Below are 55,498 nucleotides of genomic sequence, written 5' to 3'. Positions count from 1 at the left end.
GAAGCCCGTGATCCACGAGAACCACGCCCAGCCCCGGCGACCGGCGGCGAGATACCGGCGGCCGAGCACGACGCAGGCCGCGATCAGGCAGAGGAAACCGATGCCGCCCACCATGAAGTGCAGCGTTCCGTGCCAGCTCATGGTGTCGGTCGTCGTGCCGGCCGGGAATCCCTGCGCCGGGTCGGCCCGGAAGATCCCAGCGCCGATCAGGCTCACGCCGTAGATTCCGATGAGGACGTTGCGCAGCCCGATCGCACCGAGCACGGTCAGCACGCCCGCGACGAGGAAGTTGGCGATCTGGATCCAGCCGAGGTCGCCGTTGCTGAGCAGACTCCAGGCATGCTTGGTCAGGTCGAATCCGTCGCGAGTCAGGGCCTGCGCGAGGCCGGCGACGACATACAGCGGGCCGGCGATCGCGCCGAGCGTAAGAAGTGTCCGAGGGTTCATGCCCAGTTAGACGGCGACCCTGGGGGAAACTCATCGCATGTTGTTGATCGTCGACGCGGCCAATGTCGTCGGGTCGGTTCCGGACGGATGGTGGCGTGATCGCGCGGGTGCGGCGCGCCGCCTCCGTGACGCGCTCGCGCCGCTGGCGACCGCCGGTTTCGCGGGCCACGAAGGCCCGCTGGACATCGTGCTCGTGGTCGAAGGCAAGGCCCGGGGCATTTCTTCCATCCCAGGGGTACGCATAGAGCAGTCGCCCGGATCAGGTGACGACACGATCGCGGCGCTCGCCGCAGAAGAACGTGACCGGGACGGCGGAGTGGTCGTGGTGACCGCCGACCGAGGGCTCCGCCAGCGAGTGGAAGCCGTCGGCGCGACCGTCGTCGGCCCGCGCTCGCTGCCCTACCCATAGCGCCGACCTCCCGCCCGCGACGGGCGCGTTGATCATGAACCTAGGGTTCCACTCAGACCCGGAGTGGAACCCTAGGTTCATGATCAACGCGGGGTGGACCTCAGAGGAGGAGGGCGGGGAGGACGGCGGCGAGGAGGAAGGGGCCCAGGGGGAGGGTCGACCGCCACTCGATCCGGCGGAGCAGGAGCAGGACGACGGCGGTCAGTGACATCAGCAGGCCGGTGGCCAGCGCCCAGACCGGCACGGTCGACCAGCCGGCCCAGCCCAGGACGACGCCGATGGGAAAGGCGAGAGCGGCGTCGCCGAGTCCGATGCCGCGCCGGGGCAACGCCAGGAGGAAAAGGACTCCGGCCAGCAGAAGTCCGCACAGTACGGCGGGGATGAGGCGTACGGGAGCGGCGGCGGCCAGGAGGACCAGGGTGCCGAGTGCCATCGTGCCGACATTTCGGAGCGGCAGGCGATGGGTGCGTACGTCGTTGATCGACAAAGTCACCGCATGGGTGACCCACCACAACGCGGCCAGAAGGGCGGCGACGTGGGAATAGATAGATCTGTCAGCCAGCACTGTACGTATGGACATTGATCACCCCTTGTTACATAGGCGTCGATCATCGTACGATCGCCCGCGAGAGCGCAATCGGTTGGTGACGGGGGGTAGGGACCGGCCGATGACGAGGGGGGATGCATGCCATCCATCTTCTACAAAGGACAGAAGGCGGCAACAGTGTTGATTCTGTTGCTGCCGTTGGCATCCGCCTGTTCGCCCCGGGCGGTGGAGGTGCCACCGGCCGGCCCGCCGAGCAAGGCGGCGACCCAGCCGAGCCTCTCGCCGACCGATCAGCTAGCCGTCGACCAGGCGTGGACGGCGTACCAGCAGTTGAACACGATCTATGTGAAAGCGGCGCAGACGGGCGTCTACGCGTGGAACGTGGACAAGACGAAGCGACCGCTCTACCCGTACGCCGCCGGCACCTACATGTCGGCGTTGGAACGGGATCTGGACCTCATGCGGGAGCAGGGCTTCGTCCGCCAGGGTTCGCCGCAGGTGACGCTGCGCCGGGTGGTCAGCGTCAGTCCCACCTCGATCATCGTGGAGGTCTGCGTGGACGACTCGGGAACCGACACCGTCAGCCGGAAGACCGGCAAGTCCGTCGTGAAGGCCGGGCAGAACCAGCGATACCCGGTGACGCTGCGGGCCGGGCTCTACCCCGACGCCAAATGGCGTTGGGTGGAGGCGCGGGCGGATCGGGCGGCGTCATGTTGAGGTACGCGAGCAGACGGCCGCCGGGGAGGCGCTCGCGCCGAGCCGCCAGGAGTGCAGCCAGGTGGGCGTACCCCCTGGTCGTAGTCATGATCGCGGCCGTGACCGTCGTGGCCGGAGCGAGCCCCGCGCAGGCTGATTACATCTATTGCCCGCCGGACAACGGGCCTTGCTACATCGTCGTCACCGGAGGTGGCAGCGGTGGGAGTGGCGGCGGCGGAGGCGGTGGGGGTGACGGCACCGCCAAGTGCCGCGACGAGACCGGCGAGATTCCGTGCTACCGCGACAGCATGGGCTGGTACAACCAGGCGGAAGGCTGCTACTACGACCGGCTGACGTTGCCGCCGGGCGACCCCGCGTGGGGCGGGCACGATCCGAATAAGGGCTCGCTCTACCAGAAGTGGTGCTATGACGGCGGCGCCGCGGGGTATGTGAACTCCGGAATCGTGTACCTGACCAGCCCACCGCCAGGCTATGGCGGACTGCCGTCGGTACTTGAGATAGCGCTGCGCGCGATCAACGCGCTGCCGATCGCGGGGCCGGACATCGGACTGGCACCACGTCCGGGCGGAAGCGGCCTGGTCGGCCTGCCGGTGTGGATGTGGACCGAGCAGCGGCCGGAGACCTGGGGTACGCAGTCCGCGACCGCCTCGGTGCCGGGGCTCTCGGTCACCGCGCGGGCGACTTCGGTGCGGATCAGCTGGGAGATGGGCGACGGGTCCACAAAGGTCTGTGGCAACCCCGGAACGCCCTATACGCCGGCGGCCGGCGGAAGCGCGTCGCGCACCTGCGGCTACCAGTACACCGAACCGTCTCGCGACCAGCGGATTCCCGGACACCTGGGCCGGTACCGAGTGGTCGGCACGACGACGTGGCATGTCGAATGGACCGCCACCACGGGGGAGACCGGCGAGCTGGACGTGACCCGATCCTCTACGACGTACATCCGGATCGACGAAATGCAGGTGGTCACCCGATGAGTACCGTTGCGACCGGCAAACCGCCCGCGCCGCCGCTGGCTGTGCCCCGGCTGGCACCCCGCCGCAGATCTTTCCTGCAGGGCGCGCTCGCCTTGCTCCTGATCATCGCGGGCGCGCTGACCGCCGGGTATGTCGTGCAGCGCATCGGCGCCACCCACGACTACCTCGCGGTGGCCCGTCCGGTGGGGGCTGGGGCCGAGATCGCCGCCGCCGACCTGGTCATCGTCCGGGTCAACTCGGCGTTGGGGCTGCGCCCGATCCCAGCTGCCCAGGCGCGCGAGGTCGTCGGCAAACACGCCGTCATGGCGCTCGTCCCCGGCACTCTGCTCACGATGGAGCAGCTCACCGACGACGCGATCCCCGGGCCGGGCAAGCAGTTGGTGGGTCTGCGCCTCAAGGAGGAGCAGTTGCCGGCCAGCCGCGTACGCGTCGGGGCGGAAGCCGTCCTCGTCGTGATCCCCGAGAAGTCGTCGGCGACGCAGAACACGCCGGAACTGGTGCCACCGCGGACGATCGCCGCCCGGGTGACCGACGTCCGGCCCGGGCACAGCGAAGGGGAGACGCTGGTCAGCGTCGAAGTCGCGACGGCGGACGCGCCCACGGTCGCCGCGATGGCCGCCGACAGCCGGATCGCGCTCGCCCTGGTCGGGGCGTAACGCCATGACCTTCCTCGCGATCGTCTCCGCCAAGGGATCCCCGGGGGTTTCCACCTTCGCGCTGGCCGCCACGCTTTCCGCCCCCCTCTCGGCTGGGGCTTTGGCGCGGGATCACGGGGGTGCTTTGGCGCGGGATCCGGGATATCGCGGCCTTCCCGCGGCGGGAAGCGACGTTATCCCGGATAACGTGCGCCAGTTCCCCGACAATGCACGCCAGTATCTCGACAGCGCGCGCCAGTTCCCCGATAACGCGCGCGTCAGCCCGGACAACGCGCGTAGGCCCGGCCCGATCCTGCTCGCGGAATGCGACCCGGCCGGTGGTTCGTTGCTCGCGGGCTATCTCAGCCGTTACGACCTGCCCACCGACCGCGGCATACTGCCGCTCGCGGGGGCGGCCCTGCGCGGGTCGGCTCTCCAGGAACTGTCCGGGCTGCTCATCGATCTCGACAACCATAGAGCTGAACGCTTCGCGCTACCGGGCCTGACCGATCCGGCTCAGGGCGCGTCCCTCGCCCCGGCCTGGTCGGCCGTCGGCGAGTTCTTCGCCGGGCTGAGCCGGGCGGGGTGGACCGTCATCGCCGACTGCGGCCGGTTGGCCAGCGGCTTCCCGCCGTGGCCGTTGCTGCGCCAGGCCGACGCCGTGCTCGTGGGCGTACGCCCGGCGTCGCTCGCGACGATCTCCCCGGCGGTTCCGGCGCTCGCCCAGTTGCGGCGCGAGCTGCCGGCGACGGACGGAACGCTGGCGTTGCTCGCGATCGGTGGCGGCACCTCGCCCCGGGAACTCAGCCGGCATCTCATGGCCCCGGTCGCGGCCGAGATCGCCTGGGACACCAGCACCGCCACCGTTCTCGGCGGCAAGGGACGCGGTCGCCGCCGGGGCGCGCTGATGCGTACGGCGGCTCGTGCGGTGCAGGCGACGCAAGCGCTGATCCTCTCCGACCGTGCCGCGCGGCTCCAGCTCCCCGCGCTTCCCGGCGGGGTGATCGCATGACCGGCCGCAGGCTGGTCATCAGCCAGCACCGTTTCGCTCATGCGAGCGCCGGCCGCAGGACGGTGATCGCATGACCGGGCCCGCTCGGTTGAACGGGCACGCGACCTCGGCGATGGTCCCGGTCTCGGCCGCGCCGATGACGGCGAAGCCGATCGAGCTCGACTACGCGGTGGTACGCCAACTGCATACCCGGGTCACCGACAAATTGAGTCAGCTGCTGGCCGATTCGGCCAACGTGACCGCGGGATACCGGCGGGAGACGGCCGAGCGGCTGGGCCGGGAGGTGATCCGGGACTACGCGGCCGGGATGGCGCACGCAGGTCGTCCGGTGAGCCCGCAGGAGGAACGGGCGCTGCTGGACGCGCTGGTGGCCGGGATGTTCGGAGCCGGGCGGCTGCAGCGGCTCCTCGACGACCCGAACATCACCAACGTCCACATCATCGGCTGCGACCAGATCCTGCTGCACCACGCGGACGGTACGCGCAGCCGTGGTGAGCCGGTCGCCGACACCGATGACGAGCTGATCAGCATGTTGCAGGTGCTCGCGATGCGAGTCGCCGCGACCGAACGGCAGCTCTCGGAGTCGAACCCGGAGCTGGACATGCAGCTGCCGGACGGCTCCCGGATGACGGTGCTCTACAAGGTCTCCCCGCGGCCGATCGTCTACATCCGCAAGCACAGCCTGTTCGAGGCCTCGCTTGAGGAGTTGCGGGATCGCTGGGGCATGATCGACCTGCTGCTCTACCGGTTCCTGACCAAGTCACTGGAGTCCGGGGCGAACATCATGATCGCCGGGCTGGCCGGGTCGGGGAAGACGACGCTGCTGCGGGCACTGGCGCGGACGATTCCGGTCGGCGAGCCCTACATCACCCTGGAGGAGTCGCGCGAGCTGGGCTTGCACGAGCCGGCCGGGTCCAACTGGGTGATCAGCCTGGAGGCGTTGCAGGGCCACGGGGAGTACGACACCGGCGGTCGCCGTCGCGGCGAGAAGAACCTGCACGACATGATGCCGATCACGCAGCGGCTCGGGGTCCGGCGGGTGATCGTCGGCGAGACCCGGGGCCGGGAGATCGTGCCGATGCTGCGGGCGATGACGGTCAGCCGGGGCGCGATGTGCACCATCCACGCCCGGCAGGCTCGCGAGGTGATGGACTCGATCGTCCAGCTCGCCTGCTCCTACGGCACCGACATCGGGGCCGAGCAGGCGTTGCGGATGGCGGCTCAGGGCATCGACCTGATCGTCTACACCGCCGTCGTGGACGAGCGGGCCATCGGCGGAGCCGAGCATCGCTACGTCTCCCACGTCGTCGAAGTCGGCGGTATGCGCGACGGGCAGGTGGTCACCACCACCGTCTTCGGCCCGGGTCCGGACGGCCGGGCGGTGCCCCGGCATCTGCCCGAACGCATCCGGGACGACCTGCTCGACGTCGGCTACGACCTGCGGGAGCTGACGGCGTACATCGAGGCCGGCGCGCACAACCGGGGCGCGTGGTCGCACGAGCTGCACACCCGTCGGGTACGCCGATGATCCAGCTGCTCGCGATCTTCGCCCTCCTGATGCTCGGCGGCGGCATGGTGCTGGCCGTGACCTTCGGCGTGGGGACGCGGAAACCGGCCGGCCCGCCGTCGCCGACCATGCTGTGGCTGCGCCGGATGGCCACCGGCGATCGGATCGACGATCCGGGACACGTCCGGCTCCGGGCCGCCCTCGTGCTCGGCGGGGTGTTCGCAGCCGCAGCGATCTGGTTCCTCACGGGCTGGCCGGTCGGTGCGGCGATCGCCTTCATCGCGGTGCCCGGCCTGCCGTGGCTGCTCTCGGCGTCCGGCGCGGAGAAGCGGGCGATCGCCAAACTGGGCGCGCTGGAGGCGTGGACCCGCCGAATCGGCGACTACGTCCACAACGGACTCGGCTTGCAGGCCGCGATCGTTGCGTCCGCCCGCACCACCACCGTTCCGCTGATCGGCTCCGAGGTACGCAACCTCGCCGTACGCCTGCAGGCCGGGGTCGATCCGGCGGCGGCGTTGCGGGCGTTCGCCGACGAACTCGACGACTACAGCTGCGACGAAGTGGTGGCCCCGCTGATTCTGCAGCTCGCCGACGCCGGGGACGGTCTGCACAACGCGCTGGTGGACATCGCGCACGCCATTCAGGAAGAGATCACGACGCGCTCCACTGTCGACAGTGAACGGGCGCGGGCCCGGTTCACCGTCAAGTTCCTCACCGTCGCGACCGGAGTCGTCGCCTTGTTCGGCGCGTTCAACGCCGGAGCGGCGAAGGTGTACGGGACGGCCTTCGGGCAGATCCTGCTCGCCGTGCTGGCCGCCGTGTACATCGCGCTCATGCTCTGGATTCGGTCGCTGTCGTTGCCCGAGCGGCGTCCGCGGCTGCTCGGTGGCGTACCGGCCGGGGGAGGCACGCCGTGATCATCGACTTCTGGGTGGTGGCCGCCGGATTTGCCGGTGCGGTGTTCGGGTTCGGCGTCTACCTGGCGCTCACCGCTTGGCGTACGCCGGAACCAGCGCTCGGCCCGGCGCTGCGGCGACTGCATTCGCCCGCCACGCCGGGAGTGCCGGGCCTGGCCACACCGTCGCACAGCGCGGCCGACAAACCCTGGTGGGGCTGGATCGACCTGCCGAAGCAGGATCTGGAGATTCTCAACCGGACACCGCAAGCGCATGCCACGACGGTCGTCTCGGTGGGGTTCGCCGCCATGCTGCTGCCGGGCCTCGTCGCGGTCGGCGCGGTGATCGTACGCGCGCCGTTCTCACCCGCGGTTCCGCTGGTCATCTCGTTCGGGCTGGCGGCACTGGGCGGCTACTTGACGCACCGTTCCATGCGTACGGCGGCGCGGGCGGCGCGCTCGGAGTTCGTCCGGGCGCTGTGCACCTATGTGACCCTGGCGGCGCATCAGGTCCGGGCCGGTCACGGCGCGGTCGAGGCGATGGAGCGGGCCGCCAGGATCTGCCAGGGCTGGCCCTACGTCCGGCTCCGGTCGGCGCTGCTGACCGCGCAACTGCAGATGACCCCGCCCTGGGACGAACTGCGGGCCCTCGCGCTCGCCGTCGGCGTGGACGAGCTCTCGGCGTACGCCGACATCATGCGCAGCGCCGGATCGGACGGCGCACAGGTCTATCGGACGCTGCGGGCGCAGGCGGAATCGCTGCGCGACCAGGCTCGCGTACGCGCCTTGGAGGACGCGAAGAAGCGATCCTCCAAATTGGACATCCCGGCGACCATGCTCGTCATGGTGCTGCTGGCGTTGGCCATCTTCCCGATCATGGCGAACCTGTTCGCCCAAACCTGAGGGAAAGGATTTCGTGATGCGGTACAAGCTGTACGCCCGTCTCGGCGAATTGATGCATCCGGCCGAGCGGGAACGGGGCGAGGGACCGGTGCCCTACATCATCCTGGTGGCGTTGATCGGCGCGCTGGCAGTCACTCTCTACTGGGCGCTCGACGGCGTCGTCGGGCAATGGGTCGGCAAGATTCCGACGAATAAATGACGCGGTTGCGCCGGAGGTCGGCTCGAGGGGAAGGACCGGTGGAGTTCGCCATCCTCACCGGTCCCATCCTCGTGCTCACCTTCATGATCGTGCAGGCGTCCCTCGTGTGGTACGCCCACTCGGTCGCGCTCGGGGCGGCGACGCAGGGGGCGAACTCCGCCCGGCTCTACGGCTCGTCCCCGGCGGTCGGCAACGCCGAGGCGAACCGGTTCCTCGACCAGATCGGCCCGGCGTTGACCGACGTGAACGTGACGACTCGGATCGCCGGCAACCGGGTCGAAGTCGTGGTGACCGGGCGAGCTCAGTCCGTGCTGCCGTGGCTGACGTTCCGCGTACGCCAGACGGCGTCCGGCCCGGTCGAGCGGTGGATCCCATGATCAAGTGTCGCGCGTCGGGCGCTGGATCAGGGTTCTGGGCCGAATCATGGACCAAGATTCGACCCAGAACCCTGATCCAGCGCCAAAGCCAGCGCGAAAGCCAGCGCCAAAGCCAGCGCCAAAGCCAGCGCCAGAACCAAAAGCGACGGGGGTGGAGGGAGCGCGGGACCATCTCGGTCGAGCTCGCCATCCTCACCCCGGCGGTGCTGGCCTTCTTCGCCACGGCGATCATCGCCGGCCGGTACGCGATCGCGAAGCAGGCCGCGGACGCGGCCGCGTTCGACGCGGCCCGGACGGCCAGCCTCGCCCGGAACGCCGACGACGCCTTCGACCGGGCGTTGACGGCGGCCACGAATTCGTTCGACGCCCAGGGCATCACCTGCCGCCGGCCGGTCCGGGTCGACATCGACGTGAGCGGCTTCGCCGTGCCGGTAGGCCAACCGGCGTCGGTCCGGGTGACCGTCACCTGCGACGCCGACCTCGGTGACGTCGCGCTGCCCGGCATGCCCGGCACGATGCGGCTCAGCTCCAGCTTCGTGAGCCCGCTGGACACCTACCGGACTCGCTCATGAAGGAAGCGCTCATGAGAAGCAGAGGGAGCGGAAGCGTCTCCGTGTTCTTCTCGATCATGGCGCTGGGCTGGGTCACCATTCTGGTCCTGATCATCGCGGGCGGCGGGCGGGTGCGGGCGTACCAACGGGCGGACAACATCGCCGCCGAGGCCGCCCGGGTCGCAGGGCAGGCCATCGAACTGCCCGCAGCAGTGGCAGGCGACGAGAAGCGCATCGACCCCGTACGCGCGCGGCTGGTGGCATTGGCGTACCTGCGGGACGCCGGTGCGACCGGGGACGTGACCGTCGCCGAGGACGGCCAGAGCGTCCGGGTCACCGCGACGGTGGCCTATGAAAACCCCTCCGGTTTCCCGTTTCTCGGAGGCAAGTTCTGGTACGCCACGGGGGCGGCGACGGCCGTCCTGCTAGTCGGTTGAAGTGGAGGGAGCCATGCGTCGGCTGGTCACCGCCTTCGCCGCCCTGCTGGGGCTGCTGGCCTTGGTAGCGGGCACCCCGCTGCTGCTTCTCCGGGTCGGGTCGCTGCCTGATCGCGTACCCTCCTGGTCGCAATTGTCCGACGCGTTGACCGCGCCGGACGACGGAACGCTGGTGCCGCGGATCTTGACGGTCGTGGGCTGGCTGGCCTGGGCGAGTTTCGCGGCCGGTGTGCTGCTGGAGATTCCCGGGCGGCTGCGGGGCCGCGCGATTCGCGTGCGGGGCCTGCGGATGCAGCAGCGGGTCGCCGCGGCGCTGGTGGGCGCGATCCTCGCGGTTTTCGCTGGCAGCGCGCTGGCTTCGGCCGCTCCGGTCGCGCGCCCGGCGGTCGTGCTGACCCTGCCGCAAGCGCCCGCGCCGCCGATCGCCGTGACGCCGGTCGTCCGGCAGACTCAGCCGGCGGTGCTGCAACGGCCGGTCTACATCGTGAAACGCGGCGACTACCTGGGCAAGATCGCGGAACGGTTCACCGGCGATTTCGACCGCTATCACCAGATCGCGGCGCTCAATCCCAAGCTGGTCCGCAATCCGAACCTGATCCGCCCGGGGTGGCGGCTCACGCTTCCGATCGACGCGCAAGACCGTGGCGCGTCAAGGCACGCCACCGGCCGCGTGCTGCTGCCCGCGCCGCCCAAGCCACCGGCCGCGACACCGCCGTCGACCGCGGTCTCGCCGGCCGAGTCACCCGCCGTCTCACCATCATCGACTGGTACGCCGAAAGCCCGAGCCGAAGACACCAAGGACGGTGGGGTGAGCCCGCTGCTGGTAATGCTGGCCGGATTGGCGGCGGCCGGGGTGCTGACCGGGCATGCGGTGTTGTGGCGTCGCCGGATCGTGCGCATCCATCGTCATCAGGTCAGCCGGCATCGCGTACGCACCCGGGTGGAACCGGTCGGCGTGAAGTGGCCGGTCGAGGGAACGGCGACGGCCACCATTCCGGTGCAGTCCCCGCCGCCGGTTGCCCAGACTTCGCCGGTCGAGATCTACGAGCCGAAGGTGCGTCAGCCGGCCGCGGCCTCCGACCGGCTCGACGCGAGCCTGCGACGGCTGGCGCTCGGGCTGCGATCCCGGCCGGCCTGGGCGATGCCGGACATCTTCGCCGCCTGGCACTACGCCGGTGAACTGGGCGTGGTGCTCGCCGCCCCGTGCGCCGACCCGCCGGAGCCGTACGCCGCGCGCTCGGCCGACACCTGGGCGCTGCCGAGCGGGGCCGAGGTGGAGTTCACCGACGACGCCCCGGCGCCGCTACCCGGGCTGCTGACCCTGGGCACCTGGCCGGAAGGCGGGGAGCTGCTCGTCGACAGCGAGCGTACGGGGTTGCTGACGATCGTCGGCGATCCCGAGAACTCCGACGACCTGCTGCGGCATCTGGCGGCCGAGGCGGCCACGGCGGCCTGGGCGGACACGGCGGCCGTGCTGGTGACCGGGTTCAACAGCACCGACACCCGGGCGTTGGGCGCGCTCAACGAGGCCCGGGTGCGTTCGGTGCCGTCGGTCGAGGACGCGTTGTCCCGGGTGGCCCGGCGAGCCGTCGTCAACCGGTCGGTGCTGCGGGAGAGCGGGATCGCCGACACGATGTCGGCCCGGATCAACAGCGCCAGCGGTTCACTGTGGACGACGCACATCCTGTTCGTCGCCGACCCCTGGGGTCAGCACACCGGCGCGATCGAGGAACTGGACGCGCAACTGGCCGAGTTCGGCCGGGTCGGCGTCTCGGTGGTCGCGACCCATCCGACCACCACTCGCTGGTCGGTCACCGTGGACGCAGGCGGTGCGCTGGACATGCCGTGGCTGGCGTTCTCCGACACGACGGCGTGCCGGTTGTCCGGTACGCAGCTCGGCGCGCTCGCCTCGGCCACCGGCAATCCCGAGTACGCCGGGATGCCGATCGCGGGCGCTCGGCACCGCTCGCGTACCTGAGCCTCGCGTTTCTCTCCGCGCGGGCGCCTCACGCTGGCGCTGGATCAGGGTTCACGGTCGAATCATGGACCATGATTCGACCCAGAACCCTGATCCAGCGCCCCAAAGTGGGGTCAGCCGCGGTCAGCGGGGCGTACGCGCAACGGCGAAGACGGACTGCCCGAAAGGCGGCCGCACGCGGCTCTCGGCGGCTTTCGTGAGCGGCAGCACGATCCGGTCGTAGAAGCTGACCAGCGGCCCTTCCTTGGGGGCCATCCGCAGCAGGCTGGTGGTCACGTAGTAGCCGATCAGCCCGAGCGCGTTGGCGTACTGCAGCCGCTCGATCCGGAGTCCGGCCGCGGTCAACGCGGACGCCATCGTGGCCTTGGTGTACCGCCGGACGTGCCCGGTGGCGATGTCGACCGGGCTCATCGCGAATTCGAACGCCGGGACGATGAGGATCACCGCACCGCCCGGGCGGACCAGCCGGCCCATCGTCCGCAGCGCGCCGACGTGGTCCTCGATGTGCTCCAGCACGTTGTAGGAGACGGCGGCCGAGTGTTCGGCGTACGCCTCCGGCGAGGGCAGGAACATCTCGGTCACCGCGACGGAGGAGTCGCCGCCGAACCGCTCCTTGAGCGCGATCAGCCGCTCGTGGCTGGCTTCGGTCGCGGTGAACCGGGGGACGTGGGCCGCCCACGCCTCGGCATAGTCGCCCAGGCCGCTACCGATCTCGATTGGGTCGTCACCGAGGTAGGGCAGGGCCAGTTCGACGAACCACTGCCGGTGGTTCACCGCGGTGGCCAGCCCTTCGAGGACCTCCGTCTGCGTCGCGTGGTCGCCTTCCAGGACTGCGGTCATTCGTACCCCCCGATGTAGACCGTTTCATCCGGCGTATTCTGACATATCGGACAAGTGCGGTGGTGCGACACCGCATCGAGGTGCGCAATTCGGGGGAATGCATGGTAATAACGGCGACGGCCCTCCCTGATGTCCGGGCCGACGCGCCGCCGTCGCCGCCCCACCGACGGCTGCCTATCGTCGACTTGGTCGCGGTGGTGCTGTTCGTCGCCGCCGGCATCTGGCTCACCGCCGCGCTCTGGCGCGTTCCGGCCGGCGCGACGATCATCGCCAACGAGGACGATCAGGCCTTCTTCGAGTGGATGCTCGCGCATGCCGCGCACGCGCTGACCCACGGGGAAAGCCCGCTGTTCGCCGGGGAGATGAACACACCGGCCGGGGTCAACCTGATGGCGAACACCTCCATCCTCGGGTTCGCGCTGCCGCTCGCGCCGGTCACCCTCCTCGGTGGACCCGCGCTCACCTTCACGCTGATCACCACGCTCGCGTTGATCGGCACGCCGCTCGCCTGGTACTTCGTGCTCTCGCGGCATCTCGTGCGCAATCGCTGGGCCGCCCTGGCCGCCGCGGCCTTCTGCGGCTACGCGCCGGGCCTCGCGGCTCAGGCCCAGGGCCATCCCAATCTGGTCGCCCAGATGCTCGTCCCGGTCATCTTCTGGTGCGTCGTGCGCATTCATCATTCGCCGGTACGCCGAGGGCTGATCCTGGGTCTGCTGGTCGCGTACCAGTTCTTCATCAACGAAGAGGTGCTCTTCCTGCTGGCTCAGGCGTTGGCGATCGCCGTGCTCGTCACGCTCGCCGGAACGCCCCGGCGCCTCCTCCGGCACTGGCGCGGGTACCTCGGCGGGCTCGCCCTTGCCGGGGCGGTGGCGGGGGTGCTGCTGGCGTACCCGATGTATGTGCAGTTCACCGGGCCGCAGAGCTATCACGGCGTACCCAAGATCGTCGGTAGCAGCTTCGGGTTGGACGTGCTCTCCTACGTCTCGTTCCCGCCGACCACGGCGTTCGGGACCAACCCGGGGGCGGAGCAGTTGGCGACCAACCCCGTCGAGGCGAACTCGTTCTTCGGCTGGCCGCTGTTGGTGGTGCTCGCGCTGCTCGTCCTCTGGCAGGTACGCACCCTCGCCGTACGCGTCGCGCTGGCCGTCGCGGCCTGGTTCACCGTGCTCTCCTTCGGGGCGTACCCGGAGGTGGACGGTCATCCGCTCGGCCCGGCGGGACCCTGGCGTGAGCTGATCAAGATTCCGCTGTTCGACTCGGTCGTCCCCGCGCGCATGGGGCTGGCGGTCATCCCGGCATTCGGGGTGATCATCGCGGTGAGCCTGGATCGGCTGCTGTCCCGGGACCGCCGCCGATGGTGGCCGGTTCGCGTGGCCGCTGCCGCGGCCGTGCTCTTCGCCCTGGTCCCGCTCGCCCCCAGACCCCTCGCCGTACGCCCGAAGACCCCCATGCCGAAGTTCCTCGCCGACGGGGCCTGGCGGGCATACGTCCCCTCCGGAACGAGTCTCATGTACGCCGACGTCACCAGCCACGGCGACATCGTCGCGATGCGGTGGGCGGCCGCGTCCGGGCTGGACTTCGCGCTGGCCCGGGGCTACTTCCTCGGACCCGATCCGCGCTCGCCCGAGCGGATCGCGATGTTCAGCACCCTGTACACCACGACGTCGATGCGGATGATGATGGCCGCCCGGACCGGCCGGCCGTCCCGGATCCACTCGCTGGACGTGTCGGGAGCGACGAACGACTTCGAATACTGGAAGGTCGGGGCGATCTTCCTGCCCGACGGCACGCCCAACGCGGGGGCGATCGAGACCACCGTGCGGCGACTGGTCGGGCGGCCCGGCGTACGGGTGGACGACGCGCTGGTCTGGCGAATCGCGTCATGACGGGCCGCACCGTCAACCGGTGGGCCGTGCTGGCCGTGCTCTGCGCCAGTCTGCTGCTGGTCGCGATGGACGCCACCATCCTCAACGTGGCGCTGCCGTCGCTGATCGACGACCTGGATCCGGACGCGTACGAGCAGCTCTGGATCATCGACATCTACGGGCTCGTCCTCGGCGGCCTGCTGATCACGGCGGGTGCGGCCGGGGACCGGTGGGGTCGCAAGACGTTCTTCCTGGTCGGCTTCGTCCTGTTCGGAGCGGCCTCGATCGTCTCGGCCACCGCCGACAGCCCCGGGCGGCTGATCGCGGGGCGGGTGCTGCTGGCCGTCGGCGGCGCGATGGTCATGCCGTCGACGCTGTCGCTCATCCGGAACGTGTTCACCGATCCCCGGGAACGGGGCACGGCCATCGGCGTGTGGGCGTCCGTCGCCGGCGCCGGCGCGGCGATCGGACCCGTCCTGGGCGGCCTCCTCGTCGAGCACTACGGCTGGTCGGCGGCGTTCTGGGTGAACGTCCCCGTCGTGGTGGCCACCGTCGTCTTCGGCTGGCGGCTGCTGCCGGAGTCCCGGTCGCCGGGGCGTACGCGGCTGGACTGGTTCGGTGCGGCGCAGTCGGTGTTCGGCATGATCAGCCTCGTCTGGGGGATCAAGCACCTGGCGAAGGACGGTCTCGCCTCGTCCGCGCCGGTCGCGCTGCTGGCCGGGGCGGGCCTGCTCGCCTGGTTCGCCTGGCGGCAACTGCGGCAGACCGATCCGCTGCTCGACGTGCGGCTGTTCACCAACCGCCCGTTCCTGGCCGGTGCGATCGCGACGCTCATGGCGATGATGGCGGTCGGGGCGGCGTACTTCCTGATCTCGTTGTGGCTGCAGTACGTGCACGGGTACAGCCCGGTCGAGGCGGGCGTACGCATGCTGCCGGGTGCGCTGGCCACCCTGGTCGGCGCGCTCAGCGCCCCCTGGCTGGTACGCCGCGTCGGCGTCCACACGATGCTCGCCCTCGGGCTGGGAGCGCTGGTCGTGGCGTTCGTCGCGCTCGCCACCCTGCCGCTGACCTACGGAGTCGCGGCGTTGGCGCTGGTCGCCTTCGGGTTGGGGGACGGCCTGGCGATCACCACCACGACCGCCGTCATGATCTCGGCCGCGCCACCGGAACGGGCGGGCAGCGCCGCCGCCGTAGAGGAGACCTGTTACGAGTTGGGCATCGGATTCGGCGTCGCCCTGCTCGGCACGATCGCCGCCGTCCTGTACGCCTCCGGCGTGCACGAACTGCCGTTGAGCGAACCGGGCCGGACCGCGGTGGAGGAGTCCATCGGCGGCGCCGTGCACGTCGCCCGTACGCAGGGCGCCCAGGTCAGTGGTTACCTTCTCGAGGTGGCTCGCTCGGCGTACGAGCATGCCTTGGCCGTGACGAGCGCGATCTCGGCAGCGCTGATCGCGGCCGCTACCCTCCTCGCGCTTGCGTTGATTCCGCGCGGTTTCCGTGCCGATGCCGAACACTGAGGTTTGTGTGTCCACTTTTTGCGGTATCTGACGGGACAACCGACGCCCGGGAGCCCGCTATGGCCAAGACCGAAGCGACTCGAGCAGCGATCGAGACCGAGAGCGAGCTGGCGGAGTTCGCCGCTCAGCAAGTGGAGCACGGCCGCGATCTGTGGCTGACCCACCAGATGCAGGTGGGTGGGGGAATCTGCGCAGCCTGCGGTCATGTCTATCCGTGCGAGGACGCCGAGCACGCAGCCTGGCTCGTCGTCTACTGGGCCCGCCACCTCCCCTGACTTTCCCTACCCCTGACCCTGCCCGTCCTTTCCGCGCGATCATGAACTAGCGGTCGTGATCCACCGGCGTGTCGTGTTCCCAAGCCCCTGATCGATTCCGCCGCTCCCTGATCGACAGGGCCTCCCGCCCCGCCGGTAAGACGGGGCGGGCAGGGCGGCTCAGCGGCGCGGCAGGTCGAGCCAGGCCGAACCGCTGAAGGTGACGTTGGCGAGGGCGCCGTTGTCGTCCAGGTAGAGCGGGTCGTGGCCGTCGACGACAAGGGCGATCTTGTGACCGGCCGGAACGTTCCAGGCGGTGGCCGGCAGCCGCAGGTCCAGCGTCAGCGGCGAGCCGGCACTCGCACCGCGCCAACTGATGGGGGCGTGGGTGAGCAGGGAGCCGGTGCCCCACCCGTCGACGTCGTACACGTACGCGATCAGCGTTCCGTTGCCCGAAGACGGAGTCACCCGGAGGTGCACCGTGGGGATGCCTCGGATCTTGAGGGTGGACCCGAGGCTGGACGAGATCCAGACGCCGGCATGGCCGCGGTCGACGCCGGGGAGCCACGCGGTCGGCGGCTGACCGGTCAGCGCAGTCAGGCCGTTGCTGACCAGCGCCACTCCGCCGTCGGCGGTCGTGCCGAGATCGGTCCAGGTGAAGCGGGACCAGCCCGTCGACGGGCTGCCACCGAGATCGCCGGTGCCGTCCCACCAGTGCACCTCACCGAGTCCGTAACGGGTGGTGCTCGTCGACACCGCGGCCCAACTCGCGTACGCCTCGGCCGGGCCGCCGCCGTTGGGCCGCAGGACGATCGGAGTCTCGGTGTCGACGCCGTTCGCCGCACCCGCGAGGTAATGGTCGAACCACCGCCGGGCCGAAGTCCAGACCGCGTTGTCCAGACCGGCGATCCCGGTCAGCTCCGGGATGGCGTGGTCGCCGGGCGAGAACTCCAGGCGCTTGGGCGTACTGAGGGAACCGTAGAAGTCCACGAGCTGGTTCGGGGGGAAGACGCTGTCGCCGAAGGCGTTCGCCATCAGGATCGCAGGCTGGTTGGCGTTGATGCCCGCGAGGTACGTCTTCGCCGATCGGACCCCGGCGAACGCCAGGACGCCGGGCACGTTCCGGTAGTTCCAGAAGTCGCTGATGACGGAGTCGAACTCGGGACTTGTCCGGCCGAGCAGGAGAGCCGCGCCTTGCAGCAGGGCCGGGGCTTGCTGCCGCCGGGTCTGATCGCCGTACAGGCTGGCGGCGAGGTCCGACCAGCCGGACAGGGCGGCCACCGCGCGGATGCGGGCGTCGTTGCCCGCCGCGATCAGGCTGATCCCCGCGCCGTAGGAGACCCCGCCCATGCCGATGTGGGCCGGGTCGGCGCTGGTGTGGGCGAGCAGCCAGTCGATGACGGTGGACACGTCCCGGATGTCCTTGGGACCGGCGGTGTCGATCTGGCCGCCCGAGCTCCACCACCCGCGTGGTGTGTAGGACAAGACGGTGTATCCGGCCGACGCCATCGCCTGGGCCTGGGCGAGGTACTCCAGGTCGTTCAGGCCCCAGCTGGAGGGGAAGACGACGGCGGGGTGCTTGCCGGGATTGGTGGATTCGATGACGTTCGCCTTCAGGACGACGCCGTCCGCGGCGGTGATGTCCACAAAGGTCATCGAGGTGGTTCCGGCGTACGCGGGGGCAGCGACGCCGACGGTGGTGACGAGGAGCGTGAGGGCTACAACGGCTGCGCGAAGGGGGGATTGCGTCCGCATTACCGGACGGTAACTTAGGAGTGGGCTGGATCACAATACCGGCGAGTAACAATCTCCCCGGACGGGCGCTGGATCAGGGTTCTCGGTCGAATCATGGGTCAAGATTCGACCGAGAACCCTGATCCAGCGCCCAAAATCCGAAGACTCAGAGGTGCGAGTCGAGACCGCGTACGCGGAGAAGCCGCCCGAGAGCGGAGGAGTCCCGATAAAGGGCCCACCGCAGGAAGTCCACAGTGGTGGACACAACCACGCTGAAGTGCGGATCTCGTCGGGACACGAAGGGTGCGCTGTGCCCGTCGCCGCTGAGCCGGAGGAACGCGCGAGGCCAAGGAACGGCGTCGAACACGGCCCGATCGGTGTACGCGGGAACGACGGGATCGTCGTCGGCGTGCACGAACAGCAGCGGGGCAGGCGTACCGGTGAAGGTCTGGCCGACGCCGAGCGAGTTCCCCGCGAGGACGATGCCGGCCGTGAAGCGAGGGTCGCGCGGTTGAACCGTGAACACGCCGACCGTGGTGATCCCGCCCGCGGAGTGTCCCGCCGCCGCGACCGAGCGAAGGTCGAGGCTCTTCCGGAGCCCGTCCGTGGCGGGCAACGCAGTCAGTCCATCCAGGACAGATGAGACGTCGGCCGGTTGGTTGAGGACGTCCATCACGTCGAACTTCGCGACCCCAGCCGAGGTATGCGGAAACGCCGGAGCGGCGACGACGAAACCGGCGGCGGCCCAGCGTCGCAGCAGTTCGGCGTACAAGGTGGGGTTTCCGTTCAGGCCGTGCCCGAAGACCACGACGGGAAAGCGCCCGGACGCCTTCGGGTAGTACACCGTCGTGGGCAGCTTCCGGTCGCCCCGCTTGAACCGGAAAGTCCGCGTCGCGATGGAGAATGACTTCGTGGGCGCATGACCGGCCGCGGCGGGAGAGGGTGCGATCGAGGACGCGACCGGTGACGGCACAGCGGAAACGGGAACAGGAGCCGCCGAGCATCCGCTCACCAGCAAGACGAGTACGGCCACGAAGCGGCGCACGTCAGTCCGCCACGATCCGCTGGCCGCCCGTGTAAACGTTCATCGACGGCGGCCGCAGGAACCCGACCAGCGTCATCCCCGCCTCGGCCGCCAGATCCGCGGCGAGCGTACTCGGCGCGCCCACCGCCGCGACCACGCTCACCCCCGCCATCCAGGCCTTCTGCACCAGCTCGAACCCGGCCCGCCCGCTCAGCAGCAGCACCCGCCCCACCAGCGGCACACGGCCCTCGCGCAGCTCCCGCCCGATCAGCTTGTCGACCGCGTTGTGCCGGCCCACGTCCTCGCGCGCCGCGATCAACTCGCCCGCCGCGGAGAACAATGCCGCCGCATGAGATCCGCCGGTACGCGTGAAGCCGCGTTGAGCTAGCGCGAGCTGTTCAGGTAAAGCGGCCAGCGTGGCGGGACTGACCGTGACGGGATCCCCGATCAGGTCGTACGCCGACCGGGTGCGGATGGCGTCGATGCTCGCCTTTCCGCATACGCCGCACGATGAGGTCGTGTAGAAATTTCGTTCGGCGCTCACGTCCGGCTGCGGCACATGGGGGGCGAGGACGACGTCCACGACGTTGTACGTGTTCGGTGTCTCGGCGCCTGCGCAGAGTTGGGCGGTCACGACGTCCTCGGCGCTGCGGATGACGCCCTCGGTGAACAGGAACCCCAGGGCGAGGTCGAGCTCGTCGCCCGGCGTACGCATCGTCACCGCGAGCGGCTTGCGAGCCTGCCCGGCGTGGCCGACTCGGATCTCCAGCGGCTCCTCCCCGGCCAAACTGTCCAGCCGAGTCACGGGAGATCCGCCGACAGTGATGTGCGTGATCGGGCGGCGTCTCATGGCGCAGCACAGGGTTCGAGGCGTACCACGATCTGCTTGGAGGTCGGGGTGTTGGACTCCTTGGCCGTCGCGTCCAGCGGGACGAGGACGTTAGCCTCGGGGAAGTAGGTCGCGGCGCAACCCCGAGCCGTCGGGTACGCCACCACCCGGAACTGTCGGGCGATCCGCTCTCCATCGGGCGATTCGGAGACGATGTCCACATAAGACGCATCCGAGATGCCTAATGCTGCCAAGTCTTCGGGGTGCACGAAGATCACTCGGCGGCCCTGCTTGATCCCGCGATAGCGGTCGTCCAGCCCGTAGATCGTGGTGTTGTACTGATCGTGGCTGCGTACGCTCTGCAGCAGCAGCCGCCCCTCCGGAACCTCGATGGAGGCCTGCGCGGAGACGGTGAACAGCGCCTTGCCGGACGGGGTGGCGAACCGGCGCTCGTCGCGCGGCGGATGCGGCAGGGTGAACCCGCCCGGCTCGGCCACCCGGGCCTCGAAGTCGTCGAAGCCGGGGACGTGCCGCTCGATGAGCGCCCGGATCAGCCGATAGTCGGTCTTCCACTCCCGCCACGGGAGGCGGTCATCCAAGACTTCGGCGGCCAGATCGCAGATGATCGCGATCTCCGACCGCAACTCGGGCGAAGCCGGTTCGAGCCGCCCGCGCGACGAGTGCACACAGGACATGGAGTCCTCGACGGTGACGAACTGGTCGCCGGTCAGCTGCTCGTCGCGCTCGGTACGCCCCAGGCACGGCAGGATCAGCGAGGTCGCCCCGGGTACGGCGTGCGAGCGGTTGAGCTTCGTCGACACGTGCACGGTCAGCTCACAGGAGGCCAGGGCCGCCTCCGTCACGGCGGTGTCCGGGCTGGCCGCCGCGAAGTTCCCGCCGAGCGCGAAGAAGACCTTGGCCGCGCCGTCCCGCATCGCCCGGATCGCCTCGACGGTGTCGAACCCACGCTCGGCCGGCATCGGCAGGCCCAACGCGTCGCCCAAGGCGGGCACCCAGGACGGTGGTTCGTGCCAGATCCCCATCGTGCGGTCGCCCTGCACGTTCGAGTGTCCGCGTACCGGGCAGAGGCCGGCACCGGGCCGGCCGATCATGCCGCGTAGCAGTTGGACGTTGACGACCTCACGGATCGTCGCGACGGCGTCCCGCCCCTGCGTCAAACCCATCGCCCAGCAAACGATCGTCGCGTCGGACTCGGCGAAGTCGCGGGCGGTCGCCTCGATCTCGGCCCGGGTCAGCCCGGTGGCCTGCTCGGTCCACCGCCAGTCGACATGCCGCCGCGCCTGCTCGTACGCCTCGAACCCCGAGGTGTACGCGTCGACGAAGGGCTGGTCGATCGCCGCCTCCTTCAGCAGGAGCGAGCCGATCGCCTGGAAGAGCGCCAGATCGCCGCCGACCCGGATCTGAAGGAAGCGGTGGGCCAACTGCGTACCCGAACCGAGCAGTCCGCGTACACGTTGGGGATTCTTGAAGCGAAGCAAGCCCGCCTCGGGCAGCGGGTTGACCGCGATGATCTTGGCCCCCGCGCGCTTGGCCTTCTCGAGGGCCGTGAGCATGCGCGGATGGTTGGTGCCGGGGTTCTGACCCACGATGACCAGGAGCTTCGCCGCGTGGATGTCGTCGAGGGTGACCGAGCCCTTGCCGATGCCGATGGTGCTGTTGAGCGCGGTGCCGGACGACTCGTGGCACATGTTGGAGCAGTCGGGCAGATTGTTCGTCCCGTACGCCCGCGCGAACAACTGGTAGAGGAAAGCGGCCTCGTTCGAGGTACGCCCGGAGGTGTAGAACAGCGCCTCGTCCGGCCTCGTCTCGCGGAGCTTGCCCGCGACGAGCGAGTACGCGTCGTCCCACGAGATCGGCTCATAGTGCGTGCCGCCGGGCCGGCGAACCATCGGGCCGGTGAGCCGACCTTGCTGGCCCAGCCAGTAGTCGGTCTTCTCGGCGAGCTGTTCGACGGAGTACTCCGCGAAGAACTCCGGAGTGATCCGGCGGAGCGTCGCCTCCTCGGCGACCGCTTTCGCACCGTTCTCACAGAACTCGGCGTGCGCCCGCTTCTTCGGCTCGGGCCAGGCGCAACCGGGACAGTCGAAGCCGTCGGCCTGATTCACCTTGAGCAGCGTGAGCGCCGTCCGGCGTACGCCCATCTCCGCCAGCCCGGCCTGTAGCCCGTGCGTCACGCCGCCCACACCGGCCGCCGCCGTCATCGGCTCGGTGACCCGGGGATGCCGTTCGTCCGGGTCCGCGACCGGAGGCTTCTTCGCCATGGTCGCAGCCTAACTCGCCCGGCGGACGCACCTCCGCTCGCTGCGGACGGCTCGTCGGCTCCCGCCGCGCCCGCGCTCGCCCGCTCCCGCGCTCGCCCGCTCCCGCGCTCGCCCGCTCCCGCGCGCGCCGCCGCTGGGCTGCAGATCAGGGATATGCATGCTTCCCGGGCCCTCGGAAGCATGCATATCCCTGATCTGGCGCGATCTGGCGCGGAAGCGATCTGGTGCGGAAGCGCAGCGCGCTCGAAGGCGGTCAGTCGTTGTTCTTCGACGTCCCGAAGGCCAGGTTGACCACCCAGCTGACAACGCCCACGATGATCGCGCCCCAGAAACCGGCCCAGAAGCCGTTGACCTCGAACGGGATGTTCATGACCCCGGCGAGCCAGCCGACCAGCAGGAACAGCAAGGCGTTGACGACCAGCGCGATGAGGCCGAGGGTCAGCGCGTAGAAGACGCAGCCGACGAGCTTCACGATCGGCTTGATGATCGCGTTGACCAGTCCGAAGATCAGCGCGACCAGCAGGTAGGTGCCGATTTTGCCCCAGGTCGTGTCGGCGGTGACATCGATGCCGTCGACGATCGCCGTGGCGACCCAGAGGGCGCCGGCGGTGACGAGCAACCGGATCAAGAATCCCATATGTCCGATGTTGCCGGAAAGGAACGGTCCACGGAGGAGATTCCGTCACAACTCGGCTTCATCGACTCTGCCAAGTATTGACGAGGCTGTACGGGGCTGGTACTTCATTTGTTAAGCAACTTGTCTAACTATCCGCTAGGCGAGGGGAACCCCATGCCCGAGTTGCACCTCCCGCGGCGCGCGCTGCTTGCTGCCGCCGCACTCCTGCCCCTCACGGCCGCCTGCGACGTCGGCGGCTCGAACTCTCCCGACTCCGGTGGCGAGGGGAGTGGCGAAGGCAAGATCACCGCCCTGTTCATGCAGCAGGCCGGGTACTCCGAGGCGGACATCCGCGCGATGACCACGGACTTCCAGGCGAAGTACCCGAAGATCACCGTCGAACCGACGTTCGTGGCGTACGAGGCTCTGCATGACAAGATCGTCGCGGCCGCCCCGGCCGGGACCTACGATGTCGTGCTCATCGACGTCATCTGGCCGGCCGAGTTCGGCAGCAAGAAGATCGTCACCGACGTGACCGGCCAGTTCCCGGCCGCGTGGAAGACCGACATGCTCGGCGGTGCGCTGAAGACCGCCGAGTACCAGGGCAAGTACTACGGCGTGCCGTGGATCTTGGACTCCAAGTACCTCTTCTACAACACCGAGATCCTCGGCAAGGCCGGTGTCGACCCCACCTCGCTGTCCACCTGGGACGGCGTACTGGCGGCGGCAGCCAAGATCAAGTCAGCCAACCTGGTCAAGCACCCGCTGATCTGGAGCTGGAAGCAGGCCGAGGCGCTGATCTGCGACTACACCCAGCTCCTGGGCGCGTTCGGCGGCAAGTTCCTGAGTGACGACTTTAAGTCGATCGCGTTCGACAGCGGCGGTGGCCTCGAAGCGCTCAAGTGGATGAAGAAGACCATCGACGACGGGCTGACCAACCCGAACTCGATGGAGTCACTCGAGGAAGATGTCCGCAAGATCTTCTCCGAGGGCTCGGCCGCGATGGCGCTGAACTGGACCTACATGTTCAACGCCGCGAACGACCCGGCCCAGTCGAAGGTCGCCGGCAAGGTGGAAGTGCTGCCCACCCCGTCGGCGAGCGGCGGCAGTCCCGGCGTCAACGGTTCGATGGCGCTCTGTGTGAGCGGCGGGAGCAAGAACCAGAAGGCGGCCTGGACCTACATCAGTTACCTGACCAGCGCCGAAGTGCAGAACAAGTACGCCAAGAGCAGCCTGCCCTGCTGGGGCAAGTCCTACGACGATGCCGCGGTCGTCTCGGTGGCGCCGAAGATGGTGGCGGCGGCGAAGAAGGAGCTCGCGAGCTTGATCTCCCGCCCGGAGGTGCCCCGCTACAACGAGATCAGCCAGATCCTCCAGGCCGAGCTGCAACAGGCGCTCCTCGGGAAGAAGGCCCCGGAGAAGGCTCTGGCCGACGCGGCGACGCAAGCCAAGTCGCTGTTGTGAGGAAGCAGGCTCCGCTCGCCGCGGCCTTGCTGCTGCCGGCGGCGCTGGTCGTCTTCGGGGTGGTGCTGTGGCCGGCCGGCAGGGCGCTGGTCATCTCGTTCCTGGACGTCGACAGCCCGTTCCCGGGTGCGTACCCGTTCGTCGGGCTCGGGAACTATGCCGACATCCTGACCAACCCACGGTTCTGGGCGGCGGCGCAGCACACGCTGTACTTCACCGTCGCCTCGACGACTCTGGAGGTGGTGCTGGGCCTCGGCCTGGCCCACCTCCTCGCCGCCCCGATGCGGTTCCGCTGGCTGTTCCGGGCGATCGTGATCCTGCCCTGGGCGTTGCCGACCATCGTCAACGGCGCGATGTGGCGCTGGATCCTCAACGCGGAGTACGGCGCGCTCAACGCGCTGCTCACTCAGCTGCACTTGATGGACGACTACCACTCGTGGCTGGGGGCCGACCCGTTCCTCGCGTTGAACATGGTCGTGGTCGCCGACGTCTGGAAGAACACCTCGCTCGTGGCGTTCTTCCTGCTCGCTGGGCTGTCTGCGATCCCGGCCGAACTCGGTGAGGCGGCGCGCATCGACGGCGCCGGGTCGTTCCGCGTCTTCTGGCGCATCACGCTGCCCCTGCTGCGGCCCACGCTCGCCGCCGTCCTGGTGCTGCGCGTCATCGAGGCGTTCAAGGTCTTCGACATCGTCTATGTCATGACCGGCGGCGGCCCGGCCAGCGGCACGCAGACCATCACTTTCCTGACCTATCTGCAGGCGTTCTCCGCGCAGCGGTTCAGTTACGGAGCTGCATTGGCGTACCTCACGGTGGTGGCGGTGTTGCTGCTCGCCTTGATCTACCTACGACTGTTGCGGCAACAGGAGATGAGGGCGCTATGAGGCGTACTCTGGGCGCGCTGACCGCCTCCGCGTTGATCCTCGCGCCTTTCCTCTGGCTCGTCGTGTCGTCCGTCTCCGGCCAGACCGACCTGCTCGAACACCCGCTGCACTGGTGGCCCGAGCACGTCACGCTGTCGCGCTACCAAGAGATCTTCACGGGGCGCGAAGGCGTCGCGGCGCAGTTCCGGGCCGCGATGGTCAACAGTCTCATCGTCGGCGCGGGCACCGTCGTCGTCTCGGTCTCCGTGGGCATTCTCGGCGGGTACGCCTTGGCGAGGCTGACGTTTCCGTTACGGCGTATGGCGTTGATGTCGTTCCTCGTGACCTACATGTTGCCGCCGATCGTGCTGATCATCCCGCTGTACCTGCTGATGGCCCGGTTCGGCCTGCTCGACACCAAACTCGGGTTGATCATCGTCTACTGTTCGCTCGCGACGCCGTTCGCGCTGTGGACGATGAGCACCTTCTTCGGTTCACTGCCGGTCGAGCTGGAAGAGGCGGCGCGAGTCGATGGGTGTACGCGTCTCGGCGCGCTCGTTCGCGTCATCCTGCCGCTCGCCCGGCCCGGCATCGTGGCCACGGTGCTGTTCGTCTTCCTATTGTGCTGGGACGAATTCCTGTACGCCCTGATCTTCACGTCCACATCGGATGCCAAGACCATCCCGGTCGCGATCGCCGAGTTCACCGGCCGCAACGCCGTCGACTTCGGGCTGATCGCGGCCGGTGGAGTGCTCGCGGCGCTGCCACCGGTGCTGCTGGCCGTCGTCCTTCAGCGCCACCTGCTCGCCGGCCTCACCGCCGGCTCCCTCAAGTAACCCTCTCGCCCCGTTGATCATGAACCTATGGTTCCGCTTTGGGCCTTGAGCGGAACCATAGGTTCATGATCAACGAGAACGGGGACGGGCAACGGGAAGGGTGGGAACCGGGATGGGCCGGCGGGCGTCGGACTGGGCATGAGACGAGTCCTGGCAGTCATCGCGTCGGTGGCAGTGCTGCTGGCGGGTTGTTCGAGTCCCGAGCGGGTGAGCCGGGACGCCGCGATCCAGGTGACCCGGGTGGGCGGCGCGCCCCACGTCAACGACCGGCTCGAGCTCCAGTCGGACGGGTCGTGGAGCTTCACCGACACCGCAGGGAAGCGGTTCAGCGGCACCCTTGCGCCCGACCAACTGACCGCGGCGTACGCCCTCGTGACGAGCGACGAGTTCGCCGAGGAGATGGTGCAGCCGACCAAGGACATGATGTGCGCTGACGCGCCGGTCGTGACGGTGACCGCCGGTGGGCGTAAGTCGACCTATTTCGGCTGCTTCGAGGACAAGTGGCCGAAGACCGCGGCTCTTGTGGACTTGTTGCAGCGCAACATAACCGTACCGAACGGGGCCTAGGACGAGGCCGGCCGGCCGCTGGGGGTACGCGGCCGGCCGGTCTCCTGAAACTGGTCACTCCTCTTCGGGCCGGGCGGTCCGGGGAAGCAGGAACACCAGCCCGAAGGCGACCACGAGCAGTCCCAGCGAGATCGTCGTGGTGGTCGTCATGGCTTCGGCGAACCCGGCGTGCAGCCGGTTGAAGAAGACGGTGCCGAGGACGGCGATGCCGACCGCGCCGGCGAACTGCTGAACCGCGTTCAGTACGCCCGAAGCCGAGCCGACCTGGTGATCGTCGACCCCGTTGAGCACGGTGCCGAAGATCGGGCCGAGGCCGAGACCCATGCCGATTCCGGCGACGAAGGTCGAGGGCAGCAGCGCCCAGATCGAGACGGTGTCGCCGCCGGACCACACCGTCAGGGTGAAGGCCGCGAACGCGGCGAGCATGGTCCCGAGTCCGATGTGGATGAGGCGGCGGCCGAGCTTGGCGACGAGCCCGTGTCCGGCGATCGCGCCGGCGGCGATGCCGAGCGCCATCGGCGCACTGGACAGGCCGGCCTTCAGCGGGCCGAAGCCCAGTCCGAGCTGGGTGAACAGGCCGTACGCCAGCATGAAGCCGGTCAGCGCGCCGAAGAAGCCCAGGAAGACGGCGAGTCCGCCGGTGAACGCCCGCCGGGCGAACAGTCCGCCCTCGATGAGCGGGGAGTCGGCCCGCCGTCGTTCGTACGCCACGAACAGGCCGAAGAAGGCGAGCGACGCGGCGAGCAGGCCGAAGATCCAGGCCGGCCAGTCCAGTTCGCGGCCCTGGATCAGCGGGTAGATGAGCAGGCCGGAGGCGGCGGTCAGGAAGACCATGCCGGGGACGTCCAGCCGGGGGCGATCCGTCGCGGGTGCGGTCGCGGGCATGAAGCGGATCGAGCCGAGCACGGCGAAGAGGATGATCGGGACGTTGATCAGGAAGATCATCCGCCAGCCGGTGCCGAACCAGTCGGCGTCGATCAACGCGCCCGCCAGGATCGGGCCGCCGACCGCGGACAGGCCCATGACCGGGCCGAACGCGCCGAAGGCCTTGCCGATCTCGTCCGGCGGGAAGACGGCCTTCAGGATGCCGAAGCCTTGCGGGATCATCATCGCGCCGAGGCCACCCTGCAGTACGCGAGCCGTGATGAGCATGGCGGGATCCTGGGCGGTGGCGCAGAGCACGGAGGCGAGCCCGAAGCCGACCGCGCCGATCAGGAACATCCGCTTGCGGCCGAAGATGTCGCCGAGCCGGCCGCCGGTCACGAGCATGACGGCGAAGGCGAGCGTATAACCCGCGCCGATCCACTGGATCATGCTGTCCGATCCGCCGAGCGCCCGGTGAATGCTAGGCGCGGCGATGTTGACGACGGTCGCGTCGAGCAGGTCGACGACCTCCGCGCCCAGAACCAGCCAGAGCACGAGCCACCGCCATCGATAGGGCGGCGCGGGCGCGGCGACACTGGAAGGAACGCTGTTCGTCGTTACGGAACGCTGTTCGGTAGTCATGAACCAAGTTCTACGTGACGAACGGCGTTCGTGTCAAGTACAGTGTTCGGCATGACACGTGGCATGACCGACGACGACATCCCGGCGCCCCCGTGGCAACGCCCGGCCAAGGCCGCGAAACCGATTCGGCGGCAGCTCAGCCGCGACGCGATCGTGGACGCTGCGTTGGGCGTACTCGATAAGGAAGGCCTGGACGCCGTGACCATGCGTCGCGTCGGCCAGGAGTTGCACACCGGGGCCGCGTCGCTCTATGTCCATGTGGAGAACAAGGAGGAACTGCACCACTTGCTGTTGGACCGTGTGATCGCGGACATTCCGCTTGAAAAGCCGGATCCGACGCGAGCGGTGGAGCAGATCAAGGACTTCGTGCGGAACTCGGTACGCGTCATGGCCTCCCACCCGGGGGTGTCGCAGATCGCGATGTCGGGGCTGCCGAGCGGCGCGAACGCGATGCGGATGATGGAGTACCTGCTCACGCTGCTGCGGTTGGCCGGGATGCCCGACCAGGTGGCGGCCTGGGCCGGTGACCTGCTCGGCGACTTCATTCCCGCGATCGCGCTGGAGCAGAGTTTCTTCCGCGCGGCCGGGATCACCGAGGAGTCGATGGCCGAACGGATCGGGCAATACCGCGATTATCTGGCGTCGCTGCCCGCCGACCGTTTCCCGACGCTACGGCTGCTGGCGGACAACATGGTCGCCGGGAACGGCAACGAGCGCTTCGAGTTCAAGCTCGACGTCCTGCTCTCGGGGTTGCTCGCCGTCGCCTCCCGCTGACTTCCTTGCTATTTGCTGCAGATCACGGTTATGCATGCCTCCAGGCCCCGCTGAGGCATGCATAACCGTGATCTGCAGCTGTCGGGGCGGGCGCGGGCGGGCGCTGGTGAGCGGCGAGGGTCAGCCGAGGATGGGCAGCGAGGGCAGAAGCGACGGCAGCGGCGGAAGCGGGAGCAGTCCGCCGTGACTGGGCGACGGAGACGGCGAAGCCGGCGCAGGAGACGGCGTGGTCGACGGAGCGACCCCGGACGGCCGGGGAACGGCGCTCGGCGCGACGCCGGACGGCGTGGTCGGCGAAGAACCCGGCACGGGGATGGTGACAGCGGCGAGGGCTGCCCGGAGCTGCTCGATCCGAGCGGCGAGGCGCTGGCGGTCAGCGGCGTCGGTCACCTTCGGCAGCAAGGCGGCGGCTTTGTCCGTCAACGCTCGCGCGTCGTCGAACCGGCGGTCGGCGTACGCCGTCGTCGCCTGATCCAGGAACGCGGTCGCCTGCTGGACGGCGGCTCGATCGGCGTACACGATCTTCGTGATGGGCCACAGTGGACTGCCCGGACCGGCGTTGGCCGCACCCGCGGTGAGCCCGCCACCGAGGACCACGACGGCCGCGGCGATCGCGGCGACCAACCGAGCCGAGAGGGGCCGTCTCTTGAGGCGGATCGCCGGGGCGGGCGAGTCAACCGTCATGGGCGCCGAGAGGGACGACTGCCAGGACGACAGCATGACGGCGAGCGAGTCGTCGGCTGGCGGGGGTGATCCGGAACCCAGTAGATCCAGCAGTTCGTCGTCGCGGGCGAGCTGCGCGGGGTCGACGGGGTCGGCGTCCGGGAAATGTCCCTGGTTGCGAATCTTCATGCCGCGGACACCTCATCGAAGACGTCCCCGGCCAGCGTACGCAGCTTGGCCAGGGCGCGGGACTGGGCGACGCGGACGGCGGTCGCAGACATGGACAGCGCCGAACCTACCTCGTCGGCGCTGAGGCCGACGGCGACCCGGAGCACGATGATCTCGCGTTGCGTGTCGTTGAGCTGGTTCAGCAACAGCGCGAGCCGCCGGGCCTGGTCAGCCGAGATGGCCTGCTGTTCGGGGCCGGGTGTGCTGTCCGGCCGCTCCGGGACCGAGTCGACCGAGACGGTGAGCCGCCGAACCGCGCTGCGTTGCGCGTCGGCCACTTTGCGGGCGGCGATGCCGTAGACGAAAGCGGAGAACGGCACTCCCTGCTGGCGGTATCGCGGCAGCGCCCGGAGGAGCGCCATGCAGACCTCCTGGGAGATGTCGTCGGCCGTGGTGTACGCCCCGCCGATCTGGCCGAGCCGGGCCCGGCAATAGCGGACCACCCCGGGTCGCACGTCGGTGAGCAGGGCTTCGGTCGCCGCGGGCTCACCGCGTACGGCCCGTTCGACCAGCTCCGATTCCGACCACCCCACGCTGTGCACGATAACCAACGTTCCAGGCCGGTAAAAGTCGTGAGCGCTGCCGTACGCTGACCGCCACAATCCCCCCAGGAATCGAGAGACCCCGTGGACACCGCAACCCTCCAGCGGCAACAGACCCTGCACATGAAGCAGCGCATCGCCCTCATGGTGAACCAGTACGAAATCCACGATTCGGATGCCAGCGGCAATCCGGGCAGCCTGATCGCCTTCGCCCAGCAGAAGCGGATGGCGCTGAAGGAGCAGGTCACCCTCTACACCGACAGCACCAAGCAGGCGGTGGTGGCCGGATTCAAGGCCCGTCAGGTCATCGACCTCGGGGCGACCTACGACATCACCGACGGCGCCGGTACGCCGATCGGCACGTTCCGCAAGGACTTCGCGAAGTCGCTGCTGCAGTCGACGTACCACTTCGAGCAGCCGGGTCTGGGCACCATCACGGGCCAGGAGCGCAGCCTGCCGATCGCGTTGTTGCGCCGCTTCCTGGTGAGCTGGCTGCCGTACCACTTCGACTTCGTCCGCAACGGTCAGGTCGCGTTCTCGGTCAACCGCAAGTTCTCCCTGCGCGACAAGTACCTCATCACCATCAACGACCCGGAGTTGGACCGCCGGGCCGTCATCGCGATGGCGGTCGCGCTCGACGCGCTCCAAGCCCGCTGAGGCAACTGGCGAAATTTCCCTGTAACGCCCCGAGCCTCCCCGGCGATATCCCTTCACCAATTGGTGGGCAGCCGGGGAGGAACGGGTGGGCGTCGAGGTGCGGGTCGAAGGGCTGACGAAGTCCTTCGGGCGTACGCCGGTGTGGTCGGACGTCACGTTGACGCTCCCCGCCGGCGAGATCTCCGTCCTCCTGGGACCGTCCGGAACCGGCAAATCGGTCTTTCTGAAGACGTTGGTCGGCCTGTTGAGCCCGGACCGCGGCTCGATCTGGATCGGCGACCAGGACCTGCCCCAGCTGCCCGAACGCGACCTCTACGAGGTCCGGAAGCTGTTCGGCGTGCTGTTCCAGGACGGCGCGCTGTTCGGGTCGATGAACATCTACGACAACGTGGCGTTCCCGTTGCGGGAGCACACGAAGTTCAGCGAAAGCCGCATCCGGGACATCGTCACGGAGAAGCTCGACCTGATGGGCCTGACCGGCTCGGAGAAGAAACTGCCCGGGGAGATCTCCGGTGGTATGCGCAAACGGGCCGGTCTCGCCCGCGCGCTGGTCCTCGACCCCCAGATCGTGCTCTTCGACGAACCCGACTCGGGCCTCGACCCGGTGCGGACGGCGTACCTGAATCAATTGATCATCGATCTGAACCAGCAGATCGACGCGACGTTTCTGATCGTCACCCACGACATCAACACCGCGCGGACCGTGCCGGACAACATCGGCCTGATCTACCACGGGCATCTGGCCATGTTCGGACCGCGCGAGATGTTGCTGTCGAGCCACGAGCCCGTGGTCCGCCAGTTCCTCAACGCCCAGCGCGTCGGTCCCATCGGCATGGCCGAGGAGAAAGACGCCGACGAGCTGGCCGCTGAGGCCGCCGCCGGGGCGCAGCTGCCTCCGCTGCCGCCCATCCCGTTGCAGCTGCGCCCCTCCGACGGCGGTCCCCGGCGCGCCGAGCGCAAAGCCGGGCAGTGGTGTCACGAGCACGGCGTCGTTCCGCCGATGGGTTCCTTCGTGGAGTCGCGATGAGGACCATCGGAGAGTTCCTGATCTTCTGCGGGCGCACGCTGCGCGGCTGTTTCCGCCGCCCGGTCCAGGTCCGCGAGTTCGTCCAGCAGGCGTGGTTCCTCAGCTCCGTGTCGATCGCCCCCGCGGCGCTCGTCTCCATCCCGTTCGGCGCGGTGATCGCTCTGCAATTGGGATCACTGGTACGCCAACTGGGCGCCCAGTCGTTCACCGGTGCGGCGTCGGTGCTGGCCGTCGTCCGCGAGGCCGGCCCGATCGTGACGGCGTTGGTCATCGCGGGCGCGGGCGGCTCGGCGATCTGCGCCGACCTGGGGGCGCGGAAGATCCGGGAGGAGCTCGACGCCATGCGCGTCCTCGGGATCGACCCCGTCCAGCGGCTGGTCGTGCCCCGGGTCATCGCGGGGGCGCTCGTCGCCGTACTGCTCAACGGGTTGGTCAGCGTGGTCGGGGTGGCCGGCGGCTACTTCTTCAACGTCGTCATGCAGGGCGGTACGCCGGGGGCGTACGTGGCGAGTTTCCAAGCGCTCGGCCAACTGCCCGACCTCATCTCCGGAGAACTCAAGGCACTCGTCTTCGGAGTGGTGGCGGCGCTGGTGGCGAGCTATCTCGGGATGAACGCCAAAGGCGGCCCGAAGGGCGTCGGCGACGCCGTGAACAAGTCCGTGGTGATCACGTTCATGCTCCTGTTCGCCCTGAACTTCGTGATGACGGCGATCTACTTCCAGGTCGTCCCGCAGAAGGGGGCCTGAGCATGCTGAAGGCGCTGGACATGCTCGGCGGTCAACTGGCCTTCTATCTGAAGGCGGCCGCGTGGACACCGCGTACGCTGCGGCGCTATCGGCGTGAGGTGATGCGGCTGCTCGCCGAGGTCAGCTTCGGCACCGGCGGGCTGGCCGTCGTCGGGGGCACCGTCGGCGTCATCGCCTTCCTGACCTTCTTCACCGGCACCGAAGTGGGACTGCAGGGTTATCAGGCGCTCGACCAGATCGGCAGCAGCGCGTTCACCGGCTTCATCTCGGCGTACTTCAACACCCGGGAGATCTCCCCGTTGGTGGCGGCGCTCGCCCTGTCGGCCACGGTGGGCTGCGGATTCACCGCCCAGCTCGGCGCGATGCGGATCTCCGAGGAGGTCGACGCGCTGGAGGTCATGGCGGTGCCGCCGGTGCCGTTCCTCGTCACCACCCGGATGATCGCCGGATTCATCGCGGTAATTCCGCTGTACGTGCTCGGCCTGCTGGCCAGCTACTTCGCGACGCGTACGATCGCGACCGGCTACTTCGGACAGTCGCCGGGCACCTACGACTACTACTTCGGGCTCTTCCTGCCGCCCGAGGACGTGCTGTGGTCGTTCGGGAAGGTGCTCGTCTTCAGCGTCATCGTGGTGCTGATCCACTGCTACTACGGGTTCACCGCCACCGGCGGCCCGGCCGGGGTCGGCGTCGCCGTCGGGCGCGCTGTGCGTACGGCGATCGTGGCGGTCAACGTGGTGGACTTCTTCTTCTCGCTCGCGGTGTGGGGCGCGACGACGACCGTGCGGATCGCGGGGTGACCGTCATGCGCCAACGCCTGCTCGGTCTCGGCTTCGTCGTCCTGCTCGCCGGCTCGCTCACGCTCTCGGTGCTGGTCTATCGCAAGGCGTTCACCCCGGTGGACTGGGTGACGCTGCGTACGGACCACACCGGGATGCAGCTCGCGACCGGCGCCGAGGTCAAACTGCTCGGCGTCCAGGTCGGCGAGGTACGCGAGATCACCGCGAACGGCTCGTCGGCGGAACTGCGGCTGGCGATCGATCCCGATCAGATCGCCAGAATCCCCGCCGACGTCTCCGCACGGCTGCTCCCGAAAACTCTTTTCGGTGAGCGCTATGTGGAGTTGATCCCCGCCGGCACTGGCCGCTCGATCGGCCCGTCGGAGGGGGCCGGAGGACGGCCTGTGCCGGCCTCCAGCATGACTGCCCCGGCCTCCGGAGTGGGTCCCGCGGCCGCTGCACGGCCGTCGCTCCGGGCCGGGGCCGTCATCGACCAGGACCGCACCTCCAGCGCGGTCGAACTGGAGCAGGTCCTCGACCGCGCGCTGCCCGTCTTGCAGGCGATCAAGCCGGACAAGCTGGCGGCGACGCTCGGGGCGATCGCGTACGCCTTGGACGGGCGCGGGTACCGGCTGGGGCACGATCTCGCGAACGCCGACGAGGTGCTGAGCAGCCTGAACAAGCAGATGCCCACGATCGCCACCGACGTACGCCGTCTCGCCCAAGCGCTGGACGGCTACAACGCGGCGTTGCCGGATCTGCTGACGATCCTGCGCAACGTGACCGTCACGGCGACGACCGTGGTCGACCAGAAGGAGCAGCTCGCCGAATTCCTGGCGGACGCCACCGATCTCGCCGACAACACCCGGATCTTCCTCGACCGCTACGACGACCGGATCATCCAGCTCGGCCGGGTCAGCCGTCCGGTGCTGGAGCTGCTGGCCGCGTACGCCCCGGAGTATCCGTGCTTCTTCCGGGGATTGACGGCGCTGCAGCCGCAGCTGGAGGAGGTCTTCGCCAGCGGCCGGATGCACATCACGTTGGAGGTCACCCGGGACAACGGGAAGTACGTGAAGGGGCGGGACGAGCCGGTTTACGGGGCGAAGAACGGTCCGCAGTGCCACGGCCTGCCCGACCCGAAGGTCCCCGCGCCCGGTACGCCCATTGTGGACGGTTACGACTACGGCGCGGGCGCTCCAGCGAAGCAACCTCTCCTGAAGCCGATCGTCGCCGCCCTCACCGGTACGCAGCCCGACCACGTCAGCGACCTCGACCTGCTGCTGTGGGGACCGTTGCTGAACGGGCAGACGGTGAACCTGGGAGCGACCCAGTGACCCGTCCGTTGCTGAAGCTGATCGCCTTCGCCGCCGTGACCTTGCTGCTCACCGGGCTGCTGGCCCGCACCTTGGGCGCGTTCGCGTTCGACGGCGGGCCGGCGTACCGGGCCCGGTTCACCGACGTCACGGGCCTGCTCGTCGGCGACGACGTACGCGTGGCGGGCGTGAAGGTCGGCCGGGTCACCGGGATCGACCTCGTTCAGGAGGGCGGCAAACCGACGGCCGAGGTCAGCTTCACCGCCGAGGACGTGCCGCTGGCGACGACGGTACTGGCGAAGATCCGCTATCGGAACCTGGTCGGCCAGCGTTATCTGGCCCTGAGCGAGGGGCCGGGCGGCGGCGACCGCCTCAAGCCCGAAGGCCTGATCCCGCTGACGCAGACGACTCCGGCGTTGGACCTGACCGTGGTCTTCAACGGCTTCCGTCCGCTGTTCACGGGACTGAGCCCGGCGGATGTCAACAAGTTCGCCTTCGAGATCATCCAGGTGCTGCAGGGCGAGGGTGGGACGCTGTCCGACCTCTTACGGCGTACCGCATCATTGACCAACACCCTCGCGGACCGGGACGCGGCGATCGGCCGGGTGATCACCAACCTGAACGCGGTTCTGGGCACGCTGGACCAGCGCGACGCGAAGCTGTCCGAGACGATCAGGCAGATGCAGCTGCTGGTGTCGGGGCTGGCCGCGGATCGCAAGGCGATCGGCGGCGCGTTGACCAACATAAGCGGCCTGGCCGAGGCGACCACCTCGCTGTTGCGCGACGCGCGGCCGAGCCTCGCCGCGGACATCTCCGCGCTGAACACGCTGGCTGGAACGCTGGTGGAGAACTCGTCGGTCATCGAGTCGACGCTTACCCGGGCACCGGCCCGTTTGGACGCGTTGACCCGGACGGCCTCCTACGGCTCCTGGTTCAACTTCTACCTCTGCGACTTCGACGGCCGGGTGACCTTCGGCAACACCACGATGAACCCGGCGACGTTCAGCGGCACCGCGGCCAAGTGCGGGGGCAACTGATGAAGGCGCGTAATCCGGCAGTGGTCGGCGGCGTCGGCGTCGTCGTCCTCTTCGCACTGATCCTGGCGGCGTTCCAGATCGAGGATCTGCCGCTCATCGGCGGCGGGACCAGCTACAGCGCGGCCTTCCGGGACGCGAGCGGACTCGCTCCCGGCAACGAGGTACGCGTGGCCGGGGTGAAAGTCGGCAAGGTCACGGGGATTGAACTCGCCCAGGGTGGGAATGGCGCCTACGTCCGGGTGGGGTTCCGGGTGCGTGGCGTCGTTCTTGGGGAGAAGACCGGCGCCACCATCCGGATCAAGACGGTGCTCGGCCAGAAGTTCCTCGCCCTCGACCCACAGGGCGGCGGCGAGTTGCGCGGGGAGATTCCGCTCGACCGGACGGCGTCGCCGTTCGACGTGATGCAGGCGATCACCGGGCTGGCCGGAACGCTGCAGGAGATCGACACCAAGCAGCTGGCGCAGGCGTTCACCGTGCTCTCGGAGACCTTCGCCGACACTCCGGCGAGCGTGAAGGCGTCGCTGACCGGGCTCTCGCGGCTCTCGCAGACGGTGGCCTCCCGCGACGATCAGCTGCGCGAACTGCTCGCGCGATCCAAGAACGTCACCGCGGTGCTCGCCGAGCGGGACCAGGAATTCCAGCGGCTGATCACCGACGCCGACCTGCTGCTCGCCGAGGTCCACGCGCGCCGGGACGCGATCCACACGCTTCTGGTCGCCACGTCTCAACTGGCCGACCAGATCTCCGGCTTCATCACCGACACGAAGAAGACGTTGCAACCCGCGTTGCAGAAGCTGCGGGCGTTCGTCGGCGTACTGCAACGCAATCGGACGAAACTCGAGAACACGCTGACCAGCCTCGCGCCGTTCGTGAACGCGTTCGCCAACGTCGTCGGCAACGGTCGCTGGTTCGACTCCTATGTGGCCGGTCTCGTTCAGGGCTACCTACCGGCGGGTGGTGCCAAGTGAAGACACGTGTGATCATCGCCGCCGCGCTGGTGCCCATTCTTGTCGTGGCACTCGTCGTCGTGCTGCGGGACAAGCCGATGAACCGGGTGGTGGCGCACTTCAGCGCGGCGGTGGGCGTACACGAAGGGTCTGACGTGCGCGTCCTCGGCGTGAAGGTCGGCGAGGTCACCGCCGTGCGCCCGGAGGGCCGCACGGTCCGGGTCGAGCTGACCTACGACCCGAAGGTGCGGATTCCCGCCGACGCTCAGGCGCTCGTCGTCCCGCCGAGCGTGGTCGCCGACCGCTACGTCCAGCTGGCTCCGGCGTACGCCGGTGGGCCGGTGCTGGCCGACGGCGCGGAGCTGCCGGTCGAGCGTACGGTCGTGCCGATCGAGCTCGACGAGATCTACCAGTCCCTCGACGACTTGAACCGAGCGCTCGGCCCGGAAGGCGCCAACAAGGACGGGGCGTTGTCGCAGCTCGTCGATGTCGGTGCGGCCAACTTGGCGGGCAACGGGCAGAACCTCCACGACACGCTGTCCGGCCTGAGCCAGGCGTTGGACACTCTGTCGACCGGCCGGCAGGACCTCTTCGGCACCGTCGTCAACCTGCAGAAGTTCACTGACGTGCTGGCCAAGAGCGACGCGAGCGTACGCGAGTTCACCGCCCGGATGGCGCAGGTCGGCGAGGAGCTGGCGGCGGAGAAGGACGAACTCGCGGCGGCCGTACGCGATCTCGCCTCGGCGTTGGCGCAGATCACCACGTTCGTGAAGGAGAACCGGGCGGAGTTGAAGGCGAACATCGCCGCGCTCGCCGACCTGACCGGCGTACTGGTGCGGCAGCAGCAGGCGCTGCGGGAGGTGCTGGATGTCGCTCCATTGGCGTTGTCGAATCTCAACCTGGCCTACAACCCACGCTCCGGCACCACGGACACCCGGGACAACGCGATGGGCCCGTACGACCCCGCCAGCTTCGTCTGCTCTCTCCTGGTCGACAGTCTTCCGGCCGGAAAGGTGCCGCTGGACTGCCTGACGCTGGCCAAGGCGCTGGCCGACCGCAAGCTTCCGCTCACCGATCAGCTCAAGCGTCTGCTGGGCGGTCAGTCATGAGGCGGGCCCTCATCGCGATCGCACTGGCCCTGAGCACTGCCGGTTGTCAGCTGCCCGGTGGCTCCCCGGCGACCGGCGGGTTCACGGTCAGCGCCGAGTTCACCGACGTGCTCGATCTCGTCCCGCAGGCGGCGGTCAAGGTCAACGACGTCACCGTCGGGAGCGTGACCGGCGTCGAGCTGCACGGCTGGACCGCGGTGGTCCGCATGCGCGTGGACGACGCGGTCAAATTGCCGGACAACGCCATCGCCGCGATCCGGCAGTCGAGCCTGCTCGGCGAGAAGTTCGTGGACCTGGCCGCGCCGGTCGAGAATCCACAAGGGACACTCGGCGACGGCGACGTGATCCCGCTCGAGCGCACCAAGCGGGGCGCAGAGGTCGAGGAAGTGCTGGCCGCGCTCGGACTGCTCCTCAACGGCGGCGGTCTGGCCCAGCTCAAGACGATCAACACCGAGGTCGGCAAGGCGCTGGGCGGCCGCGAGGCCGATGCCAAGGGCGCGCTGCACGAGCTGGACAAGTTCGTCGCCGCTCTCGACCAGCAGAAGGACGACATCGTCCGCGCCCTGGACGCGCTCGACCGCCTCACTCAGCAACTCGCCGCGCAGACCGACACCATCGGCCGCGCGGTGGACGCGCTCGAACCCGGCCTGACCGTCCTGGCCGGCCAGCGCGAACAGCTCACCGCCGCGCTGGTCGCCCTGCGCGACCTCGGGTCCGTGGGCAAGCGCGTGATCGATCAGAGCAAGGCCGACACCCTCGCCTCGCTCAAGGCCCTGCAACCCACTCTCGATCAACTTGTACGCGCGGCGGACGCGTTGCCGAAGGGGCTGGACATGATGCTGTCCTACCCGTTCCCGCCGAACGTGCAGAAGGCGATAGCGGGGGACTACGTCCGGCTGCACATCACCTTGGACCTCGACGCGGCGTCGATCCTGTCGAACCTGGTCGCCAAGGGCACGACGCCCGGTACGCCGACCGTCCCCGGGCTGCCGCCGATTCTGCCGTCGCTGCCGCCGATCCTGCCGTCCCTGCCGCCCATCCTGCCGACCGCGTTGCCCTCGATCCTGCCGTCGGGCCTGCTGCCGAGCGGTTTGCTCCCGAGCGGACTGCTGCCCGGACTGCCGTTGTCGGCACCCGTCGTGACCTGGGAGTACGACCCGGAGACGGGGGAGATCGCCGGGGTCACCGGTGGACTGCAGGAGATCCTCGTGGGGCGGCCGGTATGAGGATCACGAGGCTGGCCCGGTTCCAGCTGCTCGTCTTCGTCGTCGTCAGCATTCTCGGCATCGGCTACGTCGCGGTCCGCTTCGTCGGGCTCGGCGAGCGGTTCACCGGGGCGTACACGGTGTTCGCCGACTTCGCCACCAGCGGCGGGATCTTCGCCAACGCCTCGGTCACCTACCGGGGCGTACCGGTCGGCCGGGTGTCGTCGGTGGACCTGCACGAGGGCCTTGTTCGCGTCCGGATGCGGATGACAGGCGACAGCCGCGTGCCGAAGGACCTCCACGCCGTGGTGGCTCACCGGTCGGCGGTCGGCGAGCAATACGTGGATCTGCGGCCGGCGACCGAGGCCGGGCCGTTCCTCGCCGACGGCGACGTCATCCCGGTCACCCGCACGGGCGTCCCGCTTCCGGTGGAGACCCTCCTGACGAACCTGGACGCGGTCGTCACCTCGGTCGACCCCGGCAAGCTCGCCACGCTCATCGACGAGCTGGGGACGGCGTTCGAGGGCAACGAGGCCGCTCTGCGTACGTTGCTCGACGCGAACAGTGCTCTCCTGGCTGACGCCGTGACGTATCTGCCGCAGACCACCCAGCTCATCGACGACTCCGCCACCGTGCTGAAGACCCAGGCGGAGGCGGCCGACGAGATCAAGCGCTTCGCTGCGGCCTTGGCCCAGCTCAGTCAGACGGTCCGGAACAGCGACGCCGATCTGCGTACGCTGCTGACGAACGGGCCGCCCGCGGCGAGCGAACTGCAAGGGCTGCTGCGCGACGTCGACCCGTCGATCGGGCCGCTGCTCGGCAACCTGATCACGGTCAACGGCATCGCCGTACGCCGGTTGAACGGCATCGAACAGCTGCTGGTCGTGTACCCGATGGTCGTCACCGGCGGCTTCACGGTCGCTCCCGGCGACAAGACCGCCCACCTCGGACTGGTGCTCAACGTGAGCGATCCGCCGTCGTGCAACTACGTGAAATCCGGGCAACGACGCTGCACCCGATCCGAGGTCTCGGGCGGGTCCGGCGTACGCAGCTCCACGAACGCGCCGCGTACCAGCGGCGATCCGTCACCCGCCCCCCTCGGATCGGGCGGTTGGGTGACGGGGTCCCCGGCCACTGGTATGTCCCCCGTCATGCCAGTGGCCGGTTACGACCCGGTCACCGGGCTCGTTATCGGCCCAGATGGTCTGCCGTTGCTCTTCGGGGGCACCGGTGGCCAGGCCGCGACCGCCGGTGAGCAGTCCTGGAAGCTGCTGCTGCTGTCCGGGCTCTCGCCATGAGCCCGGACGACCCCGGGAAGTCCGTCAACCCGAAGGGCAACGACGTGGAAACCACCGAACTGACGGCGGCACGCTCGCCGCGTCCCCGGCCGCGGGCCGCTACTCCCACTGCTCCGACTTCGGAAGAGCCCGAGAAGGCGCCGGTCGAGACTGCCGACGACACCCTGGACGACACTCTGGAGAACGTCCTCGAGGAGCCGACGGCTGAGCCGAAGACGCCCGTTCGGCGGCCGAAGAAGAGCAGCGCTCCGCCGGCCGGGCACCGACTGCCGATCGCCCGGCTGCTGATCATGCTGCTGGTGGTGGCGCTCGCGGGATCGGCTTACGCCGGCCACGGCTGGTGGAAGCAGCAGCAGCTGGAGAATGCGCATACCGAGGCGGTCACCGCCGCCCGTCAGCTCGCCGTGAACTTCGTGTCGATCAGCGCTGCGACGGTCGACGCCGACCTCGCCCGGATCGCAGCCGGGGCCACCGGCGAGTTCGGCGACGAGTTCGGCCGGGGGATGCCCGGCGTACGCGAGGCGGTTCTGACGAACAAGGTCCAGTCGGTCGGCACAGTGTTGCGAGCCGGCCTGGTCAGCGGGGACGACGACTCGGCGATCGTGCTGGTGGCGATCGACGCCACGGTGTCCAACGTGAAGGCGCCGGACGGCCGGGTGTCGCACTACCGGATGCAGCTCGACCTGGCCAAGGACGATGCCAGCGGCAAGTGGCTGGTCAGCAAGCTGCAGTTCGTCGGATGAGGGGGCGAAACGTGCGTAAGCAGGTCATCGTGCTGGCCACGGCCATCCTGATCGTGGCCGGCCTCGCCGGGTACGCCTGGTGGGACACCTGGCAGGACCGGCAGCGGGCGGACGCGTCCCGGGAGGCGCTCGCGGTCGCCCCGGCTGCGGCGGCGGCCATCTTCTCCTACGACTACCGGACCTTCGACGCCGCGGTGGCCAACGGGAAGAACTTCGCGACAGGCACCTTCGCCAGCGAGTACGCCAAGACGACGACCGCGCTCAAGGACTCCGTCGTCAAAGAGCAGGCGGTCGTGTCGGCGCAGGTCAGCGCGTCAGGCGTGATCGACGTCGCGCCGGACCAGGTGCAGGTGCTGCTGTTCGTCAACCAGTACCGCCGCAACGTCAACATCACCGGGGAGAAGGTCGACCAGAACCGGGTCGTGCTCACCCTCGTCAAGGTCGACGACGCCTGGAAGGTCTCGGCCGCCTCCGCTCTCTGAGCCGACGGCGGCCGAGCGGTGGGGTTACTGCTGGACGAGGTCCTTGGCCGGGGGAGCGGTGACCGTCACCGGCTTGCCGAAGTCGCTCAGCGTCATCTCGGCCTTCATGTGGGTGACGGCGTTGTTCACCTCGGCCGGATACTCGGTGGTCAGCCCGACGAGATAGCCGTCGGCGATCTTCGAGGTGAACGGGATGCGGGCACCCGCGCCGGACGCCTTGACGACCTTGGCGAGCGCGTCCTTGATCTGCGGCGAACTGGCCTTGTCCATGGCCTTCTGCGGATCGATCCAGCCTTGGAAGACGCCGTTCGGTCCGACGGTCAACTCGATGATGCCGCCGAGCATCGCGAGGTTCTGCTCGCTCATCCCGAACATGTCGCTGAACCCCTCGACCTGGCTGCCGTCGACCTTCATCCACTTCTTGCCGAGCTGGGGCAGTCCGGTGAGGTAGAAGTCGCTGCCAAGTACGCGGGCTTCGATCTTGCTGGTGCCGTTGACGACCGTCATCAGCATCTTCTTGGCCGCCGGGTCGGACTGGACGTCCAGCTGTACGCCTTGGGCACCGGCGTACGTGATGGCGGCGTGCAGTTTGTAGCTACCGGAGCTGGACTTCAGTCCGGCTGCCACCAACGCGGCCGCGGCTTCGGTGTCGAGGCTGGGCGTCGGGGCGGCGGCTGCCGTGGAGGAGGGGGACGGCTCGGCGCCGCCGGAGGTGCAGCCGGTGAGGAGGAGGGCGGCGAGCAAGGGCGCGGCCAGGGACAGGGCGAAAGCTGGGCGAGGCTTCACGACCAACACGGTAGAGCAAACCCCCGATTTCGGCACCTGGTCGGCAGGCTCGTTCCGAGGCTCCGTCAGAAGGCGGCGATCGGGACGTCCATGAGCGCGTCGCCGGTCTGCTCCAGTACGCGGCGGCGCGCAGCGAACTCCGGGAACACCGTCGAGGCGAAGAACCCCGCGACGGCGATCTTGCCGGTGTAGAAGTCGGCGTCGGCTCCTTCGGCGTCGGGGAGGGCAGCGGCGGCGATCGTCGCCTGCTTGGCCAGCAGCCAGCCGATGATCAGGTCGCCGACCGTCATCAGGAGGCGCGTGGTGTTCTGCCCGATCTTGTAGACCTCGGTGACGTCATCCGCTGCGGCCACCTGCCAGGCGAGCATCGTGGACACCATTGTGCGTACCTCTTGAATGGCGTCACGGAGAGCTTGACCCACGGCCTTGACCGGTTCCGCGGACTCGATGGCCGCGAGATCTTCGGTCATCTCCCTGAGCAGCAAGTCGAGCGCGACCTGGCGGTCGCGGACGATCTTGCGGAAGAAGAAGTCCTGGCCCTGGATGCCGGTGGTGCCCTCGTAGAGCGTGTCGATCTTGGTGTCGCGCAGGTACTGCTCGAACGGGTAGTCCTGCAGGAAGCCGGAGCCGCCGAGGGTTTGCAGCGACAGCGCGAGCATCTCGTAGCTGCGTTCGGAGCCGACGCCCTTGACGATCGGCAGCAGCAGGTCGTTGACGTTGGTGGCCTGCGGATGGTCGCGATCGAGCCAGTCCGCCGCGTAGAGATAGGTGGCGCGCAGACCCTCGGCGTAGGCCTTCTGCAGCATGAGCATCCGGCGGACGTCGGGATGGTGGTCGATGGTCACCCGGGGCGCGGTCTTGTCGAGCATGCGGGTGAGGTCTGCGCCCTGTACCCGCTCCTTGGCGTAGGCCAGGGCGTTCAGGTAGCCGGTCGACAGCGTCGCGATGGCCTTGACACCGACCTGCATCCGGGCCGACTCGATCACCTTGAACATCTGCGCGATGCCGTCGTGCACCTCGCCGACGAGCCAGCCGACGGCCGGTTGCTGCTCACCGAAGCGCAGCTCACAGGTGGTCGAGACCTTGATGCCCATCTTCTTCTCGACGTTCGTGGCGTAGACGCCGTTGCGGTCGCCCAGCTCGCCCGTCTCGCGGTCGAAGTGGAACTTCGGGACGAGGAACATCGACAGGCCCTTGGTGCCCGGTCCGCCTGCGCCCGCCGTGTTCGCCGGGCGGGCCAGGACGAAGTGCATGATGTTGTCGCTCAGGTCGTGCTCGCCCGAGGTGATGAAGCGCTTGACGCCCTCGATGTGCCAACTGCCGTCCGGCTGCGGAATGGCTTTCGTCCGGCCGGCGCCGACGTCGGAGCCCGCGTCAGGCTCGGTGAGGACCATCGTCGCAGCCCAGCGGCGCTCGATCATGAGCGCGGCGATGCGCTGCTGCTCTGGAGTCCCGATGCGGTGGAGCAGACCCGCGAAGGGTGGTCCGCCGCCGAACATGAACACCGGTGCCTGCGCGCCCTGGATCAGCTCGACCAGCGCCCACCACAACGAGCGGGGCGCGGCGACGCCGCCCGCCTCGACCGGGATGTCCAGCCGCCACCACTCGGCGTCCATGTAGGACTGGAACGAGCGCTTGAACGCCTCCGGCATGCGTACCGAGCAGGTGGCCGGGTCGTAGACCGGGGGATCGCGGTCGACCTCGGCGTACGACGCCGCGATGGGGCCGGTCGCGAGTCGCTCCACCTCCGCCAGCATCTGCTCGACCGTGTCGCGGTCCAGGTCGGCGAACCGGCCCTGGCCCAACCGCTGGTCGAGCACCTCGAACAGCATGAAGCGCAGGTCGCGGAGATTGCTGCGGTAGTGGCTCATGCCCGACATCACACCGGTTTCAGGTTCCCGCTGTCAATACCGACCGGTCGGTATGCAACGGCGGCTCCGGCCGCTATGGTGACCCCATGCAGATCGGGCTCGATGGGCGTACCGCCCTGGTCACGGGCGCGTCCCGGGGAATCGGCCAGGCCGCCGCCGCCGCACTGGCGGCCGAAGGATGCAATGTCGTCCTGGTGTCCCGCCGCCAGGAATCCCTGGACGCGGTCGCCGCCTCGTTGGCCGCCCAGTTTCCTTCCGTCACGTTCCTGCCGGTGGCGGCGCACGTTGGCTCGCTCGATCAGGCCCAGGCGGCGGTGGCTGCGGCCGTCGAGCGGTTCGGTCAGGTCGACGTGCTTGTCAACAACGCTGGGACGAATCCGTACTACGGGCCGATGGTCGACCTCGACGTGGCCCGGGCGGAGAAGACCGTGCAGGTCAACCAGCTCTCCATCGTGCTGTGGACACAGGCCGTGTGGCACGCCTCGATGGCCCGGCACGGTGGCTCGATCGTGAACATCGCCTCCGTCGGCGGTCTTGTGACCGAGCTGGGCATCGGCTACTACAACGCGACCAAGGCCGCGGTCATCCACCTCACCCGCCAGTTCGCCGCCGAACTCTCCCCGGGCGTACGCGTCAACGCGATCGCTCCGGGCATCGTGCGTACGCAGTTGGCCCGGGCACTGTGGGAAGGTCACGAAGAGCTGCTCAATCAGCACATCCCCCTGGGTCGCATCGGCGAACCGGAGGACATCGCGAAGGCGGCGGTGTTCCTCGCGGGCGACGCGTCGTCGTGGCTCACCGGGCAGACCCTTGTCGTCGACGGCGGGGCGGTCGTTCGCCCGACGCTGAGCGCTTAGTTTTTTGGGCTTTCGCGCTGGATCAGGGTTCTGGGTCGAATCTTGGCCCAAGATTCGACCCAGAACCCTGATCCAGCGCCCGACCGGGAGGTACGCATGGCTACTTTGGACGATCTGCGCAAGGCGGCCGGCACCGTGCTGGGCCACAGCGACTGGCTGACGGTCGACCAGGAGCGGATCGACCGGTTCGCGGAGGCGACCGGCGACAGCCAGTGGATCCACGTCGACCCCGAGAAGGCGGCGGCCGGGCCGTTCGGCACCACCATCGCGCACGGCTACCTCACCTTGTCGTTGCTGCCGGTCCTGGTCGGGCCGCTGGTCCGGGTGGAGGGCGTACGCATGGCGGTCAATTACGGCCTGAACAAGGTGCGGTTCCCCGCCCCACTGCCGGTGGATTCGCGGGTACGCGCAGAGGTCAAGCTCGTCGAGGTGACCGACGTGCCGGGCGGAGCGCAGCTCGTCAGCGTCGTCACCGTCGAACGGGAGGGCGGCGACAAGCCGGTCTGCGTCGCCGAGACGGTCACGCGGGTGTACCTGTGAGGGCGTGGCAGGTGGCGCGGCTCGGTGAGCCGGCCGACGCCCTCGATCTCGTGGACCTCCCGGAACCGCAGCCCGGCCCCGGTCAGGTGGCCGTCCGCGTACGCGCAACCGCTCTGAACTTCCCGGACGTGCTCCTGTGCCGGGGGCACTATCAGGTGCGCCCGCCGTTGCCGTTCACCCCGGGCGTCGAAGTCTGCGGCGAAGTCGTCAATGTCGGAGCCGGCGTGGACCGGCGGATCGGCGAGCGGGTCATCGGCACTCCTTCGTTGCCGAGTGGTGGGCTGGCCGAGGTCGCGATCCTCAACGCGGTCGACGTCTTCGACGCCCCGGATTCGTTGAGCGACACCGAGGCCGCTGCGCTGCACATCGCGTACCAGACGGGGTTCGTGGCCCTGCATCGCCGGGCGCATCTGCAACCCGGAGAGACGCTGCTCGTGCACGCCGCCGCCGGCGGAGTCGGTAGCGCGGCCGTGCAGTTGGGCAAGGCGGCCGGGGCTCGGGTGATCGCCGTGGTCGGCGGGCCCGCCAAGGCCGAGGTCGCCGCGAAACTAGGCGCCGATCTCGTCATCGATCGTCGCGAGCAGGATTTCGTCGCCGCGGTGAAGGAGGCGACCGGCGGGCGGGGAGCGGACGTCGTCTACGACCCGGTCGGCGGCGACGCGTACGCCGGCTCCGCGCGCTGTGTGGCCTTCGAGGGCCGGATTCTGGTGATCGGCTTCGCCAGCGGGACCGTTCCGGCTCCGCCCTTGAACCATGCGCTGATCAAGAACTACTCGATCGTGGGTGTCCACTGGGGACTGTATCGGCAGCTCGACCCCGCTGCCGTCGTCGCCGCCCACACCGCGTTGCTGGATCTTGCGGCGAAGAACGTGATAAAGCCGCTGGTCAGCGAGGTGCTCCCGCTGGAGAAGGCGGTCGACGGGCTGACGAAGCTGGGCGCGGGCGAAACCGTGGGCCGGGTGGTGATCACGCCATGACCGGCCAGAGGCCGGTCATCGGTCGGCACAGTCTTCGTCATGCGAGCGCCGGCCGCAGGTCGGTGATCGCATGACCGCACCGATGGGGTTGGAGCTCGCGAGAGTCAGAGCCTGCCTCGACCGCGTACGCCCCGGCCTGGTCCAAGGTGAGCTCAGTGGAGACCTGATCCAGGGCGGCAAGTCCAACCTGACTTACCGGGTGGGTGACGGCACCACGACTTGGGTCGTACGCCGTCCGCCGCTGGGGCACGTGCTGCGGACGGCACATGACATGAGCCGGGAGCATCGGGTGATCAGCGCACTCGGTGCGACGCGCGTACCGGTGCCGGCGGCGATCGCGTTCTGCGAGCCGGAGACCGAGGACGCGGCTCCGTTCTACGTGATGCAAGACGTCGACGGGACGATCTACCGGACGGCCGCCGAGGTCGCCGCACTCGGCGCGGAACGGGCGCACGCGCTCGCGTACGCGCTGGTGGACGTGCTCGCGGATCTGCACACTGTGGACCCGGCGGGCGTCGGGCTGGCCGACTTCGGCCGCCCGGAGGGTTACCTCCAGCGCCAGGTACGCCGCTGGAAGCAGCAACTGGACGCGTCCCGCAGCCGGGAGCTGCCCGGCGTCGAGGACCTCTTCGAGCGGCTGACCGCCCAGATTCCGGCCGAGAGCGGAGCCGCCATCGTCCACGGCGACTTCCGGCTGGACAACGTGATCGTGAACCAGCACGACCAGATCGTCGCCGTGCTGGACTGGGAGATGGCGACTCTCGGCGATCCGCTCGCCGACCTCGGACTGTCCCTTGTGTACTGGGATCTCTGGCTGCGGCCCACGGGGCTGTTCGGCGAGGCGGCTCCGGTGGACGCCCTGCCGACCAGTGCCGACCTGGCCGCCCGGTACGCCCAACGCCGCCCGTTCGCCGAGAGCCTCGACTGGTACCTCGCGTTCGCGTACTTCAAGATCGCCGTGATCCTCGAGGGGATCCACTTCCGGCACCTCGCCGGGCAGACCGTCGGCAGCGGGTTCGACCAGGTCGGCGCGATGGTTCCGGGCCTGGTGACGGCCGGGCTCCGGCAGATGAGGGAGGCCTGACATGGAGTTCGGCTACGACGCGACGACCGAGCGGCTGCGGGCCGAGCTGCTCGACTTCATGGAGTCGCACGTCCATCCGGCCGAGTCGGCGGTGTCCGAAGAGGACGGCTGGTCCGCGCCGCCGGTGATGGCCGAGCTCAAGGCCGAGGCCAAGCGGCGCGGACTGTGGAATCTCTTCTTGCCTGACGAGAAGTTCGGCGCGGGGCTCACGAACCTCCAGTACGCGCCGCTCGCCGAGATCATGGGCCGCAGCCCGCACCTGGCCCCGGAGGCCTGCAACTGCAACGCCCCCGACACCGGCAACATGGAAGTCCTCAGCATGTTCGGCTCGCCTGAGCAGCAGGAACGCTGGCTTCGGCCGCTGCTCGACGGCGAGATCCGGTCCGCGTTCTGCATGACCGAGCCCGAGGTCGCGTCCTCCGACGCCACCAACATCGCCACGCGCATCGAGCGCGATGGCGACGATTACGTGATCACCGGGCACAAATGGTGGTCGTCCGGCGCGATGAATCCGAACTGCGAGATCTTCATCGTCATGGGGAAAACAGATCCTTCCGCTGATCGCCACCGCCAGCAGAGCATGATCCTCGTGCCCCGCGCCACGCCCGGGGTCCAGATCAAGCGCGGCATGCGGGTCTTCGGCTACGACGACGGCTGGCACGGTGGTCACGCCGAGATCCACTTCCAAGGGGTACGCGTACCGGGGCGGAATTTGATCGCCGGTGAAGGCGACGGATTCGCCATCGCACAGGCGCGCCTGGGTCCGGGGCGGATTCACCACTGCATGCGCCTGATCGGCATGGCGGAACGGGCGCTGGCGGAGATGTGCCGCCGCGCCCTCGATCGCGTCGCCTTCGGCAAGCCGCTAGCGGCCCAAGGAGTCGTGGCGGACTGGATCGCCGAGGCGCGCGTACGCATCGAGCAGGCCCGGCTGCTGGTGCTGAAGACGGCTTGGTTGATGGACACCGTCGGCAACAAGGGTGCGCACACCGAGATCCAGGCGATCAAGATCGCCGTCCCGCAGATGACGGAGTGGGTGCTGGACAAGGCGATTCAGGTGCACGGCGGCGGTGGCGTGAGCCAGGACTTCCCGCTGGCCCAGATGTGGGCCGGCGCGCGTACGCTCCGCCTGGCCGACGGCCCGGACGAGGTGCACAAGGCATCCCTGGCGAAGCGGGAACTCCGCAAGTACGAGGCGACCCGATGAACAGCCACACGATCGACCTCGCCGGACCGGTCCACCACGTGGATTTCGGTGGTCCGTCGGATGGACCAGCCGTGGTTTACGTGCACGGACTCGGTGGTTCGCACCTCAACTGGACTCGGCTCGCACCGCTGCTCGCCGACCAGGTACGCGGGCGCGCCCTGGACCTCGCCGGGTTCGGCCTGACCGAACCACACGGGCGGCGTACGAGTGTGGGGGCCAACGCCGAGCTGCTGGTCCGCTACGTCGACGAGGTCGTCGGAGAACCGGCGGTGCTGGTCGGCAACTCCATGGGCGGCATGGTCAGCATCCTTGCTGCGGCAGCTGCTCCGACGAAGGTACGCGGCCTCGTCCTGGTCGACCCGACGCTGCCGCTGGCATCGGGCGCGCACGTCGATCCGGTGGTACGCAAGCAGTTCGCCATCCACGCCGTGCCGGGTCTCGGTGAGTGGTCCTTGCGCCGCCGGTTGGCGCGCGTGCCGGTCAGGGATCGGGTGAACTACACGCTCGCATTGTGCTTCTCCGACCCCGCCCGGATTCCGCCCGAAACCGTCGCCGCCGGAGTCGCGCTGGAGGAACGCCGGATCAGCCAGCCCCGACGGGCCGAGTCCTATTTGGCGGCTGCACGGTCCATTCTGCGCGGGGTCGGGCGAGCCGAGCACCGGCGGCGCATGGCCGGGCTGTCGCAACCGGTGCTGCTGATCCACGGTGTGCACGACCGGTTGGTGCCGATCGAGTCCGCCCGAGCGGCGGCCGCAAAGCATCCTCAGTGGACTTACGCCGAGCTGGACGCCGGGCATACCCCGCAGATCGAAGTGCCGGAGCAGGTCGCAGCGCAGATCCGGCCCTGGCTGACGACATTTTGAGCCGACTTACGCGTGGATGACCTGCGTACGCTTCGGCGAGGCGAGCCGGGTCACGACGTGCGCCGATTCTCCGGCGAAGAAGGTGCGCGCGCGTTCCAGCCCGGCGGCGTCGTCGAGCGCCTCGCCGGGGCGGTTCGCGTACCCGAGCAGGACGCCGCCGAAGCGCGCCCCGAAGTACTCGGCCGACAGCCTCAGCGTGCCGATGAGCGGTTCGGCCCGGGTGAAGTCCTCATGGCTGACCGCGGTGACGCCCCAGAAGGTCTTGCTCCGCATCTGTTCCTTGAAGTCCACGCCCGGTACGCGCATCCAGCCGGACCAGTGGTCCATGTACCGCTTGGCGGGAGTGGAGATGCTGTACCAGTACAGCGGGGAGGCGATCACGACGTCGGTCGCGGCGAGAGTGGCCGCCATCAACGTCCGGGCGTGCCCCTCCGGCTCGGGGTAGACCCCGGCGCCCTCATGGCGTACGTCGGTGAAGTCGGGCAGCGGATGATCGATCAACCGCAGCCATTCCTGCTCCACCCCGCTCGGCAGGTACGCCGCCGCGTGTCGCGCCATGACCTCGGTGTTCCCGTTCTCCCGGGTGCTGGCTAGCAGGAAGAGGAAGCGGCGCGCACTCATCGGCAGGACTCCCGTCTTAGATGCATACGCAACAAACTCTAGCGCGTCGTACGCTCCGGGGCGCCCCTACGGGATCGGGATCACAAGATCCGTCCGATGGCGGAGGGCCGGACCGTCCGGCTTACCTACCGTGGAGACATGACTACGACGACCTCACCTCGCCGCCTCTACCGACCGCGCGACAACCGTTGGATCGCCGGAGTCTGCTCCGGGCTGGGCCGCCGGTTCGGCATCTCGCCGAACGTGATGCGCCTGATCTTCATCCTGTCGTGTCTCCTGCCCGGTCCGCAGGTGCTGATCTATCTGGCGCTGTGGATCATCATGCCGAACGAGCGCTGACGTATTTTCCCCGGCAGATCACGGATATGCATGCCGCCGACGGCGAGAATGGCATGCGTAACCGCGATCTGCAGCTGAGGGGGACAGGGCGGTGGAGATCGAGACGCCGCGTGGGCTCGCCCGCGCCGAGACGATCAAGCCCAAGGGCAAAGTCAGCAGCTGGCTTCTGCTCGGGCACGGTGCCGGGGGTGACGTCGGCTCGGCCGACCTGACCGCCGTGACCGAGGCGGCGGTGGCCGCCGGAGTCGCGGTGGCCCTCGTCACTCAGCCCTATCGGGTCGCCGGACGTAAAGCGCCCGCCCCGGCTGCCCAGCTGGACGAGGCTTGGCTGGCCGTCGTGGCGGAGCTGCGGCGTACGGCCAAGATCAAAGTTCCGCTGATCGTGGGTGGCCGGTCCAGCGGGGCGCGGGTCGCCTGCCGGACCGCTCGGGACAGCGGAGCGGCCGGCGTGGTGGCCCTCGCCTTTCCCCTCCATCCGCCGGGCCGACCCGAGAAGACCCGCGACGACGAACTCGCGACCGGGGTGCCGACGCTCGTCGTCAACGGCGATCGGGACCCGTTCGGCGTACCGGACGCCCGGGCCGGGCTCGACCTCGTGGTGCTCCCCGGCGAACGGCATGATCTCCGCAAGGACCCTTCGGCCGTGGCGGCGGCGGTCGTCGGCTGGTTACGCTCACACGACTGGGCTCGCTGACCGGCACGGGGAGGACGACAGTGGAGACGATGCAGATCGCCGTGGCGGCCGCCGGGCTCTGGACCGCGCCGGACGCGGTCCGGGAGGTCGACGCGCTCGCGCTGACCACACCGACCGACCTGGCCGCTTGGGCGGCCGCGCAAGGCCCGGCCGAGCGCCGCGAACTCTGGGGCCGGCTCGACACCCAGGTCCTACTCGGTGACACCGTCCTCGTGGACGACGTCAAGGACGGCTGGGCTCAGGTAGTGGTGCCCTCGCAGCCGTGCCGCAAGGATCCCCGGGGCTATCCGGGCTGGCTGCCGCTGAGTCAGCTGGCCGCGCCCGCTGAGGAGACCGGCGAGCAGGTCGTCGTCACCGTGCCGAAGACGGACATCCGGGTGACACCCGGCGGCGAGGTCCTGATCGCCGACGTCTCGTTCGCCACCATCCTGCCTGTCCAGGAGACCTCGGCGGACTGGGTTCGGGTGAACCTGCCGGGCGGCGGAACGGGTTACCTGCCCCGGGCGGATGTTTCTGCGTACCCCTCGGAAAACCTGCCCACCGCGGAGCAGCTGCTGACCACGGGCCGGCAGTTCCTCGGCCTGATGTATCTGGCGGGCGGGGTGACCGCCCACGGCCTGGACTGTTCGGGGCTGACCTACGGCCTGTACCGGCGGTTCGGGCAGGTCATTCCGCGGGACGCGACCGACCAGTACGCGGTCGGCGAGCGGATCGACCTGGCCGACCTCGCGCCCGGCGACCTCATGTTCTTCCGCAAGCCGGACACCGGATTCGTCTATCACGTGGGCCTGTGCGCCGAGGTCGTGGACGGCTGGCCGTCGATGCTGCACTGCTCGCAGACCGATTGGGACACATTGGACGGTCCCATCACAGAGGTCCGGCACGAGCACCTGTTCGCCGCGCGGCGGCTGGTGGGCTGAGCCATGGCCGTCACCGTCGACGAGATCCGCGCCGTCGCCCGCGAGTTGCCGCGGACCAGCGAACATCTGATCCGCGACCACGTGAAGTTCCGGGTCGGGCAGATCGTCTACGCCGCGATCACGCCGGACGAGACCCTGCTCGGCTTCGGCTTCCCGAAGGAGGAACGGGCCGCGCTCGTCGGCGCCGAACCGGACAAGTTCCTCCTCCCGATACCTTCCGATATGCGGTTCAACTGGGTACGCGCGCGGATGGCCGCGCTCGACCCCGACGAGATGACCGAGTTGATCATCGAGGCCTGGCGGATGTGCGTGCCGAAGAAGATCTCCGCGTTGATCCCGCTAACTCGTTAGCTTCGCCAACTCCGTTCCGGCGAGCAGGAACGCGCCGACGCCGAAGTCGGCTGTGCTGGTCGAGGTCACCGGCTGACTCGAATCCGGGTTCGCGCCCGTGCCCTGGACATAGCCGAGCAGGCCGTCGGAGCGTACGGCGACGGTGGTCATCCCGTTCCACGCGTTCGTGGCGGCCGGCAGGTAGATCGCCGGATCGAGCAACCCGGCCCGGATCCCGTACGCCAGGCCGAAGGTGAAGAAGGCGGTTCCGGAAGTCTCCGGCCCCGGCCGGTGCAGCGGGTCGGCGAGGTTGACGTTCCAGAAGCCATCCGATCTCTGAACCGGGATCAGCGCGGCGGCGTGCTGCTGGAACAGGGCGGCGTAGTCGGCCCGGCGCGGGTCCGAAACCGGCAGGAGCGCGTGCGTCTTGGCCAGCCCGGCGAGCACCCAGCCGTTGCCGCGCGACCAGAAGACCTTCTTCCCGTTGGGGGACAGACACTGGCTGCCGGTCGGGTAGACGTAGTTCGCGTCGCGGTACCAGAGGTGGTCGACGGCGTCCCACAGCAGGTTCTTGGTGTAGCTGAACAGTTGCCACAGCTTGTCGCTGTAGGCCGGGTCGCCGGTGTGTACGCGTACACGGGCGAACACCGGCATCGCCATGTGCAGCGCGTCGCACCACCACCAGTCGCTGTTGGACTGATTCGACCCGTACGCCATCAGCCGGATCGACTCGTCGACGGCCGTCAGGTGACTCGCATCGTGGTCGACGTCGAATAAGTCGTAGTACGCCTGACCAGCGCATTGGTTGTCGGCATTGCGCGTGGTGGTTCCACCGTTGAGGGCGTACGCATTCTGCTGGGCCCACTTCTGGGCGTAGCGCAGATTCTCACCGGTCGCCCGGTACGCCGCCAGGTGCCCGCTGAAGTAGGTGGCTCTCGCCCACTTGTTGTCCCCCGGATTGCGATGAGTGTCGATCCAATAGGTCTGGACGAGGCGTACCTGGTTGAGGATCTCCGTCCTGGTCAGTCCGATTGCCGCGGTGGCTGGGCGCTGTCGCGGGGCGAGCGGGGCGAGTGGGGCTAGGGCCGTTGCCTTCAGGAGGGTGCGGCGATCCACGGGCGGGGGTCCTTTCGTCGGGCTGCCCGGCGCGGTGGGCCAAATGATCGGATGTTTACCTCCGCCAATATCTCCGGCGCGGAGACGTTCGTCAAGCGGTTCTCGGCGGTCTTTTCGTCGGTGGTCCCGCCTAGACTTGGGGTATGCCTCGGGCCAACGACACTGTCGCCGCGCTGCTGGAGGAACTGGCCGATCTGCTCGCCGTCACCGGCGGCGCAGACTCGTTCAAGATCCGGGCCTATGACAAGGCGGCCCGCGCCATCGCCGCGTACCACGAGGACATCTCCACGCTGGATGCCGCCGGGATCGGCCAGATTCCCAACGTCGGCAAGTCGATGACGGCCAAGGTCGTGGAATACCTGGACACGGGGGCCATCCGGACGCTGGAGGAGTTGCGGACGCGGATTCCGCCCGGCGCGCTGAAGCTGATGGAGATCCCGGGGCTCGGGCCGAAGAAGGCCGTGACACTGACGAAGGAACTCGACGTCGCCTCGGTCGACGAGCTCGCGGCGGCGATCGAGGCGGGCCGCCTCGACGGGCTGCCCGGGTTCGGGGCGAAGACCGCCGACAACATCCTGCACGGCATCGAACTGTTGCGCCGCAACGAAGGTCGGGTCCTCATCGACACCGCGACCGCCGTCGCCGAGGAGATCGTCACCGCGCTCTCCAGGGTGCCGGGGTGCGAGTCGATCAGCATCGCCGGATCGCTACGCCGATTCCGGGACAGCATCGGTGACGTCGACATCCTGGCGGCCGCCGCCGACTCGGCCCCGCTGATGGCGGCGTTCAAGGCGCTGCCGATCGCCAGCGAGGTCATCGGCAGCGGCCCCACGAAGACGTCGATCCGGACTCGGCGCGGGCTGCAGGTCGACCTTCGCGTCGTGCCGATCGAGGCGTGGGGCGCTGCGCTGCAATACTTCACCGGATCCAAGGCGCACAACATCCGCGTACGCGAGATCGCGGTTCACGCCAAGCTCAAGCTCTCGGAGTACGGTCTCTTCGACGCCGAGACCGGCGAGCTCCTCGTGTCCCGGACCGAGGAGGAGGTCTACGAGCGCCTGGGGCTGCCGTGGATCCCGCCGACCCTGCGCGAGGACCGCGGCGAGATCGAAGCCGCGCTGCGCCGGGAGTTGCCGCCGCTGATCACTGAGGCCGACCTGCGCGGTGACCTGCATACGCACACCGACCTGACCGATGGTGTGTCACCGCTGGAGAAGATGGTGGCCGCCGCGATCGACCGGGGCCTGGAGTACTACGCCGTTACCGACCATGCCCCCAACCTCGTCATGCAGCGGATGACCACCGAGAAGATGCTCGCCCAGCGAGACCTCGTACGCTCCCTGGACACCGGTTCGCTGACCCTGCTGCACGGCACCGAGCTGAACATCGACCCGATCGGCCAGGTGGATTGGGACGGCGACTTCCTCGCCGGGTTCGACATCACCGTCGCGTCCGTCCACTCACACTTCACCCTGCCGAGTCAGGAGCAGACGCAGCGCCTGATCCGGGCTTGCGAGAACGCGTACGTGAACATCATCGGACATCCCCGCGCGCGGATGATCGGCCGGCGGCCGCCGATCGACGCCGACTGGGACGCCGTCTTCGAAGCCGCCGCCGCCACCGGTACGGCGTTGGAAGTCAACAGCTTCCCCGACCGGATGGACCTCTCCGACGACCTCATCCTGCGGGCCAAACGGCGTGGGGTGAAGTTCGCCATCGACACCGACGCGCACTCGACGCGGCACATGCGGAACATCCGGTTCGGGATCGGGACCGCCCAACGGGGGTGGCTCACCGTCGACGACGTCATCAACGCTTGGCCGCTTGCGCGGCTTCGGGCGTTCGTCGGCGCCAAACGCCCCTGACCCTGCCCCTCCCCGCCCGCCCCTCCCGCCCGCGCGGTTGCGCTCAGCGCCGCCGCCCGGCTTTCTCGCGCTGCCGCCTGCCGCCGCCCGCCT

The 55,498-nt window shown here is 68.9% G+C and carries 59 protein-coding genes (1 of these 59 cut by a window edge); 44 read left to right on the top strand and 15 right to left on the bottom strand.

What is annotated here, in order from left to right:
* Positions 1 to 447: the 5' portion of a DUF998 domain-containing protein gene (locus tag HOV77_RS23330; protein ID WP_290865031.1), read on the bottom strand. It extends 204 nt beyond the left edge of the window; 447 of the gene's 651 nt are visible here — the first part of the coding sequence; it begins with the start codon at positions 445 to 447; its stop codon lies off the left edge, out of view.
* A 37-nt stretch (positions 448 to 484) separates the two neighbouring features.
* Between HOV77_RS23330 and HOV77_RS23325 the strand changes: the two genes are divergently transcribed.
* Positions 485 to 856, top strand: coding sequence for a hypothetical protein (locus HOV77_RS23325; RefSeq protein WP_290865029.1), 372 nt, complete (start codon positions 485 to 487; stop codon positions 854 to 856).
* A gap of 100 nt (positions 857 to 956) precedes the next feature.
* On the opposite strand, the gene HOV77_RS23320 is transcribed toward HOV77_RS23325, so the two are convergent.
* Complete coding sequence (locus HOV77_RS23320) at positions 957 to 1,436, bottom strand: prepilin peptidase (protein WP_290865027.1); 480 nt, start codon at positions 1,434 to 1,436, stop codon at positions 957 to 959.
* 105 nt (positions 1,437 to 1,541) lie between these two features.
* On the opposite strand from HOV77_RS23320, the gene HOV77_RS23315 reads away from it, so the two are divergent.
* From HOV77_RS23315 to HOV77_RS23260, 12 genes are all read left to right on the top strand, one after another.
* A complete protein-coding gene (locus HOV77_RS23315; protein WP_290865025.1) occupies positions 1,542 to 2,120 on the top strand; it encodes a hypothetical protein in 579 nt (192 codons plus the stop codon).
* A 98-nt stretch (positions 2,121 to 2,218) separates the two neighbouring features.
* Positions 2,219 to 3,097, top strand: a complete 879-nt coding sequence (locus HOV77_RS23310; protein ID WP_290865023.1) for a hypothetical protein — start codon at positions 2,219 to 2,221, stop codon at positions 3,095 to 3,097.
* On the top strand, positions 3,094 to 3,753 hold the full coding sequence (locus HOV77_RS23305) for an SAF domain-containing protein (RefSeq protein WP_290865021.1): 660 nt from the start codon (positions 3,094 to 3,096) through the stop codon (positions 3,751 to 3,753). The genes HOV77_RS23310 and HOV77_RS23305 overlap by 4 nt, the downstream gene beginning before the upstream one ends.
* Before the next feature lie 187 nt (positions 3,754 to 3,940).
* Positions 3,941 to 4,744, top strand: coding sequence for a ParA family protein (locus tag HOV77_RS23300; protein ID WP_290865019.1), 804 nt, complete (start codon positions 3,941 to 3,943; stop codon positions 4,742 to 4,744).
* Positions 4,745 to 4,814: 70 nt separating this feature from the next.
* Positions 4,815 to 6,272, top strand: coding sequence for an ATPase, T2SS/T4P/T4SS family (locus tag HOV77_RS23295; protein ID WP_290865017.1), 1,458 nt, complete (start codon positions 4,815 to 4,817; stop codon positions 6,270 to 6,272).
* A complete protein-coding gene (locus HOV77_RS23290) occupies positions 6,269 to 7,168 on the top strand; it encodes a type II secretion system F family protein (RefSeq protein WP_290865015.1) in 900 nt (299 codons plus the stop codon). Before HOV77_RS23295 ends, HOV77_RS23290 begins: the two co-directional genes overlap by 4 nt.
* Positions 7,165 to 8,049, top strand: coding sequence for a type II secretion system F family protein (locus HOV77_RS23285; RefSeq protein ID WP_290865013.1), 885 nt, complete (start codon positions 7,165 to 7,167; stop codon positions 8,047 to 8,049). The genes HOV77_RS23290 and HOV77_RS23285 overlap by 4 nt, the downstream gene beginning before the upstream one ends.
* 16 nt (positions 8,050 to 8,065) lie before the next feature.
* The gene (locus HOV77_RS23280) at positions 8,066 to 8,248 is read left to right on the top strand and encodes a hypothetical protein (protein ID WP_290865012.1); all 183 of its coding nucleotides are present in this window, start codon (positions 8,066 to 8,068) and stop codon (positions 8,246 to 8,248) included.
* 38 nt (positions 8,249 to 8,286) lie between these two features.
* On the top strand, positions 8,287 to 8,625 hold the full coding sequence (locus HOV77_RS23275; protein WP_290865010.1) for a TadE family protein: 339 nt from the start codon (positions 8,287 to 8,289) through the stop codon (positions 8,623 to 8,625).
* Positions 8,626 to 8,795: 170 nt separating this feature from the next.
* Positions 8,796 to 9,197: a TadE/TadG family type IV pilus assembly protein gene (locus HOV77_RS23270; RefSeq protein ID WP_290865171.1), complete on the top strand. Its 402-nt coding sequence runs from the start codon at positions 8,796 to 8,798 to the stop codon at positions 9,195 to 9,197.
* A gap of 11 nt (positions 9,198 to 9,208) precedes the next feature.
* Entirely contained in the window at positions 9,209 to 9,613 is a 405-nt protein-coding gene (locus HOV77_RS23265; protein ID WP_290865008.1) for a hypothetical protein, read from the top strand.
* 13 nt (positions 9,614 to 9,626) lie between these two features.
* Positions 9,627 to 11,591 carry a LysM peptidoglycan-binding domain-containing protein gene (locus HOV77_RS23260; RefSeq protein ID WP_290865006.1) on the top strand — a complete coding sequence of 655 codons (1,965 nt, stop codon included), beginning with the start codon at positions 9,627 to 9,629 and terminating at the stop codon, positions 11,589 to 11,591.
* Positions 11,592 to 11,714: 123 nt separating this feature from the next.
* Here the strand turns inward: HOV77_RS23260 and HOV77_RS23255 are convergent, their stop codons facing one another.
* Positions 11,715 to 12,431 (bottom strand): methyltransferase domain-containing protein, encoded by a 717-nt coding sequence (locus tag HOV77_RS23255; protein WP_290865004.1) that lies wholly within the window; start codon positions 12,429 to 12,431, stop codon positions 11,715 to 11,717.
* A gap of 101 nt (positions 12,432 to 12,532) precedes the next feature.
* On the opposite strand from HOV77_RS23255, the gene HOV77_RS23250 reads away from it, so the two are divergent.
* From HOV77_RS23250 to HOV77_RS23240, 3 genes are read left to right on the top strand one after another with little or no spacing between them, the layout of a single operon-like run.
* Positions 12,533 to 14,317 (top strand): hypothetical protein, encoded by a 1,785-nt coding sequence (locus HOV77_RS23250; RefSeq protein ID WP_290865002.1) that lies wholly within the window; start codon positions 12,533 to 12,535, stop codon positions 14,315 to 14,317.
* Positions 14,314 to 15,813 carry an MFS transporter gene (locus HOV77_RS23245; RefSeq protein WP_290865000.1) on the top strand — a complete coding sequence of 500 codons (1,500 nt, stop codon included), beginning with the start codon at positions 14,314 to 14,316 and terminating at the stop codon, positions 15,811 to 15,813. The genes HOV77_RS23250 and HOV77_RS23245 overlap by 4 nt, the downstream gene beginning before the upstream one ends.
* A gap of 59 nt (positions 15,814 to 15,872) precedes the next feature.
* On the top strand, positions 15,873 to 16,088 hold the full coding sequence (locus HOV77_RS23240) for a hypothetical protein (RefSeq protein WP_290864997.1): 216 nt from the start codon (positions 15,873 to 15,875) through the stop codon (positions 16,086 to 16,088).
* Between the two features lie 159 nt (positions 16,089 to 16,247).
* Here the strand turns inward: HOV77_RS23240 and HOV77_RS23235 are convergent, their stop codons facing one another.
* From HOV77_RS23235 to HOV77_RS23215, 5 genes are all read right to left on the bottom strand, one after another.
* A complete protein-coding gene (locus HOV77_RS23235) occupies positions 16,248 to 17,822 on the bottom strand; it encodes a CocE/NonD family hydrolase (RefSeq protein WP_290864995.1) in 1,575 nt (524 codons plus the stop codon).
* Positions 17,823 to 17,967: 145 nt separating this feature from the next.
* A complete protein-coding gene (locus HOV77_RS23230; protein WP_290864994.1) occupies positions 17,968 to 18,846 on the bottom strand; it encodes a dienelactone hydrolase family protein in 879 nt (292 codons plus the stop codon).
* A gap of 1 nt (position 18,847) precedes the next feature.
* A complete protein-coding gene (gene fdhD / locus HOV77_RS23225; protein ID WP_290864991.1) occupies positions 18,848 to 19,675 on the bottom strand; it encodes a formate dehydrogenase accessory sulfurtransferase FdhD in 828 nt (275 codons plus the stop codon).
* Positions 19,672 to 21,936: an FdhF/YdeP family oxidoreductase gene (locus tag HOV77_RS23220; protein ID WP_290864989.1), complete on the bottom strand. Its 2,265-nt coding sequence runs from the start codon at positions 21,934 to 21,936 to the stop codon at positions 19,672 to 19,674. The genes fdhD and HOV77_RS23220 overlap by 4 nt, the downstream gene beginning before the upstream one ends.
* 253 nt (positions 21,937 to 22,189) lie before the next feature.
* Positions 22,190 to 22,573 carry a phage holin family protein gene (locus HOV77_RS23215; protein WP_290864987.1) on the bottom strand — a complete coding sequence of 128 codons (384 nt, stop codon included), beginning with the start codon at positions 22,571 to 22,573 and terminating at the stop codon, positions 22,190 to 22,192.
* 153 nt (positions 22,574 to 22,726) lie between these two features.
* On the opposite strand from HOV77_RS23215, the gene HOV77_RS23210 reads away from it, so the two are divergent.
* The 4 genes from HOV77_RS23210 to HOV77_RS23195 all read left to right on the top strand — a co-directional run bounded on the left by HOV77_RS23210 (position 22,727) and on the right by HOV77_RS23195 (position 26,279).
* A complete protein-coding gene (locus tag HOV77_RS23210) occupies positions 22,727 to 24,016 on the top strand; it encodes an extracellular solute-binding protein (protein ID WP_290864985.1) in 1,290 nt (429 codons plus the stop codon).
* Positions 24,013 to 24,897 carry a sugar ABC transporter permease gene (locus HOV77_RS23205; protein WP_290864983.1) on the top strand — a complete coding sequence of 295 codons (885 nt, stop codon included), beginning with the start codon at positions 24,013 to 24,015 and terminating at the stop codon, positions 24,895 to 24,897. Before HOV77_RS23210 ends, HOV77_RS23205 begins: the two co-directional genes overlap by 4 nt.
* The gene (locus tag HOV77_RS23200; RefSeq protein ID WP_290864981.1) at positions 24,894 to 25,712 is read left to right on the top strand and encodes a carbohydrate ABC transporter permease; all 819 of its coding nucleotides are present in this window, start codon (positions 24,894 to 24,896) and stop codon (positions 25,710 to 25,712) included. Before HOV77_RS23205 ends, HOV77_RS23200 begins: the two co-directional genes overlap by 4 nt.
* A gap of 138 nt (positions 25,713 to 25,850) precedes the next feature.
* The gene (locus HOV77_RS23195) at positions 25,851 to 26,279 is read left to right on the top strand and encodes a hypothetical protein (protein WP_290864980.1); all 429 of its coding nucleotides are present in this window, start codon (positions 25,851 to 25,853) and stop codon (positions 26,277 to 26,279) included.
* A gap of 54 nt (positions 26,280 to 26,333) precedes the next feature.
* Here HOV77_RS23195 and HOV77_RS23190 read toward each other — a convergent pair whose 3' ends face one another.
* Positions 26,334 to 27,785, bottom strand: a complete 1,452-nt coding sequence (locus HOV77_RS23190; protein WP_290864978.1) for an MFS transporter — start codon at positions 27,783 to 27,785, stop codon at positions 26,334 to 26,336.
* Positions 27,786 to 27,836: 51 nt separating this feature from the next.
* Here HOV77_RS23190 and HOV77_RS23185 point away from each other — a divergent pair, with 51 nt between their 5' ends.
* A complete protein-coding gene (locus HOV77_RS23185) occupies positions 27,837 to 28,559 on the top strand; it encodes a TetR/AcrR family transcriptional regulator (protein ID WP_290864976.1) in 723 nt (240 codons plus the stop codon).
* Between the two features lie 120 nt (positions 28,560 to 28,679).
* Here the strand turns inward: HOV77_RS23185 and HOV77_RS23180 are convergent, their stop codons facing one another.
* Together HOV77_RS23180 and shbA are read right to left on the bottom strand one after the other, a co-directional pair.
* The gene (locus tag HOV77_RS23180) at positions 28,680 to 29,411 is read right to left on the bottom strand and encodes a hypothetical protein (RefSeq protein WP_290864974.1); all 732 of its coding nucleotides are present in this window, start codon (positions 29,409 to 29,411) and stop codon (positions 28,680 to 28,682) included.
* Positions 29,408 to 29,992 carry an RNA polymerase sigma factor ShbA gene (gene shbA / locus HOV77_RS23175; protein WP_363260794.1) on the bottom strand — a complete coding sequence of 195 codons (585 nt, stop codon included), beginning with the start codon at positions 29,990 to 29,992 and terminating at the stop codon, positions 29,408 to 29,410. The genes HOV77_RS23180 and shbA overlap by 4 nt, the downstream gene beginning before the upstream one ends.
* Positions 29,993 to 30,115: 123 nt before the next feature.
* Between shbA and HOV77_RS23170 the strand changes: the two genes are divergently transcribed.
* The 12 genes from HOV77_RS23170 to HOV77_RS23115 all read left to right on the top strand — a co-directional run bounded on the left by HOV77_RS23170 (position 30,116) and on the right by HOV77_RS23115 (position 41,335).
* On the top strand, positions 30,116 to 30,649 hold the full coding sequence (locus HOV77_RS23170; RefSeq protein ID WP_290865169.1) for a hypothetical protein: 534 nt from the start codon (positions 30,116 to 30,118) through the stop codon (positions 30,647 to 30,649).
* A gap of 85 nt (positions 30,650 to 30,734) precedes the next feature.
* On the top strand, positions 30,735 to 31,676 hold the full coding sequence (locus tag HOV77_RS23165; RefSeq protein WP_290864970.1) for an ABC transporter ATP-binding protein: 942 nt from the start codon (positions 30,735 to 30,737) through the stop codon (positions 31,674 to 31,676).
* Positions 31,673 to 32,422 (top strand): ABC transporter permease, encoded by a 750-nt coding sequence (locus HOV77_RS23160; RefSeq protein WP_290864969.1) that lies wholly within the window; start codon positions 31,673 to 31,675, stop codon positions 32,420 to 32,422. The genes HOV77_RS23165 and HOV77_RS23160 overlap by 4 nt, the downstream gene beginning before the upstream one ends.
* Positions 32,423 to 32,424: 2 nt before the next feature.
* Positions 32,425 to 33,222 carry an ABC transporter permease gene (locus HOV77_RS23155; RefSeq protein ID WP_290864967.1) on the top strand — a complete coding sequence of 266 codons (798 nt, stop codon included), beginning with the start codon at positions 32,425 to 32,427 and terminating at the stop codon, positions 33,220 to 33,222.
* A 5-nt stretch (positions 33,223 to 33,227) separates the two neighbouring features.
* Positions 33,228 to 34,535, top strand: a complete 1,308-nt coding sequence (locus HOV77_RS23150; RefSeq protein WP_290864965.1) for an MCE family protein — start codon at positions 33,228 to 33,230, stop codon at positions 34,533 to 34,535.
* Positions 34,532 to 35,551, top strand: coding sequence for an MlaD family protein (locus tag HOV77_RS23145; protein WP_290864963.1), 1,020 nt, complete (start codon positions 34,532 to 34,534; stop codon positions 35,549 to 35,551). The genes HOV77_RS23150 and HOV77_RS23145 overlap by 4 nt, the downstream gene beginning before the upstream one ends.
* Positions 35,551 to 36,519 (top strand): MCE family protein, encoded by a 969-nt coding sequence (locus HOV77_RS23140; protein WP_290864961.1) that lies wholly within the window; start codon positions 35,551 to 35,553, stop codon positions 36,517 to 36,519. Before HOV77_RS23145 ends, HOV77_RS23140 begins: the two co-directional genes overlap by 1 nt.
* Positions 36,516 to 37,607, top strand: a complete 1,092-nt coding sequence (locus tag HOV77_RS23135; RefSeq protein ID WP_290864959.1) for an MCE family protein — start codon at positions 36,516 to 36,518, stop codon at positions 37,605 to 37,607. Before HOV77_RS23140 ends, HOV77_RS23135 begins: the two co-directional genes overlap by 4 nt.
* Positions 37,604 to 38,833, top strand: a complete 1,230-nt coding sequence (locus HOV77_RS23130; protein WP_290864957.1) for an MCE family protein — start codon at positions 37,604 to 37,606, stop codon at positions 38,831 to 38,833. Before HOV77_RS23135 ends, HOV77_RS23130 begins: the two co-directional genes overlap by 4 nt.
* Entirely contained in the window at positions 38,830 to 40,110 is a 1,281-nt protein-coding gene (locus HOV77_RS23125) for an MCE family protein (RefSeq protein ID WP_290864955.1), read from the top strand. Before HOV77_RS23130 ends, HOV77_RS23125 begins: the two co-directional genes overlap by 4 nt.
* On the top strand, positions 40,107 to 40,853 hold the full coding sequence (locus HOV77_RS23120) for a hypothetical protein (RefSeq protein WP_290864953.1): 747 nt from the start codon (positions 40,107 to 40,109) through the stop codon (positions 40,851 to 40,853). The genes HOV77_RS23125 and HOV77_RS23120 overlap by 4 nt, the downstream gene beginning before the upstream one ends.
* Positions 40,854 to 40,864: 11 nt before the next feature.
* On the top strand, positions 40,865 to 41,335 hold the full coding sequence (locus HOV77_RS23115; RefSeq protein WP_290864952.1) for a hypothetical protein: 471 nt from the start codon (positions 40,865 to 40,867) through the stop codon (positions 41,333 to 41,335).
* Between the two features lie 24 nt (positions 41,336 to 41,359).
* On the opposite strand, the gene HOV77_RS23110 is transcribed toward HOV77_RS23115, so the two are convergent.
* Entirely contained in the window at positions 41,360 to 42,121 is a 762-nt protein-coding gene (locus HOV77_RS23110; RefSeq protein ID WP_290864950.1) for a hypothetical protein, read from the bottom strand.
* A gap of 65 nt (positions 42,122 to 42,186) precedes the next feature.
* Positions 42,187 to 43,992 (bottom strand): acyl-CoA dehydrogenase, encoded by a 1,806-nt coding sequence (locus HOV77_RS23105; RefSeq protein ID WP_290864948.1) that lies wholly within the window; start codon positions 43,990 to 43,992, stop codon positions 42,187 to 42,189.
* Positions 43,993 to 44,078: 86 nt separating this feature from the next.
* Between HOV77_RS23105 and HOV77_RS23100 the strand changes: the two genes are divergently transcribed.
* The 6 genes from HOV77_RS23100 (at position 44,079) to HOV77_RS23075 (ending at position 49,520) form a co-directional block, all read left to right on the top strand.
* Entirely contained in the window at positions 44,079 to 44,849 is a 771-nt protein-coding gene (locus HOV77_RS23100; RefSeq protein WP_290864946.1) for an SDR family oxidoreductase, read from the top strand.
* A 96-nt stretch (positions 44,850 to 44,945) separates the two neighbouring features.
* Positions 44,946 to 45,389 carry a MaoC family dehydratase gene (locus HOV77_RS23095; RefSeq protein WP_290864944.1) on the top strand — a complete coding sequence of 148 codons (444 nt, stop codon included), beginning with the start codon at positions 44,946 to 44,948 and terminating at the stop codon, positions 45,387 to 45,389.
* The gene (locus HOV77_RS23090; protein WP_290864942.1) at positions 45,386 to 46,366 is read left to right on the top strand and encodes an NADPH:quinone oxidoreductase family protein; all 981 of its coding nucleotides are present in this window, start codon (positions 45,386 to 45,388) and stop codon (positions 46,364 to 46,366) included. The genes HOV77_RS23095 and HOV77_RS23090 overlap by 4 nt, the downstream gene beginning before the upstream one ends.
* A 70-nt stretch (positions 46,367 to 46,436) precedes the next feature.
* Positions 46,437 to 47,450 carry a phosphotransferase family protein gene (locus HOV77_RS23085; protein ID WP_290864940.1) on the top strand — a complete coding sequence of 338 codons (1,014 nt, stop codon included), beginning with the start codon at positions 46,437 to 46,439 and terminating at the stop codon, positions 47,448 to 47,450.
* A gap of 1 nt (position 47,451) precedes the next feature.
* Positions 47,452 to 48,657: an acyl-CoA dehydrogenase family protein gene (locus HOV77_RS23080; protein ID WP_290864938.1), complete on the top strand. Its 1,206-nt coding sequence runs from the start codon at positions 47,452 to 47,454 to the stop codon at positions 48,655 to 48,657.
* Positions 48,654 to 49,520 (top strand): alpha/beta fold hydrolase, encoded by an 867-nt coding sequence (locus HOV77_RS23075; protein ID WP_290864935.1) that lies wholly within the window; start codon positions 48,654 to 48,656, stop codon positions 49,518 to 49,520. The genes HOV77_RS23080 and HOV77_RS23075 overlap by 4 nt, the downstream gene beginning before the upstream one ends.
* A 6-nt stretch (positions 49,521 to 49,526) precedes the next feature.
* Here the strand turns inward: HOV77_RS23075 and HOV77_RS23070 are convergent, their stop codons facing one another.
* A complete protein-coding gene (locus tag HOV77_RS23070) occupies positions 49,527 to 50,141 on the bottom strand; it encodes an NAD(P)H-dependent oxidoreductase (RefSeq protein WP_290864934.1) in 615 nt (204 codons plus the stop codon).
* A 138-nt stretch (positions 50,142 to 50,279) separates the two neighbouring features.
* Here HOV77_RS23070 and HOV77_RS23065 point away from each other — a divergent pair, with 138 nt between their 5' ends.
* The 4 genes from HOV77_RS23065 (at position 50,280) to HOV77_RS23050 (ending at position 52,445) form a co-directional block, all read left to right on the top strand.
* A complete protein-coding gene (locus HOV77_RS23065) occupies positions 50,280 to 50,480 on the top strand; it encodes a PspC domain-containing protein (RefSeq protein ID WP_290864932.1) in 201 nt (66 codons plus the stop codon).
* Positions 50,481 to 50,571: 91 nt separating this feature from the next.
* The gene (locus HOV77_RS23060) at positions 50,572 to 51,174 is read left to right on the top strand and encodes an alpha/beta family hydrolase (RefSeq protein WP_290864930.1); all 603 of its coding nucleotides are present in this window, start codon (positions 50,572 to 50,574) and stop codon (positions 51,172 to 51,174) included.
* A gap of 29 nt (positions 51,175 to 51,203) precedes the next feature.
* The gene (locus tag HOV77_RS23055; protein WP_290865167.1) at positions 51,204 to 52,094 is read left to right on the top strand and encodes an NlpC/P60 family protein; all 891 of its coding nucleotides are present in this window, start codon (positions 51,204 to 51,206) and stop codon (positions 52,092 to 52,094) included.
* Positions 52,095 to 52,097: 3 nt separating this feature from the next.
* Positions 52,098 to 52,445, top strand: coding sequence for an MmcQ/YjbR family DNA-binding protein (locus HOV77_RS23050; RefSeq protein ID WP_290864928.1), 348 nt, complete (start codon positions 52,098 to 52,100; stop codon positions 52,443 to 52,445).
* Here the strand turns inward: HOV77_RS23050 and HOV77_RS23045 are convergent.
* Complete coding sequence (locus HOV77_RS23045; protein ID WP_290864926.1) at positions 52,434 to 53,540, bottom strand: glycoside hydrolase family 88 protein; 1,107 nt, start codon at positions 53,538 to 53,540, stop codon at positions 52,434 to 52,436. The two genes, HOV77_RS23050 and HOV77_RS23045, sit on opposite strands and share 12 nt — an antisense overlap.
* Before the next feature lie 143 nt (positions 53,541 to 53,683).
* On the opposite strand from HOV77_RS23045, the gene polX reads away from it, so the two are divergent.
* Entirely contained in the window at positions 53,684 to 55,405 is a 1,722-nt protein-coding gene (gene polX, locus HOV77_RS23040) for a DNA polymerase/3'-5' exonuclease PolX (RefSeq protein ID WP_290864924.1), read from the top strand.
* Positions 55,406 to 55,498: the final 93 nt, after the last annotated feature.

Origin of the sequence: Hamadaea sp., assembly GCF_013362815.1 — a bacterium.
Taxonomy (GTDB): domain Bacteria; phylum Actinomycetota; class Actinomycetes; order Mycobacteriales; family Micromonosporaceae; genus Hamadaea.
Note: the sequence above shows the minus strand (reverse complement) of the source record. Positions and strands in the feature narration are given on the sequence as shown.

Bases quoted from the DNA above. Each gene is read 5' to 3' on its own strand.
- HOV77_RS23325 (WP_290865029.1), top strand. From the start codon at position 485: ATGTTGTTGATCGTCGACGCGGCCAATGTCGTCGGGTCGGTTCCGGAC.
- HOV77_RS23320 (WP_290865027.1), bottom strand. From the start codon at position 1,436: ATGTCCATACGTACAGTGCTGGCTGACAGATCTATCTATTCCCACGTC.
- HOV77_RS23315 (WP_290865025.1), top strand. From the start codon at position 1,542: ATGCCATCCATCTTCTACAAAGGACAGAAGGCGGCAACAGTGTTGATT.
- HOV77_RS23305 (WP_290865021.1), top strand. From the start codon at position 3,094: ATGAGTACCGTTGCGACCGGCAAACCGCCCGCGCCGCCGCTGGCTGTG.
- HOV77_RS23295 (WP_290865017.1), top strand. From the start codon at position 4,815: ATGACCGGGCCCGCTCGGTTGAACGGGCACGCGACCTCGGCGATGGTC.
- HOV77_RS23290 (WP_290865015.1), top strand. From the start codon at position 6,269: ATGATCCAGCTGCTCGCGATCTTCGCCCTCCTGATGCTCGGCGGCGGC.
- HOV77_RS23280 (WP_290865012.1), top strand. From the start codon at position 8,066: ATGCGGTACAAGCTGTACGCCCGTCTCGGCGAATTGATGCATCCGGCC.
- HOV77_RS23265 (WP_290865008.1), top strand. From the start codon at position 9,209: ATGAGAAGCAGAGGGAGCGGAAGCGTCTCCGTGTTCTTCTCGATCATG.
- HOV77_RS23260 (WP_290865006.1), top strand. From the start codon at position 9,627: ATGCGTCGGCTGGTCACCGCCTTCGCCGCCCTGCTGGGGCTGCTGGCC.
- HOV77_RS23255 (WP_290865004.1), bottom strand. From the start codon at position 12,431: ATGACCGCAGTCCTGGAAGGCGACCACGCGACGCAGACGGAGGTCCTC.
- HOV77_RS23250 (WP_290865002.1), top strand. From the start codon at position 12,533: ATGGTAATAACGGCGACGGCCCTCCCTGATGTCCGGGCCGACGCGCCG.
- HOV77_RS23245 (WP_290865000.1), top strand. From the start codon at position 14,314: ATGACGGGCCGCACCGTCAACCGGTGGGCCGTGCTGGCCGTGCTCTGC.
- HOV77_RS23240 (WP_290864997.1), top strand. From the start codon at position 15,873: ATGGCCAAGACCGAAGCGACTCGAGCAGCGATCGAGACCGAGAGCGAG.
- HOV77_RS23235 (WP_290864995.1), bottom strand. From the start codon at position 17,822: ATGCGGACGCAATCCCCCCTTCGCGCAGCCGTTGTAGCCCTCACGCTC.
- fdhD (WP_290864991.1), bottom strand. From the start codon at position 19,675: ATGAGACGCCGCCCGATCACGCACATCACTGTCGGCGGATCTCCCGTG.
- HOV77_RS23220 (WP_290864989.1), bottom strand. From the start codon at position 21,936: ATGGCGAAGAAGCCTCCGGTCGCGGACCCGGACGAACGGCATCCCCGG.
- HOV77_RS23215 (WP_290864987.1), bottom strand. From the start codon at position 22,573: ATGGGATTCTTGATCCGGTTGCTCGTCACCGCCGGCGCCCTCTGGGTC.
- HOV77_RS23210 (WP_290864985.1), top strand. From the start codon at position 22,727: ATGCCCGAGTTGCACCTCCCGCGGCGCGCGCTGCTTGCTGCCGCCGCA.
- HOV77_RS23200 (WP_290864981.1), top strand. From the start codon at position 24,894: ATGAGGCGTACTCTGGGCGCGCTGACCGCCTCCGCGTTGATCCTCGCG.
- HOV77_RS23195 (WP_290864980.1), top strand. From the start codon at position 25,851: ATGAGACGAGTCCTGGCAGTCATCGCGTCGGTGGCAGTGCTGCTGGCG.
- HOV77_RS23190 (WP_290864978.1), bottom strand. From the start codon at position 27,785: ATGACTACCGAACAGCGTTCCGTAACGACGAACAGCGTTCCTTCCAGT.
- HOV77_RS23185 (WP_290864976.1), top strand. From the start codon at position 27,837: ATGACACGTGGCATGACCGACGACGACATCCCGGCGCCCCCGTGGCAA.
- HOV77_RS23180 (WP_290864974.1), bottom strand. From the start codon at position 29,411: ATGAAGATTCGCAACCAGGGACATTTCCCGGACGCCGACCCCGTCGAC.
- HOV77_RS23170 (WP_290865169.1), top strand. From the start codon at position 30,116: ATGAAGCAGCGCATCGCCCTCATGGTGAACCAGTACGAAATCCACGAT.
- HOV77_RS23160 (WP_290864969.1), top strand. From the start codon at position 31,673: ATGAGGACCATCGGAGAGTTCCTGATCTTCTGCGGGCGCACGCTGCGC.
- HOV77_RS23155 (WP_290864967.1), top strand. From the start codon at position 32,425: ATGCTGAAGGCGCTGGACATGCTCGGCGGTCAACTGGCCTTCTATCTG.
- HOV77_RS23150 (WP_290864965.1), top strand. From the start codon at position 33,228: ATGCGCCAACGCCTGCTCGGTCTCGGCTTCGTCGTCCTGCTCGCCGGC.
- HOV77_RS23140 (WP_290864961.1), top strand. From the start codon at position 35,551: ATGAAGGCGCGTAATCCGGCAGTGGTCGGCGGCGTCGGCGTCGTCGTC.
- HOV77_RS23130 (WP_290864957.1), top strand. From the start codon at position 37,604: ATGAGGCGGGCCCTCATCGCGATCGCACTGGCCCTGAGCACTGCCGGT.
- HOV77_RS23125 (WP_290864955.1), top strand. From the start codon at position 38,830: ATGAGGATCACGAGGCTGGCCCGGTTCCAGCTGCTCGTCTTCGTCGTC.
- HOV77_RS23120 (WP_290864953.1), top strand. From the start codon at position 40,107: ATGAGCCCGGACGACCCCGGGAAGTCCGTCAACCCGAAGGGCAACGAC.
- HOV77_RS23105 (WP_290864948.1), bottom strand. From the start codon at position 43,992: ATGAGCCACTACCGCAGCAATCTCCGCGACCTGCGCTTCATGCTGTTC.
- HOV77_RS23100 (WP_290864946.1), top strand. From the start codon at position 44,079: ATGCAGATCGGGCTCGATGGGCGTACCGCCCTGGTCACGGGCGCGTCC.
- HOV77_RS23095 (WP_290864944.1), top strand. From the start codon at position 44,946: ATGGCTACTTTGGACGATCTGCGCAAGGCGGCCGGCACCGTGCTGGGC.
- HOV77_RS23085 (WP_290864940.1), top strand. From the start codon at position 46,437: ATGACCGCACCGATGGGGTTGGAGCTCGCGAGAGTCAGAGCCTGCCTC.
- HOV77_RS23080 (WP_290864938.1), top strand. From the start codon at position 47,452: ATGGAGTTCGGCTACGACGCGACGACCGAGCGGCTGCGGGCCGAGCTG.
- HOV77_RS23075 (WP_290864935.1), top strand. From the start codon at position 48,654: ATGAACAGCCACACGATCGACCTCGCCGGACCGGTCCACCACGTGGAT.
- HOV77_RS23070 (WP_290864934.1), bottom strand. From the start codon at position 50,141: ATGAGTGCGCGCCGCTTCCTCTTCCTGCTAGCCAGCACCCGGGAGAAC.
- HOV77_RS23065 (WP_290864932.1), top strand. From the start codon at position 50,280: ATGACTACGACGACCTCACCTCGCCGCCTCTACCGACCGCGCGACAAC.
- HOV77_RS23055 (WP_290865167.1), top strand. From the start codon at position 51,204: ATGCAGATCGCCGTGGCGGCCGCCGGGCTCTGGACCGCGCCGGACGCG.
- HOV77_RS23050 (WP_290864928.1), top strand. From the start codon at position 52,098: ATGGCCGTCACCGTCGACGAGATCCGCGCCGTCGCCCGCGAGTTGCCG.
- polX (WP_290864924.1), top strand. From the start codon at position 53,684: ATGCCTCGGGCCAACGACACTGTCGCCGCGCTGCTGGAGGAACTGGCC.